Consider the following 57,671-nt stretch of genomic DNA (forward strand, 5'->3'; position numbering starts at 1 on the left):
CGGACGCCGACACGCTTCCCGGCCCATCTCGCCGATACGTCGATCCCCTCTCGGCGAAGCCGAAAATCTATGGTGGCTGTAGTAGACATGCCGGAAGCCGTTGGGTATGTTTTCTTTCGTAGCCAAGCGAATCAGTGAGGCGCGACAGGGACGAACTGGCGCGCGTTGTTGAGGGTTCGACAGCAGAGTCCCGGGGCCGCTGGTTGTTCGGCGAGGGTTCCGGAGGCTGGTTGTCGGGCCGAGGAGAAACTGAGGACGGCCCGCGGGGCCGCCGTGATGGATGGTGTGGATTTCTTTCGGGACCCTGGCGCCGTACGGCGCCAGGGTCCCTCGACGCGTTCCCCGACAGCTTTGACGGATGTGAACTCAAGAGAGGCGCCGATGGCTCCCAAATCCGGCTCGACTCCAGCCAAGGCCGACAGGCTCGACGACGACGACTACCCCGCCTACACGATGGGCCGGGCGGCCGCGCTGATCGGCGCGTCCCAGGGTTTCCTGCGCGCGATCGGCGAGTACGGGCTGATCACCCCGCTGCGCTCCGAGGGCGGCCACCGCCGGTACTCCCGCTATCAGTTGCGGATCGCCCAGCGCGCCCGTGAACTCGTCGATCAGGGCACCGCAGTGGACGCCGCCTGCCGCATCGTGATCCTCGAGGATCAACTCGAAGAGGCGCTGCGCCTGAACGCCGAACTGCGCGACGCGGCCGGGACTCGGCCGGACGAGAACCCCTGACCCGACGAAGGCGCCGAGGCGCGGCGTCCTGATGGGCGCGCGCCACCGCGCGGCTCGACTTCGCCGCTGCCGAGACCGCTGCGGCTACCAGGGCCCCAACGAGACGCGCCCTCCGTGACCTTTCCGACGGACACGTCCGTCGGCGCTTGCCCGTCTCGGTCTGCCGGCACCGCGCCGAGAGCACGCGACCGCGCCCCGGCGTGCGACCTGCGTGGGGCCCGTGACGCACCCGTGCCCCGGCCGAAGGCGGCTTGCCGAGTCGGCCTTCTCGTGCCCGGTATGGGATCGGACAGGCGCTCTTCGGCCCACGCCCTGCCGGCCACCGCTTCGCCGCGGCGAGAACGCCGACGGGGCACGTGGCGGCACCGACATCGACGGACGGCGACACCTACGAAAATCTGTCACGTCGGTGATAGACATTCATGCACGCCATGACTAACGTTCTCAATGTCGGAACCGAAGGAAACGTCAAACGGACGTGGCAGATGACGAACTGCCCGTGAAGTGGAATGTGTCAGGAAATCGTCGGGGCCGGTGTGTGTGAAGGGCTCCGACGGCCGAAGGAGGCAGGGCCGTCGAGCGGGTCGGGACCGGGCAGTCGTAGGGGTTTCGGCCGACGGCGGAAGCAGAGGCAACGTACGCGCAGTACATCGGACAAGCAGTTGCAGGTCGGAGGAAGAAGGGAGGGGTCCAGGCGCCATCGGATCGCCCGCAGTCGGTCATTGGCCAAGCGGGCACCGCGGTCCATCCGAACGGAAGGTGGTCTTCGGTCACGCATAAGCGATCCCCGCACACCCCCCTGCCGCATGCGGCAGCCGTGCGGATACGAGACCGGGCTTCGTAGGCCGGTAGATGGTGAGACAACCCCAGCCCGGACCCCGGTGCCACGGCACCGGGGTCCTCGTCATGAGCGGCAGCCTCTACCCGGAATGCGGCGGCGTCCGGGACGAGGAAACCGCTCGGGCCGTGGGCCCGTGCGACGATCGGAGGCAGGCAATGGAGCGCGACCCGGGGGACATGGCCGCATTGGCGGGGCGGTTGACGGCAGCGGCGGAGCAGTTGCTCTTGGCCGTCAAGGGCATGGACGACCTCGGTTGGTCGACGGACTCGTACAGCAGGTCCCACCTGCGTGACGTCGCGAGCTGCCTCGCGAGCAGCGCCACGCGGATCGCCGCCCTCCATCGTGGGCGCGACCCCTGGAACGACGCGGCCGAGCAAGCGCCCTGACGGAGACGGCGAGACCCGCGCGGTAGGACTTGGCCCCGGGTCGAACCGCCCACGCTCGCCCCGGGACTGTCCCGCTCGTGCCACGGGTCAGGCCGCGGTGAAGGAGCCCACGAGCATCAGGCCCGAACCGCCTCGCCCTATCCGCCGTATCCGTCGTAGGCGCCGCACCAGCCGTCCCAGCCGTACCAACGGTGGTATGTCCTCCCGCGCCGACGACACGATCGCGCCGACCCGCAGCCACACCCACCCCACCGACCGACCCGGTCGGGTCCCTCGACGGCCCGCGGCCAGGCCCGCCCGCCGACCCGAGCCGATGGCCACTTGGGCGGAGGCGGCCCCCGACCGGGCGCGTACGGGCCGCGGGCGGTGTCGCGTGTCGGGGCGTGGGGCGTCGATGTCGGCCCAGACGGTCTTGCCGGCCCGGTGTGTCCGGACGCCCCAGCCGGTGGTGATCGTGTCGAGGATGTGTAGCCCGAAGCCGCCCTCGTGTTCGGGGCCGGTGTCGCGCCGGGTCGGCATCCCGAGGTCGGTGTCGGTGACGGACAACCGCGCCCCGCGTCTGGTCCGACGCAGGGCCAGGGCCACATCCCCGTCGGTGTGCAACTGTGCGTTGGTCAACAGCTCCGACAGGACCAGGACGGCGGGCGCGACGCGATCCTCGTCCCAGCCCCAGCCGGCGAGAGTGGTCCGTACCGCCTTCCGGGCCCGCCCGGAAGCGCCGGTCTGTCGTGGCACGCGCCACCGGACGAGGGAACGACGAAGCCGAGGCATGATCCTCCTCAGGGGCACGGGGCGGACGGCGGACGGTACTTCGGCTCGAAATCGGCGCATGGACCACCAGGACAAGGAATGCCTCGCGTGCGTTCTCGTCCGGACGGTCCCCGAGGCCGACGCCGTCCTGCCCGCACGCCTGCCCCCCAACCCACACCCCAAGCGTCACCCGTTCGAGTCGATCGGCTACATCGACGCGCCACGCACCACGCGCCACCCATCACACCGGCCCCGACGATCCGCCGAAGTTCGTCGGAAGCCCCCGTGAAGCAAGCACGCGATGCTCGGCTGCGTCGTCGACGTGTCCGGGACGGCGAACGGCCCTGAAGTACCGGGCCACGCTCACCCGGCGGGCGGGTGTGTGGCCGGCGCTTCAGGGCCGGATGTCGCGGGGTGCGGGTCAGGCGGTGGTGACCGCGTGGGGTGCGGGGCGGGTGACGGGGCCGGATCGGCGGGCCTGGGCGGAGCCGCTGCGGCGTCCGCGCGAGGAGGAACCGCTGCCGGTGCGGCGGGGGCGGTCCACCACCGGCGCGGTGATGACGACCGGGATTCCGGAGGGCGCCTGGGCGCCGGTGATCCGGGACAGTTCGGCTTCGCCGGAGCGGACCTGGGTGGTCTGCGGCGTGATGCCCGCGTCGGACATCAGGCGGACCATTTGGCGACGCTCGCCGGGCAGGACCAGGGTGACCACGCTGCCGGACTCGCCGGCACGGGCGGTCCGGCCGCCTCGGTGCAGGTAGTCCTTGTGGTCGCTCGGCGGGTCGACGTTGACGACCAGGTCGAGGTTGTCCACGTGGATGCCGCGGGCGGCGACGTTCGTGGCGACCAGGACCGTGACGTGGCCGGACTTGAACTGGGTCAGGGTGCGGGTGCGCTCGGGCTGGGACTTGCCGCCGTGCAGCGCGGCGGCGCGGACTCCGCTGTTGAGCAGGTGCGCGGTGAGGCGGTCGACCGCGTGCTTGGTGTCGAGGAACATGATCACCCGGCCGTCGCGGGCGGCGATGTGCGTGGTGGCGGCGTTCTTGTCCGATCCCTGCACGTGCAGCACGTGGTGTTCCATCGTGGTGACCGCGCCGGCCGAGGGATCGACCGAGTGCACGACCGGGTCGTGCAGGTACTTGCGCACCAGCAGGTCGACGTTGCGGTCCAGGGTGGCCGAGAACAGCATCCGCTGCCCGTCGGGGCGTACCTGGTCCAGGAGTTCGGTGACCTGGGGCATGAAGCCCATGTCGGCCATCTGGTCGGCCTCGTCCAGGACCGTGACATCGACGTCGGCCAGCACGCAGGCGCCGCGATCGAGGAGGTCCTTGAGCCGGCCCGGCGTGGCCACGACCACCTCGGCGCCGGCCCGCAGCGCGCTGATCTGGCGGCCGATCGGCATGCCGCCGGTCACCGTGGCCATCCGCAGCCGCAGCGAACGGGCGTACGGGGTAAGGGCGTCGGTGACCTGCTGGGCCAGCTCACGGGTGGGCACCAGCACCAGCGCGAGCGGGTGCTTGGGCTCGGCGCGCCGGCCGGCGGTACGGGCGAGCAATGCCAGGCCGAAGGCCAACGTCTTGCCCGATCCGGTCCGGCCCCGGCCCAGCACGTTGCGGCCGACCAGCGAGTTCGGCAGCGTCGCCGCCTGGATCGGGAACGGCTCGGTCATGCCCAGACCGGTCAACGTCGCCAGCAGCTCGGACGGCATGTCCAACTCGGCGAAGGAGGCCACCGCGGGCAGCGCCGGGGTGATGGTCACCGGAAGCGCGAACTCCCCCCGGACGCCGGAGGAGCGACGGCCGTAGCCGCCGGAACCGCCCGACCGGCCGTAGCCGCCGGAGCGACCCGAGGCGCCGGAACGGCCGTAGCCGCTGCCGCCGGCGGCCGAGCGGGTGTAGCCGCCGGTGCCGCCGCTACGGCCGCGGGAGGAGGAGCTGTACGAAGAACTGGTGGAGCGGGCGTTCGGGTTCACGGGGAACCTTCCTCGACACGGCACGTACCGCGGAGACCCGGCAGCCGAAAGCCGCGCAAGGCATCACGAGAACGAGCCGAAATGAAAAGTAGAAATGAAGTGGGGCGAAGGAATTCGCGCGAACACACTTCGAAAGGCGCGGCGCCGTCGGAAAAAGCGGCCGGCTCGAACGGACTACAAAGTCCGGGGGCGGTGGGCGGTGCGCGGTCGTAAGCCGTCGGCTGCCGCCTACCGGGCGGGGATACTGCGTCGCCTGCTGTCGCCACGACTTCGAGAAGAGGGACGAGCGGCCTGCGGTGGACATACGAACGCCGTGCGAGGGGCCCGCGACCTTACGGTGGCGGGCCCTTGCACGGAGGCGCCGAAAGGGCGTCAGGCGGGAACGATGTTCTCGGCCTGCGGGCCCTTCTGGCCCTGGGTGACGTCGAAGGAGACCTTCTGGCCTTCCTGGAGCTCACGGAAGCCCTGGGCGGCGATGTTCGAGTAGTGGGCGAAGACGTCGGGGCCGCCGCCGTCCTGCTCGATGAAGCCGAAGCCCTTTTCCGCGTTGAACCACTTCACGGTGCCAGTGGTGGCCATGTCGTTCTCCTTCGTTTGGGAAGCAGTACCGGAATCCACGATGTGCGATTCCGCGTCGCCGCAAGGAGCCCATCCGGAGATGACCGGCCAAACAAAAAATGCACCCACGGATCACGCCCGTCAGGTGCACACAAAGTTCATGGGTACCACAACTGCAACGGGATCAACGTAGCACGGATACCGACGACTTCACGGACTCCGACGCTCAACCGGCCCCGCTGATCGGGGATTCCGGAGGCCGGCGACCCGCCCACCCCCGACTCGTCCCGCCCTCCCACACCACCGACCCCGAGCGCCTCGGGTCCAACCGCCCGCGCCCGGAAACCCCGTGGCCGGGGTCGATTCCAGCACCCACCGGCGACCGCGAATTCACCCGAACGGGTCGGCAGCAGGTATAGGTGACTCCCCGAGGCGCGGACGGCCTCGCTTCTCTCGGGCTCAGCTTGCGGCCGGGCCGGGGAGGGCGAGTGTTCATCGGGAAAAATCCGGAACGCGGTACACGGCGGGTCCCCCGGCCGGAATTCTTCGGCCGAGGAACCTGCTTTGGGCTCGGCGTCGCGACGGGAATTCATGCCGCTTTCATGATGCCGCTTCGGGGGCCGTGGAATTCAGGGCGGCTAGTGGCTCAGCGCGGTGAGTACCGCCTTGGCCATGGCGCTTTCGCCGGCCGCGTTCGGGTGGAAGGGGACTGTGGGTGAACCTGGGATCAGGCCTTCGACCCACGGTTGGTCGGAGCACACGTCGTGGCCCTTGCTCGGGGTGGCCGTGTCGATGTACGTGGTGCCGTTCGCGGCCGCGGTGGTGGCCAGCATGCCGTTCAATTGGGTGAGGATGCCGCGCAGGTACGCGACGTCGCCGATCGCCAGCGGCTGGCGTCCGAAGCACGTCCACTCGTTGTCCGGAACGACCGACGGATAGCCGACGAGGACGATCTTCGCCCCCGGTGCCTTGGTGTGGATCGCCTGGAGGGCCGAGGCGAGTTGCGGTGCGGTCGCCGTGATGGCGGCGGCGAGGGCGTCGTTCTCGTACACCCATGACAAGGTGCCGAAGTCGAAGTGCCGGTCGGCGTATTGGTTGTGGCACGGAGCGCCGAGCGGGTCGGACCCCGACACCAGGATGCACTTGAGAATGACCTCGACGACACCGAGCGGGGAGGCGCTGAGGTCGTTGCCTCCGATGCCGAGCGTCACCAGGTCGGTGTCACTGTCGACGGCATTCAACTGTGGCTCCGCGGAGACCTGAGGCGCCGTCAGGTCGAGGACCTTCGCACCCGAGCAGGTCACGTCGCTGTAGTCGGTCACGCCGAGCGAGGCCGCGACGACACTCCCGAAGTTGTGGTTCGAACGCAGGCACGCACCGGCGGACACATCCGGTATGCCCGCGCCCGCGGCGTACGAGTCGCCGAGCGCCGCGTACTTCGAGTAGGACGGCGCACCCTGCGCGGTGGCCGGCCCGGTCAGGACCGTTGCCGCGAGTAGAGCGGCAGTACCGAGTAGCACGGAGGATTTTTTCAGGATCGTGTCGAGCACAATTCCTCCCGAGAGGGCCGTCATCGGAATTTGTTTGTGGTACCGGCCGGTAAGCTACTGCCGGGTCACTAACATGTCCAGAGGCGCGGAAAGTAAATCCCCGATTAATTCCCGGTGTTACTGCGGACCTTTTCCCGCACGCTGATCCGCGCGGAATGATTGGCGATTTACGGGCATGCCGAAATTGTTATTGCCGGACTCTGTCGTGCATTCGGTCCCCACCGTCGCGGCACGGCCCCCAGGTCCCGTGCCGCGACGGCTGCCCCGACGGCTGCCGCGATGCCTGCCCCGACGGCCGCCCCCGCGGCCGCCCCCACGGCATCTACGCCGGCGTGCGGTCGCCCTGCTCGCGCACGAGCCCCGCGCCCGCGCCGGTGGTGTACCGCCGCCGGAGCATCAGAGGGTGAATGTGGTGGTGATCCGCGGGTCGGCGGCGTGCCTGCCGATGGCCAGTCGGTAGGTGCCGGGCACCGTGGTCCAGGCGTTCGCCACGGTGTCCCAGCGCTTGAGGGTCTGCGGTGTGACGTCGACGCGGACGGTCTCGGTGGCACCGGCGGGGAGGTCGACGGCGGTGAAGCCGATCAGCCGGAGTGGTTCGGGTGCGCCGAACAGCGTGCCGTCCGCGGGTTCCAGGTACACCTGCACCACTTCGCGGCCGTCGCGCGTGCCGGTGTTGGTGAGTGTGACGTCGATGGTCAGGCCCTGGTCGGCGTCGCCCTCGACGTCGGCGTCGTCGTAGCGCCAGTCGGTGTAGCCGAGTCCGTAGCCGAAGGGGTAGGCGGGCTTGGCGCCGCGCTGCGCCCACAGGCGGTAGCCGATGGTGTGGCCTTCGGTGTAGTCGATTCCGCCGTCGACGACCTTCGTCGACAGCAGCGGGACGTGCTCCTCCTCGGCCGGGAACGTCGAGGGCAGCCGGCCGCCGGGTTCGACCCCGCCGGTCAGGACGTCGGCAAGTGATGCGCCGCCTTCCTGGCCGGGTAGCCATGCCCACAGCACCGCGGCCACCTGGTCGCGCCACGGCATGAGAACCGGTGCACCCGCGTTGACGACGACGATGGTGTTCGGGTTCGCCTCGGCGACGCGGGCCACGAGCTCGTCGGTACGGCCGGGCAGCGCCAGGTTCTTGCGATCGAAGGATTCGGATTCGATGTCGTCGGTGGTGCCCACGACGACGATGGCGACATCGGCCGCGGCGGCGTCGGCGATCGCCTCGATGAGCTCCTCGTCGTCGGACAACCGCGGGGTGCCCCAGCCCATGCCGATCTTGCCGAACAGGGTCTCGACCACGCTGTGGAAGACCAGTTCGATGTCGACGGGCACGCCAGCCCGCGCGTCGACTTCCAGGCGCCGCAGCGGCGGGCGCAGCAGCATCGCGCCCATGTCGGTGCTCTCGGCGGCCGAATGGACCTCGTGGGCCACGCCGTCGACCGTGAGCGTGAACGCGCCGGCGCCGACGACATCGATCAGGTGGGTGCCGTCCACGACCGGGGTGAGTCCGGTGCGCATCGCCACAGCGGTGGTGCCCTCGACCATGGTGCCCGGCCAGAAGACCATGCCGGGGTCGAGGCGCACGGCGGTGTCCAGCACGGTGCCGTCGGCGGCCCGGTACTCCAGGCCGACGCCCGGCTCGCCGGTGGCCGGGTCGACGATGGCGTCGCGGGGCAGTGCGGGGAGGTACCGGTGGGTGAACGCGCCGGACCGTACCGTCAGTTCGACGTCCGGACCGAGGGCGGCTCGCAGTCCCTCGGGGATCCCGACGATGTGCTCGGGGTTGACGTGCGCGGAGCCGCCGCCCTGGGCGGACAGGCGTACCGCGTTCGGGCCGATCAGGGCGACCCGGCGCAGCGCCGAGGCGTCCAGGGGGAGCGCCCGGGCACGGTTCTCCAGCAGCACCATGGCGCGGGCCGCAACCGAGCGGAGCTGCGCCGTGGCGTCCGCCGGAGTGCACGTGTGGCTCCGCGCGACTGCCTCGTCGAGCACACCGACACGGGCGGCGAGCCGCAGGACGCGCAGCACCTTGTCGTCCAGGACGGCCTCGTCGACCCGGCCGTCACGCACCGCCTCGACGAGCGGTTCGAGCCACTGCGCGGTGGGGCCCGGCATGGCGACGTCGGTGCCTCCGACGACGGCGGGCTCGGTGGAGCGGACCGCCGTCCAGTCGGAGACCACGACACCGTCGAAGCCCCACTCGTCCTTGAGGACGTCGTTCTGCAACCGGGAGTTCTCGGTCATCGACGCGCCGTTGACCGAGTTGTACGCCGACATCACGAGCCACACCCGGGCCTCGCGTACCGCCGCCTCGAACGGCGCGAGGTAGACCTCGCGCAGCGCGCGCTCGTGCACGCGGCTGTCGTAGGACATGCGTTCGTCCTCGGAGTCGTTCGCGACGAAGTGCTTGATCGTCGCGGCGACTCCGGTCGACTGGACGCCCTCGATGAACGCGACGGCGGTCCGCGCGGTGAGCAGCGGGTCCTCGGAGTAGCACTCGAAGTGCCGGCCGCCGAGCGGGGTGCGGTGCATGTTCACGGTCGGTGCCAGCAGGACGTGGACGTCCTTGTCCAAGGCCTGCGTGCCCATCAGCCGGCCCACCCGGCGTGCCGTCTCCGGATCCCAGGTGGCCGCGGTCGCGGTGGGGGAGGGGAACAGCAGCGAGGTCTCGTGCTCGCCCATGGCGACGCCGCGCACTCCTGCCGGGCCGTCGGACATGCGCAGCGCGCGCAGGCCGATCTGCGGCAGTTCGGCCAGCGACCACATGTCGTGGCCGGCGACCAGGCGCACCTTGTCTTCGAGGGTGAGCCGGCCCAGCAGGGCGGTCAGGTCGTGGGCGTCGGCCGGGTCCGGCGGGATGAGGTGGTTCATGTTCGACTCCATGGCTTGCGTGTCGGTGCTTTGCCCGGCTGGTGCGGACCAATCAGCGGAGCAATCAGCGGAGCAGTCAGCGGGGCAATCAGGACGGCACCGCGATGAAGCGGTTGGTGCCCGGCTCGTACGCTTGGACCCGGAAGGGGAGCGCGCCGTTCGGCGTCTGCTGCGAGTACGTCGCGTCGTCCCGGTAGTTGGGCAGGCGGTACTTCCCGAGGCCGAATCCGGCCTGCTGGAAGGTGTTGTAGTTCAGGTCCTTGCCGGTCTTCCCGGCGATCGCCTTGAACAGGGAGAGGTTGATGCAGGCCGTCTGGACGGATCCACCCAGGGTCGGCAGGCCGGGGGCAACGGTGGTGGGGTCGACGAGCTTGCCGGTGAGCGAGGGGTCGGCCTGTTCGACGGTGTGCACGCAGTCCACGATCTGCGGTTCCGTCCAGTCCAGCACGGGGTTGACCACCACCGAGCCGGTGAGCGTGCCGAAGTCGTGCCGGGCCTTGTCCTGCGTGTAGCCCGAGGGGTTGAGGCTGAACAGCAGGCGCGGGCGCCAGTCCGACTTCTCCAGCATCGCCGGTATCTGCGAGGCCGCGCCGCCGGTCAGCAGGATCGTGTCGGCGCCCGCGGTCCGGGCCTTCTGCAGGAGGACGGTGCCCTGCTGCAGGGTCGCGGCCGGGTCGCCGACGGTCGACCCGAGGTATCCGGTGGCGACGGGCGTGACGCCGTTGCGCTTGAGCGCCGGCAGAAGGATGTTCTCGGCGTCCGTCTGCCCCTGGGTATCGGCGACGACGGCGACCTTCCTGCCTGCCAGGTCACCGTGCGCCGCGAGCGCGTCGACGGCCTTGGCGGAGGCGTCGCCGTCGATGTCGGTGAACCAGGGGGCCCCGGCCTGCGCGTACAGCGCGGCCGGCATGGCCCCGCCGATCAGTGCGGTCTTGTGGGTCCGGACGTAGCACGAGGTCTGGTCGGCGATGGGCAGCATGCCCAGGACCGCGAAGACCTTCTCGTCCTCGGTGAGCTTCACACAGGTCTCCTGCGCGGAGGCCGGAGCCAGCAGGTTGACCTTCGCGAACACGGGGACGATCTTGCGGCCGTTGATCCCGCCCGCGGCGTTGAGCTTGGCGATCAGCGCCTTGTATGCGACCTCGAAGTCACCCGCGTCGAGGTTGACGAACGGCTTGAGTGCGGCGAAGTCGGGGTAGACGACGCCGATCCTGATGCTGTCCGCGGTGACTCCCGGCGCCGCCGCCGGGATGGCCGGAGGGTTCGAACCGGAGGGGGTGGTGGGCGACTTCTTGTCCTCGACGGTGCAGCCCGCTGCGGCTGCCGCCACGCACAGCGCGGCCAGTATCGAGGTGGCACGCCGGGCGGTCGGACGGATACGTCTGGTGGTGGTCATGCCGGTGGAGTCCTTTCGGAGGGCGGGGCGCAGTTGGAGGGCGGTGCGCAGCTGCGAGGGCGGGGCACAACTGGAGGGCGAAGCACAACCGAGTGGGGTGTGACAGGCGACGGAACCGGCTCAGGTGGGCACGCGGTCGCTGCGTTCGATGGCGCGTTCGTCGGTGCCGAGGTAACTCGCCACGACCTTCGGGTCGTTGCGTACGGCGGACGGTGTGCCGGCGGCGATGACGCGGCCGGTCTCCAGGCAGTACACGCGGTCGCTGATGCCCATGATCAGCGGCATGTCGTGCTCGATGATCAGCATGGACGCGCCGAGTTCGCGACGGATCTCCCGAATGAGCGGCCCGAATGCCTCCGTCTCGCGCTGTGCGACACCGGCGGTCGGCTCGTCCAGGCACAGGACGCGGGCGTCGAGCGCGAGCAGGCCGGCGAGCTCGACGATCCGCCGGGTACCCGTGGACAGGTCGCCGATGAACGCGCCGGCGTATCGGCCGAGGCCCAGGAAGTCGATGAGGTCGTGTGCCTCGGCCTTCTTGGCGCGCTCTCCCTTCAGGGATTTGGGCAGCCACAGCGCGGACGACAGCAGTCCGGTACGCCCGCGCGCCTCCAGGGCGATCTGCACGGTCTCGGTGACCGTGAGCTCGGGGAAGAGCGTCGCGGCCTGGAAGGTGCGACCCAGGCCGACGGACGCGCGGCGCGCGGGCGCCAGTGTGGACACGTCCCGGCCGAGGAGTTCGATGGTGCCGGTGGCGGGGACGAACCCGCCGATGGCGTTCATCAGCGTGGACTTGCCGGCGCCGTTGGTGCCGATCAGGCCGACGATCTCGTTCGGCATGACCTCGATCGCCACGCCGTCGACGGCGGTGACGCCGCCGAACCTGACGCGGATGTTCGAGGTCGCCAGCACCGGCTTCCCGTCGGGCAGCGGTGCGCGCTCCGTGGGGGTGAGCGACCTGGGGACGGCACCGACGGTCTTCGCGGGTGCCGGGCCCAGACGTTCTTCCGCCCAGGAGAGCACGGCATCGCGCATCGCGTAGCCGATCTGGACCAGACCGCCGGGGAAGTACAGCAGCAGCATCAGCAGGCCGAGGCTGGAGGCGAGCAGCGGCACGATGGAGTTGCCGGGGAAGACGGCGGGCAGGCCGATCACCCACAACGATCCCAATACCGGCCCCGAGGTGGCGCCGAGTCCACCGATGACGACGACGGATACCAGCATGAGGGAGTCCGCGCTGCGGAAGTACGCGTTGCTGTAGGGCACCGTCTGGAGCGCGCCCGCGAGCAGCGCTCCGCCGAGTCCGGCGACGCCTCCCGCCAGAGCGAACGCCCGCAGTTTCACGCGGGCCGCGGGGACGGTGTACGCGGACGCGGTCGCCGGGTTGTCGCGTACCCCGATCGTGGTCCGGCCCACGCCCGTGCGGCGCAGCCTGCCGGTCACCGTGAGCACCGCCACGAGCACGGCCAACACCACGTAGTAGTAGGAGCGTTGGGCGGTGACGTCGACCCCGAAGACGTCGGTGCGCGGGAAGGACGCGGCGGTCTGCGTCGGACTGTCGTGGAAGATGTCCTGGGTGTAGACCCACTGTTCGCAGCCGACCGCGAACGCGAGGGTGCTGACCGCGAGAAGCAGTCCCCGCACGCGCAGTGCGCCGGCGCCGATCACGGCGGCGAGCGCCGCGGTCAGCAGCGCGGCGACGAACACGGCGGTGGGGAACGTCAGGCGCTGGACCACGAGGACGTCGCCGCCGCCGATGTCCAGCCGCAGTCCGCGCGAGAGCGAGGCCGCGGTGAGCGCGCCGATCCCGGCGAACGCCATCTGCCCGAGGGAGAGTTGCCCGGCCCAGCCGGTGAGCACGGTGACCGAGGCGGCGCAGATCGCGTACGCCAGGATGGTCGTGTAGAGCAGCTGCTTGGACGGCTGGGTGACGAGCAGCGGCATGACGACCGCGATCAGCCCGAGGAACACCAGGCCGAACCGCTCCAGGTTGCGCACCCACCACAGCCCTTGCAGGCGTACCGGGATCGGACGGACCTTGGGTGCGAAGGAGAACGTCGACGCCTCGGTGTCCCGGCCGCGCCCCACGACGAACACCGCGACGAGGACGAGCGCGAAGACGACCATGTCGGTCAGGCCGGGCCGGTCGATCCAGTTGAACTGGACGACGGATTCGAGCAATCCGAGGAGCACCCCGGCGACCAGGGCGACCCGGAAGGAGACCATGCGGGCGATCACCGCGGCCGCCAGCGCCCTCATCAGTGTGGTCATGCCCAGTACCGCGGGGGAACCGACCGATCCGGTGCGGCCGGAGATGAGGATCAGGCAGATCGTCGTGACGAGCCCGGCGATCGCCCACACCGCGGTGGAGACGGCCTTGGGGCTGATGCCGTTGAGCCTGGCCAGGTCCGGGTTGTCCGCCGATGCCTTGACCGTCTTGCCGAGCACGGTACGGGCGAGGAACCAGCCGAGCGCGATGGCGACGAGCGGGACGACGACGAGCACGGCGAGCTGGGTCGCGGTGACCTCTATGCCGGCGGGACTCCACTTCGCCGTGGACCACACGGGATACGTGTTCGCGGCGTCGACCTCCGGATACGCCATGACGATCACCAGCGCCAGTTGGGCGACGCCGATCGTGGCGACCAGCAGGATCACGCGGGGCGCGGCGAACAGGCGTCGGATCACGACGAGGTCGACGACCGCGCCGAACGAGGTGCCGACGACGAGGGAGATGGCCAGCGCGATCCAGAACGGCACGTCGTAGCGGAGGTTCAGCAGGGCGAACAGCGCCGAGCCGACCAGGCCCATGTTGGCGACGGCGAAGTTGACGATGCGGGTGGAGCGGTGGATGAGAACGATGCCCATCGCGAGCAGGCCGATGACCATGCCGTTGACGACGCCGTCGAAGGCGAGCTGCCGGGTGAGTTCGATCATGCTCAGCCACCGTCCTTGCCGAGGAACACCGCGCGGGCGAGGTCGTCGCGTTCGGCGAGTTCGCGGGCGTCACCGGTGAACCGGACCTGCCCCTTCTCCAGGAAGACCGCCCGGTCGGCGATCGCCAGCGCCACGTTCAGGGACTGCTCGACGATGATCATTGTCATGCCGTCCGCCTTGAGGCGCTCGATCACCGCGAGGAGGTCCTGGACCACGACGGGGGCGAGGCCGAGGGAGAGTTCGTCGATGAGCAGCACCTCGGGGTCGTGCATCAGCACCATGGCGAGGGCGAGTTGCTGCTGCTGGCCGCCGGACATGCTGCCCGCCCGCTGGGCGAGGCGGGCGTTCATGTCGGGGAACACGTCCAGCACGTAGGCGAGCCTGGCGTCGCGGTGTGCCCGGTCCCGGTCGCGGAGCTGGAACGCGGCCATCTCCAGGTTTTCCGCCACGGTCATGCCGGGGAAGGTGCCCTTGCCGCCGGGCAGCAGGCGGATGCCGTACCGGCCGCGCTGCTCGGGCGAGACGTACGTGATGGTCTTCCCGTTGAGCCGGACCACGCCGCGCGAGGGGGTTCCGAGGCCGCAGATCGCCTTCAGGATGGTGGACTTGCCGGCGCCGTTCGTCCCCAGGAGCGCGAGGACCTCGCCGCGCCGGACTTCGAACCCGACGCCGAACAGCACCTGCACGTTGCCGTATTCGAAGTCGATGTCGTTGACCTGAAGCACCGGGACCTGCTCGGGGTCCCGGGCCTGGCGGTCCCTCTCCGCGAGCTCTTCCCGCAGCTCACGGACGACCAATGCCAGGTCGTTCTTGATGAACGAGGAGCTGCGGATCAGCATCAGGCTGCCCACCAGCGTCGCCGGGACGCCGATGACCAGTGCCGCCGCGCGCGCGTCGTACGAGTCCAGGATGAGCGCGGACAGCAGCGAGCCGCCGGTCGCGCCGATGAAGAAGATGTAGATCGCCGCGAGCGCCGTGCCCAACCCGCGTAGTTGGTACGGGGATACGGACTGCATGACCGGGCCGATCATCGCGAACGCCGCGGACAGGAGGATGAGCGGCAACATCTGTGCGATGACGAACGCGGGCGCGGTCGGCATGAACCACTGCACCGGCGTCAGCGCCGCCACCGGCAGGATCAGGTAGCCGACCAGCTTCAGGGCGCGCGCCGGGTCGGCGCGGTAGAGCCGGTCATAGCGGGGGCCGACGAACGGCAGGACGGCCAGCACGCCCAGTCCGCCGAGGGTGCCGTACACCCCGCGCTCGAAGGTGCCGAGCCCGAAGTGGTCCTCCATCCACAGGTTCGTCAGCACCGGTCCGGTGAACAGGCCGAAGCCCATCGCGGCGAACGCCACGATGACCGTTTTGGTGGTGCGGATGCGCATCAGCCGGGCGAACGCCGCCTCGATCGAGATCGGCATCGGCTTGTCGTGGGTGATGACCTCGCCGAGCACCGCCTTCATCTCGTGCTGTCCGCGCGGGGGTTCGGGCAGCCGGAAGGCGTACAGCGCCACGAGCGCGGTGGGGACGCCCAGGACGAAGAACGCCCAGCGCCAGCCGTCGTCGCCGCCGGCCACGGCGGCGATCGCGCCGACCACCAGCGGGCTCAGCACCCCCGCGAGGCGGCCCGCCATACCGGTCGCCGCGGCGATGCGGCCCCGTACCCCGATGGGGTAGGTGTCCGCGTTCAGCGAGCCGTGCACCGGCAAGGTACTGGCCTTGGCCACCCCGACGCCCAGCCGGGCGAGGAACATCAGGAATACGTTCGCCGCCATGCCGCACGCGAACACGAAGGCGGCGAAGGCCAGTCCGGCCCACCCCGCGACCCTGCCGCGCCGGTACCGGTCCGCCAGCCAGCCCATCGGCAGCGCACCGAGCACCAGGAACGCGCCCGACGCCGCCGACAGGAACACGATCGCGCCGTTGCTCATCCCGAACGAGTCGCGGATGTCCGGGGCGAGCACCCCCAGCGTCGCGGTCTCCAACTCGTCGAACGCGGACAGCGCCATCAGCGTCAGGAACGTCGCCGACCCGCCCGCGGCAAGACCCTGTCGGAGGGTCAGCTGCTCGCCGCCCACCCCGGGCAGCAGATCGTCGGCGAACAGCACCTCACGTTCGGCCTCGGCCGCCTGGGCACGTTCCGCCTCTGCGTCGACGAGTTCGGCCGCCAGGCCCGCGGCGGAGTGGCGCTGTTCGTCCCGAGGCGCGACCACCTTGGTGGCGTCGTCTCTGGTGGCATCGTCCACCGCGCCGCTCACCGGCAACGTCCGTAACGCGCGGGCCGGTTGCGCCCATGTGCTGCCTGCGGCCGCGCCGGATGGCGCGATCGCCTGCCGTGCCGCCCGTGGGACGGATCAGGCGCAGGGGGAAGGAAGGTCGTACACATCGGGCATCCTTCGCGGCTCGGAACGGTCACCACACAGACGAACCCGCAGGCGTGACACCCCGACCGCGCGCATGCGGCCGTGACGTCTCCCGGTGCGGAGCCCAATTGTTTATTCGAGATTAAATAAATGTCCAGACCCTGGAGGGGAGGACTTCTCGGGGCCGTTCAGGCGCTGCGCCGCTATCGGGGGCGGGCCGAACCCGATGCGCGGCGATGGGGAGGCAGGCCGAACGCGATGCGCGGCGATCGAGGGCATGCCGCACTCGATCGCGGCCGTACCCGAAACGCCCTGCAGACCCTTGGGGTCTGCAGGGCGTGCCGTCGACTGCGACGCGAGGCCACCGGGAGGCCGGGCATCCGGAGGATCGCCGGGCGGCGGGGTTCGGCGGGGGTCCGCCGCCGTGGGTGGCCGGGTGAGCCCTCTCAGTTCTCCACGTCCACCGAAATCCAGAAGTCCGCCAGCGCCTTCGCGGTCTCCTCCGGTCGTTCCTCGTTCGGCGTGTGCCCCGCGTCCGCGATCACCACGTGCCGCGCGTTCAGGTTCCGGGCCATCTTCGCCTGCGTCGCGGGCGTCCACGGCTGGTCGTTCTCGCCGCACATCACCAGGAAGCGCACATCCGTCCGCGCCAACGCCGCCACCCGCGACGGCTCTCCCAGCAGCGTGCGGATGATCCCGATCAGGTTTGCCTTGTGGGTGTGCACGAGCCGGTGCTTCAACCACACCTGCGAGCCGTGCGCGAGTCCGGCCTTCTTCAGCTGGCCGCGCATGAGCATCCACAGCAGCGACGTCCCGCCGATCCGCAGGATCCACACCAGCGGCCCGACCATCTTCGCGCCCGCGAACTCGGTGTTGCCCGGACCTGTGCCGAGCAGCGTCAGGCTCCGCACGCTCGACGGCGCGTCGGCCACGGCGCGCTGCGCCACGATCCCGCCGAAGCTGTGTCCCAGCAGGTGCACCGGCGCGGTGTCGACGGACGCGATGACCTCGGCCAGTTCGGCCGCGAAGGCGGTCACGTCGTACTCCCGCCACCGGGTCGGGCCGGGTGACTGGAACTGGCCGCGCTGGTCGTACGACACGACGCGATACCCCTCGGCGGCCAACGGCTCCAGCATCGGCAGGAAGTCTTCCTTCGAACCGCTGAACCCGGGCACCAGTACCGCGGTGCCCCGCGTCTCGACGCCTTCCGGCGGCGTGATCTCCAGGGCCGCGAGCGGCCCGCCGGTGGTGCGCAGTTCGATCCGCCGGGCGGACTCGGGCAGCGGGGTCGGGTAGAGCGACGGGTCGGCAACGGTGGCCATGACCACTCCTCGATCGGAAAGTGCGGCTCCGGAAACGGCGCTGAAACGAGTCAGCGGCCGGGAGGCGCCGAGTGTAGAACCACCGAAAGGGCAAGGGAAGACTCGGCCCGCACGTCGACGAGACTCGGGTCGCCGGGTGGGATCGCTCGGTGGGGCCGCCGGGTGGGGCCGCTCGGTGGGGCCGTGCGGTGGGGCCGCCGGGTGGGATCGCTCGGTGGCCGTGCAGTGGGGCCGCCCGGTGGGGTCGCTCGGTTCAGCCCTGGCCGGGGTCGGCAGGCGAGGGTGCCAGACCGGCGAGTGCCGCGTCCAGGTCGAAGGCGAACTGCGCGTCCGGGTCGTAGTCGGCGTGGCCCGCGGCGCGCAGGAGCGGCAGCGCGTCCGGCTCATCGCGCAGAATCTCGGCGATCGTCGCGCGATGCGGCTCCTGCCCTTGGGCGCGCAGCATGAAGACCGAGCGAACGTTGATGTGCACCAACTCGCCGATCAGCGTCACGCACCGCCCCGCGACCACCGGGTCGAAGCCCGCGTCCACCAGGACTTCGTGCAGCCGCTCGATCTGGTCCAACTGCCGCCGCCCGGCCGGCCCGCTGAACGCGAAGTACTCCGCATGCCCCGGCAAGGTCAACGACGCATCGCGGGTGGCGTAGGCGAACGCCCGCAGCCAGGTGCGCCAGTCCGCGTCCGGCGGAGGCATCCACGACTCGTCGAGTACGCGCTCGATCCGCGCCGCGGCCACCAGCGCCGCCAGCGAATCGCGGTCGCCCACGTGGTGGTAGAGATTCGGCGAGTGCACCCCCAGACGGGCGGCCACGGCCTTCATGCTCAAGGGCTCGCCGGTCGCGTCCAACTCCAAGGCCGCCTGCACGATGCGGTCGCGGTCGATCCGCGCCGGCCGTCCGCGTCCGCGTCGGCCGCCGCTCATGCTCCGACCTCCCGCAATGTGTTCTCCCGAAAATTTCCGGCGCAGCCGCCATCGGCGCACCGCAAGTGGGATTCGTCAGTGCGATTCTTCCACGGGCGTCTGTTCGGGCGCCGCGCGGCCGGGCGACCGACGCGGACCGACGTGGTTACCGGATCCGCTGGTCGGAGTGCCCCTCGAGGGATTTGTTGCGGCTGTCCGCGAGTTCGGCCCGGCTCCGTATGCCCCGTCGGCGGCGCGCGGACGATGCGGTCGGTTCGCGGGTATCGAAGAGCGGTCGCCGCCGGTGTGCATTGCTCCACCCGATTGGTTTCGCTTGCAGCCTTTGTTACCCGGTGGTAGAAGAAGCAGCGGAAGCTGACTCGATTCAGCCGTGCGGTCGCAGCGCTGCCGATGCGCCGATGACCCCTGTGCAGGGGCCGCTGGATCACCGGTTTCCGGTACACCGGCATGCGCCGGTTCGTTCGGCGCCTTACCGAAAGGCCCCCCATGTCACGAACCCGTACCGCCGCCAGACTCGCCGCCGTGGCAACCGCCGCGGTGATGGCGGCAGGCCCCCTCACCGTCACGTCCGGCACGGCCTCGGCCGCCGCCGGCTCGTGCGCCGACATCGACGTAACCTACGCCATGGGCACGCAGTTCGGCCCGTCCGACTCCGACCCCGTCTACGACGCCCTCGTCGCCGCAATGGACACCCGCCTCGGCGGCGCCAAAACGGTCTCGTACTACCGCGTGAACTACCCCGCCAGCCTTGAGCCCTGGTCCGCGTCCGTCGGCAATTGGGACCTCGTCCGGCACATCAAAGCCCAGGCCGCCGCCTGTCCGAACCAGATCTTCGCGGCGGTCGGCTACTCGCAGGGCGCCAACGTCGTGTCCAACTCCGTCGGCGTCAGCAGCCTCGGGTCCCTCACCGGCGCGCCCATCGTCGCCGTCGTCCCGGCGAACATCGAACCCCGAGTCGCAGCCCTCGTGCTCTACGGCAGCCCGCAGCGCGGAATGCCGCTGTACAAGCCGACCACGATCACCGGCACCTACCAGGCCCGTACCCTCGACGACTGCGCCACAGGCGACCCCGCCTGCGGCGGCGGCGTCGACCCGGCCGCCCACCTGTCCTACTCCCGACCCGAACACAGCGTCCCTGCCGCGGACTTCATCGCGGCACGTATCTGACCGACGCCAACCGCACCATCCGCCGGGCCTCCGCATCGCCGGGAGGCCCGGCCACCAGGCATGCCGCGATGGCCGCCGACCCCGCAGTCGTTCGACGCAGCAGATCCGCCCCTTTCGAGTGGTTGATCGCCGACGAGGCATACGGCCAGGTCAACGCCTCAGGTATCGACTCGAACACCACGGCGCAGGCGTGGAGACGCAGGTCGTGCCGGCCGGGGCGCGCACGGCGAGCGGGTCTACGACTGGGCCGGGGCCTCGATCCGGCCGTGACGCGAGGACGGCGTCGAGCACTGGGTCCTTGCCCGCCGCAGCCTCAAGGACGCGACCGAGATCGGCGATCACCGACGACGGCGCGGTGTTCAAGCCGGTCCGTGACCCGTGGACCGACATCGTCCTCCCGCTCGCTGCCCTCGCGGACGCCATCGCGCCCGGCATGATCCGCGCCCGGCCGAGGATCGCCATGGCGCTGCGGTCTGGGCGCTGACGCGGAGGCCGTCGCATTGGCGGCTTCTGCGGTGCGCGCGAGACTGGAGGTGAGCGGTGGGGCTCGCGTGCGACGGACGGAGTCGCCCGTGAGCGGCGGGGCCCGCACGTGCGACGGAAGGAGTCGCCATGAGCCGGCTGACACGCGACACCGAGCAGACACGGTTCTCGGGTACGTTCAGTGCGACCGTGCCCGCCCCCGCGGACGCCGTCTTCGCCCTGGTCACCGACGTGGCGCGGCTTCCCGAGTGGAACCCCGCAATCATCCGGGTACTGGAGGCCCCGCCGGTGCTGGCGCCGGGGGCCGAGTGGGTCGTGGTCGTCAAGCCCACCGGGTGGCCGTCGTGGCCGAGCCGGTCCCGGGTGCGCGAACTCCATCCGCAGAGCGGGGTCTTCGCGTACCGCTCCCGCACCGACGACGGCAACCCCAGCTACGCCGACTGGCGCTGGCACGTCACCCCCGAAGCCGGCGGGGCGCGGCTGGCCGTGAGCTGGGAGCTGCACCCGCAGACGTTCTGGCGCAAGCACCTGTTCGCGCGCCTGCGGCAGCACCGCCTGTCGAAGACGGAGGCCCCCGGCTCGGTGGCCGCCCTCAGCCGGCTCCTGTCCACCCCATGACGTCGCGGGGGCCACGTTCCCCTGATGCCCACCAGGGCCGTTGACTCGTACGCGCGGTAAGTGAAGGCTTACGGTTCGTGGGGACTTGCGAAGCAGCGTTGGACGCAACTCGGCCCCGGCGGGGCACGCACCGGTCTGGTCATCGAGCCAAAGGCAGGCGGCCGCTGGTACGCGACCACCAACGACGGCCCGGACCGCACCACGGTCACCCTCGTGCGCACCACGTCGCCGTTTCACTCGTCGTGGTGGTGGGGACCCGGTTCGGGTTGCGGTTCCGCGCCGCCCGGATCGAGTCGGAACGGCGGGTACGCGTCGGTCATGAGGGCCTCGTAGGCGACCACGCGAAGCACCCAGCGGTCGAGGCCGATCACCAACGCGTAGATGCCCCTGGGATAGCGCCCGGTGAACAGCAACGCGACGCCCGCGAACAGAACCAGCGCGGGAATGAGCCCGCCCCAACGCCACGCACCGGCGGTGAAGATACCGACCAGGATGAGCTGCGGAAGGACCAGCAGCCACCACTTGACCAACACCAGCCCGCGCGAAAGGCGTTCGGGGTAGACGATGTCGAATCGCGCCGGGTACTCGGGGTGTTCGGAGAGGGCGAAAGGCGGATAGCGATCGGTGCCCAGCCCGCCGTAGCCGTAGTACCAAACGCGCCAGGTCCAACGCAGGACACCGACGTTGAAGTCGAACAGCGGGCGCGGATATCGGGTGGTGAACAGGATCGCGAAGAACGCCACGATACTGACCACGAGAAAGGCGATCCACAGGAAGCACAGCACGATCGCGTGCGGGATCAGCAGGAACCACTTCACCACCCACAGCCAGCGGGACGGTTCCGCTTCGAGTCTGGCTTCCAGTCGGACGGGCTGGGTCGTTGCGGCGTACATGTGACCTCCTCGACGGCGGGACGGCTGACACGCTCCGTGCCCCTTGATCGCCGGCTCTCGCAACCTCCCCGCGCCGCCGCCTCGAACTCACGACGACCGGGAACCCCCGATCGCTTCCTCAGGCAGAAGGCCTCGCCGGCCTCGTAGACCTCGTCATGGTGGGCGAAACGGTAGGTCAGCCTGCCTTTGTGTGCGGTCGGCCTTCGAGACCTTGGGCATGGTCGTCACCTCCTGCGCCCCCGCCCTTCCATGATCCTGCGGGGTGGCACAGAGCGCAGGAGATGACTCTCCGGTCCACGGGCATGCGGACGGCCCCGGCAACCACTTGGCCTTCCAGGGCTCACGGACGGCGGCTCATCGGACCACTTCCGATCCCTGCATCGTCAACAAAGTCGCCACGCACAGTCTCGTGAAGTTCACCCCACTGCTGGTCGCGGAAGGTCTCGAGGGCCTCGAGGACCTCGCAGGGAGGACCTCGAGGGCCGGCGTCCCCGACGGCGTCGAGTGCTTGGAACGCGCGCGTGCCCGTGGTCACCGTCGACGACGCGGGTATTGCGGTCCTGCGCGAGTTCGTGACTTCGCGTGTCCGTGGGATCGCCAAACGGGAGCGGTTGCCGTGAAGGCCCCGTCGCCAAGGGGGAGCCGGCGGGGCGATCCGGCCGGGTCAGATTTGGCTGGTGATCTCGGTGGCGGCGCGTTCGCCGGAGACGACTGCGGAGTTCAGGGTGGCGACGTCGCCCATGGTGTGTTCGCCGGCGAAGTGGATGCGGCCTTCCTGGATCTCTTCGTAGCCGGCGAACGAGGTGTACTGGCCGGGCTTGTAGTAGTGGTACGCGCCGTAGTGCCACGGGTCCAGGGACCAGTGGTCCTCGTACGCGCGGCCGTTGTACGCCGCCCTCGTGCCGGGGAGGATCTGCTCGACCTGGGCCAGGAACCATTGCACGTCGGCCTGGGGGGCGGGGCCGTGGGCGGCTCCGGTAAGCGTGTTGCGGGCCACGTTGCCGCCGGGGAAGTTGACCAGCAGCGCCGGCGAACCGTTCGGGCCCGATTGGACCGAGCCGTCCCATGCGGTCTGGTAACCCGACGGGCCCGTGTTGGTGACGCCGTTCCCGCCGCGCGCGGGCCAGGTCTTCCTGGTGAGCTGCGTGACGAGCTTGGCGTTCTGGCCCATGCCCTGGCGACGGATCGCGGTCAACTTCCGTGCGGACAGCTGCGCGCGGCTCAGGTCGACACGGCGCAGCATGCTGAACGGCAGCGCGAGCACCACGTGGTCGGCGGGGACCGAGACGATGCGGCCCGCGTGGTTGAAGGTACAGGTGTAGCTGCCGTTGGAGTTCCGGCACAGCGCGATGAGTTCGTACCCCTGCTTGACGGATCCTGCGGGTAGTTGTGCGGCCATTCCTGTGACGACCTGGTCGTTTCCGCCGATGATGTGGTATTTCTCGTCGAAGCCGCCTTCCTCGCTCCCCTTTTTCCGTTCTTCCTCGCCGCCGCCCCCGAAGACGGACGACCCGCCGAGGAATCCGATGATGTTCAGTGCCGAGACCTCGGACGGCTCGCCGCCGCCCTGGAGTTGGAGGGTCTGGATCAGCTGGGCGATGCGGGAGTCCGCGGACAGGCCGATCTCGTCGAAGTAGTCCAGGCAGGAGAGTTGGTCGAGGCGGTAGGCCTCGGGGTTGTAGTGGTTGTAGCGCGCGTATCCGGCGGCCGTGTACGACGCGTTGAAGGCGTCGTAGGCCATCGAGACCCAGTCCTCCTGCTGTTCAAGGCCCGTGTACAAGCCGCCGTTGATCCACGCGAGGTAGTCGCCCGTGTCGAGCTGACCACCGTTCGCGAACTCCTTTTTCAGACCCAGACCGCGGGCCAGATTGAGGATGGCGGTGTCTCCGGAGCTGATGAACGATCCACCGTGCTCGTGGACTTGCCCGCCGGCGAAATAGTTGCGCAGTGACCAGCAGCGGCCGCCGATGTGGGTGGTGTCGGCCTCGTACACCGTGGCGGCGATCGGAGTGGGTCGCCTCCAGAGTCGGTGCGCGCAGCGCAGTCCTGCGAGGCCCGCGCCGACAATCACGACCCGAGGTGCGGTCGAAGCCGCGGCCGGCGAGCCGCCCAGGACCGCTGCCGCCCCCAACATGCCTGCGACACTGAAGAGTTGACGGCGGCTCAGACCGCGGTTCTCGGCTTCGCGCTCCTCGGCCTCGTCGTACGCGTTGATCTCGGACCGGGGCAGAGTGTCCCTGACGGCGTTGAGGTTGTCCGCATCGACGTACGTCATGAAGAAGTAGTCGGCTCGCACAGCTCATGGCTCTGATCGACGAAGTCGACCGCCGGCACTGGAACCTTCGTGTGCTCCCGGATCAGCCGCAGCGCCGCCAGTTCGGTTGCCATGGCGCCGCGTTCGTAGGTCATGACCTCGACGTCCGGCGGCGGCGCTATCTTGAGGACGACCTGCGCGCCGGATCGCAGCCGGATCCGATAGGCCACGTTGAAGCAGCCGTCGCTCAGTTCGCTGACCCAGTCCTCGCCCGCGTCGCACACCTGGTCCGGGCCGTAGGCGCGGGCGACCATCGCGCGAAGCGCCTCGACTGGCTGCCGATTCTTGGTGGTGCTCTCCATCAATCCTCCGCCCGAAGCATGATCGGAAAGTAGCACCGGGACCGCACTGTTCACTCGGGTCTCCCGCGATGCCTGGCCCGCCCCGGCCATTCAGCGTCATTGGACGAGTTGACGCCGTGACAGCAGACAGGTGTCGCTGAGCTGCAAGGATGCGAGTGTCGAGTTCGTATCCGGTGCAGAAGTCAGGGGAGCGTACTGAGCGGGATCTGGCACGCCACCGCCTCCCCGATCGTCGGCAAGCTCTCCGCGTCCTCCCGGCAGAACGCCCTCGCGGCCGCGCTTCGGGCAGGGCCGCGAGGGTGGGCCCCAGGACGTGCCGGTTCTCGACCATGCCGAAGCCGGGGTCCGCGAACGAGGACTGGGCGTTGAACGCGCGGGCGGGACCGTCGTCGCCCGCGGGGGGGCGTCCAGGGATGCTGCGGTGTAGCCGGCGGCGGTCAGCCCCTCGGTGACCCGTTCGTCACCGCCGCCCCTCGCCGTGCCCGCACGTCACCGGCGAACGAAGGGGCGGTCGCACAGGGGAGACGCGTGCGGGGATTTCGCCCCGCCCCGCCCCGCCTCGGCGCGGGCACGGGACCGCGCTCCAGGTCACGCCGACGCGGGGTGTCCCGCGGGGCCGGTTGGTGCAGGCGATCGGACGGGGGCAAGCTGGAATGGTGCACAGGTCACAGGGGCCCGGCCGTACGGAGGGAGTCGGGGATGATCGAGGCGGCGGACATCCGCGAGTGGCGCACCCACGACGTCGTCGACCCCGGTGGCCACAGGATTGGCACGCTCGAGGCGGTCTACGTGGACACGAGCACCGACGAACCGGCCATGGCCACTGTCCAGGTCGGGCTGCCGACCCGGCACCGACTGGTCTTCGTCCCCTTGGACGGCGCGGTCGTGGGGCCCGGCTACGTCAAGGTCGCCTATGACAAGGCCCTGGTGAAGAAGAGCCCGGCCATCGGCACCGACGACGTGCTGCCCGCCCAGGACGAGGAGGCCGTCTTCCACCACTACGACATCGCCTACTCCCCCGGGGCCCACGGCGAACGACAGCTCGCCCGCCGCTGAACCCCCGCACCGACCCGGGAGGCGCCCGCCGTGACTGTCTTCCTCGCCTTGGTCGTCGTCGCGATCGTGCTCGGCATCATCGGCGCCGTCGCCGACGGACTCGGCTACCTGCTGATCATCGGCATCGTGGTTTTCGTCGCCGCGCTGGTCCACCTCGTGGTGCGCTTGCGCCGCTCCGGCCGGCGCCCCGTTCGCTGACCGATCCGGACGCACCGGGCGCGGCGACGTGATCGCCGAGATCACCGTCTCCGGTCGCGAAGGCGCGAGGCGCGAGGCGTGTCAGCTTCTTTTGGACACATCCCGTTCCCGTTGATCGGGTCATGTGGCGTGCTGGGCGCGCGTGGAAGTGGCTTCGGCGATGAGGAGGGCGACGTCGTCGTGGTCGTCGGGGTGCCGCAGGGAGTGCAGGAGCCACCGGCAGGTTTCTTCCAGTGGCCGGCGTGGCCCGTCCAGGGTGCGCACCAACGTGTTCAGGCGCTCGTCGATGGAGTGGTGGCGGGTTTCGACGAGGCCGTCGGTGTAGAGGACGAGCCGGTCGCCCGGTTTCAGATCGAAGGCGGTGGTGTGGAAGGGGACGCCGCCGACGCCGAGGGGCGCACCGGTGGGCAAGTCGAGTAGTTCCGGTTTGCGTCCGGTTGCGGCGAGGACGGGCGGGAGGTGCCCGGCGTTGGCTATGCGGCAGTGGTGGTCGTGGGGGTCGTAGACCGCGTAGATGCAGGTGGCGATGTAGTGCTCGAGTCCCTGGGTGATCTTGTCGAGGTGCCGCAGGACCTCGTCGGGGGCCAGGTCGAGGTCGGCGAAGGCGCATGTGGCGGTGCGCAGCCGGCCCATGGTGGCGGCGGCGTCGATGCCGTTGCCCATGACGTCGCCTATCACCAGGGCGGTCTTGTCGCCGGCCAAGGGGATGATGTCGTACCAGTCGCCTCCGACCTCGCTGGTTGCCTGGGCGGGCTGATATCGGGAGGCGACGTCCAGGCCGATGAGCTGAGGCGGGCGGCCCGGCAGGAGGCTGCGTTGGAGAGTCTCGGCGGCGTTGCGCACGCTCTGGTGCCAGCGGGCGTTGTCGATGGCGACGGCGGCGCGGGCCGCCAGTTCCCCGGCCAGGAGCACGTCGTCCTCGTCGAACGGGAGCGGGTTGCGCGCGCGCAGGAGATCGAATGCGCCGATGACCTCGTTGCGGGCGATCAGCGGCACGGCCAGGTAGGAGTGCACGCCTGCGCGGGCGAACGCGGCCGCGCCGGCGGCGTCGCGGGCGATCCGCTGCAGGTCCTCGGCCCCGACGTTCCCGACGACGACAGGTTGCCCGGAGTGGACGCACTGGGTGATCAGACGGTCCGCGCCGTAGGCGGCAAGGTCCCCGGCCTTCAGGGCGGCGGTGGCAGGCGTCGGATACGCGGCGGCCACGGCGAGCGCGCGGAACAGCTCCGGGCCCGGGGCGTGCGAGGGGGCGGTGCGCCGGAACGCCAAGACGGCGTCGAGGACGTCGACCGCGGCCACGTCGGCCAGACCGGGCACGGCGACCTCGGCCAATTCCTGGGCGGTCTGGTCCACCTCCAAGGTGGTTCCGACGCGGGCCGAGGCGTCGGCGATCACCGCCAGGCGGCGCCGGGCCCGGTCCGCCTCGGTCGCTGCCCGGTGGCGTTCGCTGACGTCGACGACCGAGATGGCCACACCGATCACCCGCCCGCTGGGGCCTTCGAGCCGGTAATAGGACATCGACCACGCGTGATCGTGGTCCGCGTCGGCCGGGGTACGGCCGACGATGTACTGGTCGGTCAGAGGTGTGCCCGTGAGCTGTACCTGGAGCAGCGCGGACTCGATGGTGTCGATGTCGAGGGATGGCAGGATGTCGCGGGGGTGGCGGCCGATGTGGTCGGCGGCCGCGATGCCGTTGATGCGTTCGAGAGCCGGGTTGACCAGCAGGTATCGCAGGTCGTTGTCCAGCAAGGCGATGCCGATGGGAGCCTGCGACACCAGTCGGTCCGTCAGGGCCAAGTCCGTCTCCACACGTCGCAGCGTCGTCTGGTCGGCGGCGATGCCCAGGGCGTAGACGTCACCGAGGTCGTCCAGCAGCCGCATGTTGCGGAACTCCACCAGGCGCGTGCTGCCGTCCTTGTGCCGGATCGGGAATGCGCCGGCCCAACTCGCGCCGGTGCTCATCACCTCGGCGAACAGCTTGACCACCAGGTCCGCGTGTTCCTCGTGGACCAGCACGTGAGTCGCGTGCTGCCCCAGAGCTTCCTGGGCCGTGTAGCCGAACACCTCGTCGGCCTGCGGGCTCCAGAACACGATCCTTCCGTGCTGGTCCAGCACGATTGCGGCCACGTTGAGCAGGTCGAGCAGTCCTCCCGGCGGCGACGGCACCGCCCGATGGCCCCGCTCCTCCTCTGGGACCGGCTGGTGTGCATCCATCCTCGAAGGCTCCCTCCTGGTCGGAGCCGCTCGGCCCGCGCTCCGGTTGAGCACCTCCCTTCCATGCTGCACCCCGAACCGGTACCCCACGATCCGGGCCGCGGCCCGGCAACGCTTGAGCCGTGGGGTGGACCGGCATCCACCCATGTAGGGCTCGGCCCGCGCCGCGCCCGTTGGGCCGCCTTCGGCAGGGCCCGGGCGTACGGCGCAGCGCTGCAGACGGCTGGACTCGCGGTGGCGCGTTCCCTGGGCGGCGCGTCACAACAGGGAGGCGTCACAACAGGGAGGTGTAGTGGCCGTGGCGTCATCCGGCTTCGCGACGGGCTTGTGCTTTTCGCGGCGATCGGCGGCGGTTGTCGGTCACCGCCATGAATGGCGGAGCGTGCTGAACACCATCCCGGCGGCGATCCCGGTGAAGAAGACACCGAATACGATCGCCCCGATGGGAGCAGACTCGGTGTTCAGGCCGTAGGCCAAGGCGTCCGTCGCGATCTGTACCGGCACGGCGCTTGTGAACATCCAGCTCACGGTGCGAAAGCAGAGCATGAAGAATCCGTCCCACCAACCGAACAGCATTCCCCACAGCAGAACGCCGAGGCCGAAGTAGGCCAGATAGAGCCAAAAGACGAGCATGGTGGCGGACTTCGGCAGGAACCACTCCGCTGTACCCATCACCTCCACGCCGACGACTTCGTCCCGCCACAGCCGCAGCGTGACCGGTTCTCCCTCCTGCGCCTTCCTGTAGAAGTTCCCCGACACTTCGCGGCCCTGTCGGGAACCGTCGGCCCGTTGCCAGGTGACCTCGTAGTGCGTGGTCGTGGTCGTGTAGCCCTCGGAGTCGGTTGACGTCGTCGTGTACGTGCGTCGGCCGGCAATCGAGCCCGCCTCGCTGCCGAAACAGTCGTCGCCTCGCTCGCACTTGACAGTCGCGCGGAACTCCCGGGTCTGCCGGTACGGATCGGCCGCACCGACGAGCGCGACCACGAGCACGCCCAGCCCGAGGGCGACGGCGACCCACCGCCCGACGGAACGGCCGGGCAGCGACGCACCTGGTGACCATCTCCTGAACCGGCGAAACCGCATGGCCGTCCCCCGTGATGTCAGCCGCTTGCCCTGCATGATGCCCGCCCGCAATCCGCGCAAGCCTCACCCACTCACCCGGGCACCACGACGCGTGTCAACGAACCAGGCGGCGCCTCCGGCCACTTCGCCGGACCGGACGGTCCCCACCGACAATCGCCGCGTCGAGCCGCGGAGACTCCGCGCCGCACTGGCACACGACCTGGTGCGGATGCCGTCCACGGTGGGGGCGGTGCAGACCAGGCGGATCGGGTTCGAGCAGCCGGAGAGCCGCCGGCGCCCCGCTGCCCCCACGGCCGGGCACAGTCATGCACCGCGCGACACAACTCCGACGCCCACGCCCCCGCCCTCGGCCAACCCCTGTGCCCGGGCTGCTACGACTACCGGGCGGCGGCGCTCTTCAACGCCCACGCGTCCAACCTGCGGCACCGCGCCACCGTCGCCACCCGACGCGCCATCGCCAAGCAACTCGCCCTGAAAGAGCAGTAGTTCCGGCGGCACTACCGGTTCTCGTACGCCAAGGCGGCGGAGTACCAGCGACGCGGCCCGGCCCACTTCCACGCGGTCCTACGGCTGGACGCGATCGACGACGCGGGCGACCCGATACCGCCCCCGCCCATGCTGACCGCCGATTTCCTCGCCGACACCTTCCAACGCGCGGCCCACTCGGTCTCCGTCCCCGTCCCCGTCCGCCGCGCGACGTCCGGCCGTTCCTGACCCTGCGCTGGGGCGAGCACCAGCCCGGCGTTTCGACACGCGGGGGGTTACCCGAGGGAGTCGAAGTCGTGCCGGGGAGGGACCCAGCGTTGACCGGCGTATCCGGCGATGGCGTCCGTCAGCGCGACCCACCTCTCGTACGTCGTCGGCCCGATGGCGCAGAACGGGTGCCGCTCGTCGCCACCCACGGCGAAGGTCAGTGTCGGAGGTCGCCGGAAGCCCGCCAGCCGTATCTTCCGGGGGCGCCTGGCAGCGTCCGCGAGCCGGAGGTGGATGGCGTGGAATCTCGTCCGCCCGTACCGGATGGGAACGATCGTGACGCGCCGGATCTCGTGCCAAGGGAACTCCTGGTGGCCATCGGCGTCGGTCGCCGCGATGTGTTCCGGGCCCACGTACAGGTCCCAGCCGAACCGATTCAGGTCCGGTTCTTCCACGAGGCCGAGCAGCACCGCCGCCCTGCGGGGCAAGACCTGGGCGGGGCCGAACATCTCGCGAACCGGCCAGGACATGGCCAACGGATCGTCTTCACGCCCGGAGCGCGTCGCCACCGTCGTCGTACGCGATGGCGGCTTCGTGACCGTGGTGGCGGCGTAGTCGAACACTTCGTCGACCTCGGGGTGATGTGCCCCCAGGCGCCGGAGGCGTTCGCGGACGTGCCGGGCGGACTCGGGCCGCCGTGCGGGGTCGCGATCCAGGAGCGCGGCGACCAGTGCCGTCAGGGTGGGAGGCAGGTCCGGGCGGATCGTGCCGAGTCGAGGCGCGTCCTCGTCCAGCTTGCGCCGCATGATCGCCAGGCCGTTGTGACCGGTGAATGGGGGACGGCCGGTGAGCATGGCGAAGAGCACCGAGCCGAGCGCGTACAGGTCCGAGCGCTCGTCGCCGCGCTCGGTGAGGAATTGTTCCGGCGCGCCGTACTCCGCGGTGCCGGCGGGAGCCAACTGGGACGTTCCCGCGAGGGAGAACGCCGTCTGGACGAACCCGGCGATCCCGAAGTCGACGACCTTGACCCGCCCGTGCGGTGTGAGCATCACGTTGTGCGGCTTGATGTCGTAGTGCACGACACCGGCCTGGTGCGCGGCGACGAGTGCCGCGCAGATCCCGTCGGCGATCGTCAGCGCGCGGCCGGGGTCGATCGGGTCTGCGTCCTGGATGATTCGGGTGAGTGTGGCGCCGTCGACCTTTTCCATGACGAGGAACAGGATGTTCTCGTGCGTGCCGCGGTCGTACAGGGCGACGACGTTCGGGTGGTTGATCCGGGCTGCGGCGACCGCCTCGCGTTCGAAGCGTTTGGGCAGGTCCGGGAACGTCCCGTCGTCGAGGACGAGCAGCTTGACCGCCACGTCGCGGCGCAAGTTGCGGTCGCGTGCCGCCCACACCTCGCCCATCCCGCCGCGGCCGAGCCGCCCGACCAGCTCGTACCGGCCCGCGATCGTCTCGCCTCGTTCCACACGTCACCCCCGTCGACGCCGACACGCCCGTGCCGTGCGGCCAGGCTACGCTTTACCGCTCCGGCAGCGCAGACCGCGAGCGCGGTGATCTCCAGGCCGGCGTGGTGATCGACCAACTGCATTCCCGCGCGTGGCTCACCAGCGAGCAGGTCATGGCGGCACGGCACTCGTGCGACTTTGCCGGGGACGAGTGGATGATGTCGGCGACTATCGTGTCCCGGCGAGCGTCCGGCCGCGGCTGCGCGTCTCCCTTGGGGACGTCGAACTCCTCGCGGGCGTCGAGTATTTCCCCTCCGGCCAAGCGAGACCTGCTGGATTTCCCCGCCGGTGGTGCCTTCGCTCCGCCCCGCGTAGATGTTGCTACCAGGCCTCTTGAAGTCGGCTGTGGTGGCCTGCTCAGATTAGGGCAGCCAACTACCGATGAGCTGTATAGGCCGCTGCGCCTGGCCTGGATACCACGCGAAAGCCGGCCGGCCCTTTCGGCCACTCGCCCACGCGGATCACCGAGCCGAGTCGCGTCGACCCGGCCCCGCGCGCAGCAATCGGACCGCCTCGTCCAAGGCCGGCAGGTCGTCGAACGTGTCCGCGTCCGACCGGACGACCTCACCCAACCAACGTACCGCAGCGCCCGGTTCGCCCAAGGGTGCGTCCAACCATGCCGCGCCGACTCCACCCCGTAAGGCACTCAGTACCACGATCAGGCGATGGGTCGACCCGACGTCGAGGGTGTCGCGCACGGCGTCGGCGGCCCGGATCAACTCGGCCGCCGCCGTGAACGCGCGCCCGATGTCGACGGCGCAGCGTCGGCCATCCATATACACCCCGCCCCAGGGCAGTTGGACGAACAACGCGAGCGGCCCGTACACCAAGTGGTAGTTCAACGCGTACGAGTTGACGCCGTGTCCCGCGTGCGAGACCGCGAAGTAGTCGGGCACCGCCTCGGCGACCGCCTCGATCGGATACCGCTCGAACATGTACATGTCGAACGCCCGCATGCCTCGTGTGGCGAACAACCACCGGTCACGCGGGGCGAGTTGGTTCCGCAGCGCATCGGGAACGGGCGGAATCGCCAAGCCGGCACCGGCAAACGTGGATTCCATGTCATTCATGACCTCATCCTGCCGCCCGGGCCGCCGCGGATTCGTGTGTTCGCCAACGAGCTGCCCGTGCGGTCCCGGGTTCAGCCGACTCGGAGCCCGGCGGTGGTGGTCGGAGCGGCCGAGTCCGCCCAGGCGGTGATCCCTGGGCGGACCACCGGCGCTCCAATCGGTCAGCTTCCGATCCGTGGAACAACGGGGTTGCCGGGGGAAGGATGCCGTCGACCGCAGTGCACTGCTGGATTTGCTGATCTTGCGGCCGTCGACGGTGAGGTACTCGTGGACCAGGATGTCGGTGGGCACCCGGAGTCCCGCCGACAGCAGCATCGCCGGCCAGTAGACGGCGTGGAATCGGAGCACGCCCTTGCCCGTCAGGTGAATCCGTTTGCCGCTGTGTGTCCACCACTGGTCGAAGGCCGATCGGAAGTGCCGTAGCCCAGGCTGGTCACGTAGTTGCCGAGTGCGTCCCACCACACGTAGACGACCTGGTCGGGGTCCCCGGGAACGGGGATGCCTCAGCCGCAGGTCCGGCTTTGGGAGCGGGAGATGGATAAGTCGTGCAGGCCACCGGCGATTAGGCCGAGGACCTCGTTGCGGCGGGAGACAGGTTCGATCCGCAGCTGATTGCTGGAGATCACTCCCAGCAGGACATCGGCATAGCGGGAGAGCCTGGGACCTGCTCATTGCCTCCGCTTCGCCCGCTTGGCGTCGCGGAGCAGCACCACGGGCGCAGGTACGCATGCGCGCCGAGCCCGGAACGTGCTGCTCGGCCGGATTCACATCCCGATGATCACGGGGTGTGTCCAACACGTCGGCTAGGGTCGTCGGATCTGTGTTCGAGGCGACTCGGGGGGCGGCTTTCATGGTCGAGGCGGTACCGGACGGTGGCGGCGGGTTCGAGGTCACCGTGGAGCACTTGCGCAAGACGGTGGACCCATTGATCGCGACGCTTCAGGTGGCGGATCGCATCTGGAAGGACGACGGCCAGATCGCGGCGGGCGTCGAGCGGTGCGGGTCCGACCCGGTGACGAACGGGGTACGGCGCTTCGTCCACGACTGGGGCCACGCCATGGGTGTGGTGGTGAAACAAGGCTCGGCCATTGCCGCGGCGCTCCAACAGGTCGTGGCCAACTACGAGTTGGCGGAGTTGCAGGCGCAGCAAGGTCTGGTGCCCGTGCCGGTCGGGGCGGTCGAGCGGATTTCCCGGGACGCCGGCCCCACCGGTCCACAGAACCCGCTCGCGCCGAACCCGCCGGCGACACCACCCGCCGCAACCGAGCCGCCGGCGCCGAAATAGGAACAGGGACGGTCTCCCATGGGCAAGAACCACATTCCCGAATGCCCGGTCGCCACGGAACTGATACCGGGTGACGTGAGCGTCCTGGAGACGCTGGCCGACGCGCTGGCTTCCTACTCCGCCTCGTCCGCGGACGCGTCCGGCCGGATGGGACCGCTGGCCAGGATTGAGGAGTGGGGCGGTCCCGCGGCCGAGGGTTTCGTCGAGCAGATGGTCGATCTGCCCAAGACCCTGGACAAGGCGGTTCGCCACTTCACCGATGCCGCCGACGCGTTACGCGGGTACGCGGGGGCGTTACGGCAGGCCCAGGCGGATGTCGCGCAGCGGGTGATTCCCGAGGCGAACGCGGCGCGGGCCTGGTCGGCGCAGTGGCAGCTCGAACGGGATGCGGTCCGCGACGGTGCCGTGGGCCTCTCACCCCCGGACAAGGACCTGGGCAAGGAGCGGCTGCGAGACGCCGAGGACGAACTCGGACGGATCCGTGGCCGGCTCAAGGACGCGCAGCACGATTTCACGGAGCGCATCGACAGGGGCATCCAGGCCGCGCCCTCCGGCGGCGACCCGATCACCACCGCGCTCACCAGCTTCGGCGGCGGCGTCAAGGACGGCGTGACGGGCCTGATGGACACCGCGCAAATGCTCAATCCGGGCCGCGCGTACGCGGATCCGGTCGGCTACTTCACCGATCTCCAGCGGATAGCCGGCGGCTTCCAACGGGTGGTCACCGATCCGGCGGGCTTCGCGAAGGACTTCGTCGACTGGGACGAGTGGCGCAAGAATCCCGCCAGGGCGCTCGGCTTGGCCGTGCCCGACCTCACGCTGTCGTTGTTGACGGGGGGAGCAGGCAAGGGCGCCAAGCTCCTGGAACCGGACCTGCCCAAAACCCCCGACCCGGTGGACATCACCAAGAAGGGGCGTCCCTGCGACACCCGCGAATCGTGCAGCGATCCGGTCGACCCCGTCACCGGCGAGGTGTCCCTGAGCGCGACCGACGTGCACCTGCCTGGAGTGCTGCCCCTCCTGCTCACGCGAAGGCACGGATCGACGTATCGCGCAGGCCGCCTCTTCGGCAGGTCCTGGGCGTCCACGCTGGACCAGCACGTCGAACTCGAAGCGTCCGAAGCGGTGTTCCACGCTGCTGACGGCGTGATCCTGCGGTACCCGTTATCCGAGCCGGGACGGCCGATTCTCCCCTACACCGGCTCCCGGTGGCCGATGGCCCGAGATGCCGAACCCGACGGCGTGATCGTCATCGCGCAACCCCGACTCGGCTCCGCCCTCACCTTCCGGGCCATCCATCCGGACTCGACGCGCTTCGTCCTGGAATCCGTGGTCGATCGCAACGGCAACGCAATCGCGGTCGACTACGACGATTACGGCACCCTGATCGGTGTCCGCCACAGCGGTGGTTATCACATCGCGGTCGACACGGAGGCCGACCGCATCGTCGGACTGCGCCTGCTCGACGCCCATCCCAAGACGCACGCGGTTTCCCCGGGCGACGAGTTGGTCCTTGCCCGCTTCACCTACAACGGCACGGGTGACCTGTCAGGGGTGATCGATTCGTCGGGCGACCCTCACTGTTTCACCTACGACGACGAACACCGGATGACGTCGTGGAGCGACCGCAACGGCACGGCCTACCACTACCTGTACGACGACGCCGGACGCTGCGTCAGGACCCGGGGTCCCCAAGGCATCCTGGATGCCTCGTTCCACTACGACGACGCACGTCGCACGACCCGGTACACCAACTCCCTCGGCCATACGACGGAGTTCGAGTACAACGAGGCGTTCCAGGTCGTACGCATCACCGACCCGCTCGACCACACGGTCCGCAGGACGTGGGACCGGCGACACCAACTCCGTTCCTTCACCGACCAACTGGGGCGACGGACGTGTTACGCGTACGACCACATGGGCAACGTCGTGGAGCGAGTGCTTCCGGACGGGAAGAGGACCACCGCCGAGTACGACGCACTGTGTCTGCCGATCCGGTTCTTGGGCTCCGACGACACCACGTGGTCCTACACGTATTCGCCCGAGGGACGGCCGCTGACGGCAGCTGATCCGGCGGGCGGTGTCACGAGCTATACCGTCGACGAGCGCGGGAACGTGAACACCGTCGTGGACGCGCTGGGCGGGACGACCGAGGTGGTCCGGGACGCCGCAGGTCTGCCGGTGGAAACCGTCGATCCGTCGGGGGCGGTCACCAGATACGAACGCGATGCGCTGGGCCGCATCGTCAGGACCATCACACCCGACGGTGCGGTGACCGTCAGGCGTTGGAGCGTCGAGGGCAGGCCGATCCAACAGCTGCTTCCGGATGGCAGCAGCCGAGCCTGGACGTGGGACGGCGAGGGCAATCCGGTCGAGTACCGCGACCCGATGGCCGGACTCACGAGGTACACCGTGACCCACTTCGATCTTCCGGCCTCGCGGACCGAACCCGACGGCGCCCGTTACGAGTTCGCCTACGACAGCGAATTGCACCTGGTCGAGGTCGTGAACCCGCAAGGACGCACCTGGTCGTACGAGTACGACCCTCTGGGGCGCCTCATTGCCGAGACGGACTTCAACGGACGCGAGCTCACCTACCGCTACGATCCCGCCGGACAACTGGCGCTGCGCAGCAACGGCGCGGCCGAGCCGGTTTCCTACGTCCGCGACCTCCAGGGTCGCGTCCTCGCGCAACGCCACGAGGAGACCGGCAGGGAAACGACGTTCGCCTACGACGACGCCGGCCGCCTGGTGCGTGCGACGAACCCCGACGTCGATCTGGTGCTGACCCGCGATCCGGTCGGTCGGATAACGGCGGAGTCGACCAATGGGCGCACCTTGACGACCGAATTCGACGCGGTGGGACGGCGGGTGTGGCGTGGGTTCCCCTCGGGGCGAGTGAGCGAGTGGACCTATGATCTCGCGGGGAGACCCACCTCGTTGCGAAGTGCCGGACTCGATCTCGACTTTACGCACGACGGCATGGGTCGCGAGGTCGACCGACGCTTCGGCGAGGACGTGCGATTTACGCGGGAATGGAACCTTCGGAGCCAACTCGCCGCTCAGGTCACGACGGTCGGTGCGACTCAGTCGACCCTTCAGGCGGCGCTCGAGCCGAACCTCGCTCCCCGTACGGCGCACCGCCGTTCATACGAATACCGTGCCGACGGCCACATCGCCGCGATCCACGACAGCCACACGGGGAGCACGGCCTTCGACATGGACCCGGTCGGGCGGATCACTGCCGTCCGAGGCGGGGACTGGAACGAGCGTTACGCCTACGACATCGCGGGCAATCAGACATTCGGTCGATGGCCGACGGATGAGCCGGACTCGCAAGGAAGCCGCGAGGTCTGCGGTTCTTTGATCCGCCGAAGCGGTCGCATGCGATACGTCCACGACGATCAGGGCCGCCTGGTCGGTCGATCGCGTAAAACCCTCTCGGGCAAGGGGTATTCCTGGGTCTACCGATGGGACGCCGACGACCGACTGACGGACGTCACGGCCCCCGACGGCACGCAATGGCGGTACATCTACGACCCCTTGGGCCGTCGTGTCGCCAAGCACCGGCTGACGCACGACACGGACGTGTGCTCGACGACAGTGTTCGTGTGGGACCGGACACGGATCGTGGAGCAGCGTGTCGACGCCGTGGACACCTCGTGGGACTACCACCCGGTCACGGGGTTTCCCACCGCGCAATCCATATCCGGCGAAGCAGCAGGCGGCATCGCGGAGCGCTCCTTCGTGATCGTCACGGACCCCGTGGGCACGCCCACCGAACTCGTCGACGAGACCGGCAGTGCGGTCTGGCGGGCACAGGAATCGATCTGGGGCTCACCCGGCGCCGCTCCCTCCGAGGAGGGCCGGGAGTACTGCCCGATCGGATTCGCCGGACAGTATCGCGACACAGAATCGGGCCTGCGTTACAACTACTTTCGCTACTACTCTCCCGAAGATTCGACCTACATCAGCCCCGACCCACTCGGGCTGACCCCCGCGCCGCATGAACGCAGATATGTCGCGAACCCGCTGACCTGGAGTGACCCGCTCGGCCTGGCGGCGTGTGAAGTGGGAGGTCCGGAAAACCACATCGAAGTGAAACCGGGCCGCGGCGACGCCTTGTTCCCGTCGGAAAGCGATGCCTTCGACGAAGTACTGCGCAGATTCGGAGTGTCCGACGTGTCCACCGTCGAACGCATTCCGACCTGGGGAAACAATCCGAACCTGCCGGGGCCCCGAGGAGAGCCGTGGGAAGTGATCCGAGCCCTGGATGATTCAGGGAACCTGGTGGAGTTCCACCACCACGCCAACGGACATCTTTTCGACGAGGACGGGCAATGGTCACTCCCGCATTACCACGGCCCCAACGGGGAGCATATATTCTATGGAGACATGAATTCCACCTATGGAAACCAGGGGAGGCCGTAACGTGGTCGACGGGACGCTGTGGGAGAGCTGTGCCTGGGGTGCCTTCCAGCGAAACCCGGGCAGCGCGGGCAGCGCGGCGGCTACGGCGGCCGAGTGGGGGATCGCGGGAGTCCGTGCGGATGTCGGAGCACTGTGGCTCGCGTGCGACAGGAACCGGGACGGCGAATTCTGGGAGAGGTTCTCGGTCGGCGCCGAAAGTGCGGGTTTCGGACTTTGCATCTGGAAGGGCCGACTGGTCGCCGACCTCGACGGTGCAGAGGAAACCACATCCGCAGGGCTGCGGCGGTCGTCCCGCGTCGCGCTCCACTCGATTCCCGCGCGCCGCGCCATGGAGTTCTCGACAAGCTGTACCGGGTCTCCCGCTGCGCAATTCCCCACGCTTCGTCCGATGGACTTCGGGCGATCATCCGGGATCGCTGCCGCGCTGGCCGTGCCCGAATACTCGAAGCCCGATCTGTGGCCCCTCGCGGCCGGGCTCATGGAATCCCACTATCGGCTCAGCTTCGACGTCGAGAACACGCGCACGCTGGAGCAGGCGCGCGCCGAGATCGTGGGCGCATACGTGAATCTGGTGGTCGAGTTCGGCATGGCGCCGATTGTCTCTTTGAATGGTCATCCGTATTCCGGGTTCGCAGTCTTCGGCGAAGCACGGGTCCTCGACGCCGTCGCCGAGGGACTGACCGCCGGAGCGGCGACGGAATTCGACGGGAATGCGAACATTCGTCGCGCCTTCGCGCTGGGCGGGGCGTTCGCGTATGTGTAGACGGCCCGAGGAGTCGCCGCCGGGCGAACTTCGGGGCGGCAGCCCTCTCGGTACGGGTCGCCGGGAAACGTGCCGGCGCCGGGTGTCGCCGTGGACGCCATCGAGGAACCTCTCGCCGGTGCGGATGGAGACGGCGCAACGAGCCGCCCGGCGAATCGGTTGCGACCGCATCATCGCGACCACCCGGCCCGGCTTCGCGACCTGTTCAAACCGCTCTACACCGCTGCGGTCGCGGGCGGTTCGATGATGGGGTTCGGGGCGGAGCGGCGGTCGTGTGACCACACTGCGACCACGACGCCCGAAACGCGGAAAAGGCCGCCATCTCGTTTCTGAGAAGACGGCTTCCGGCCTGCGTAAACAATGGTAAGGACGACAGGATTTGAACCTGCGGCCCCTTGGCTCCCAATGCTTGGGTGTGCATTTCGATCGGATTCGTGTGTTTCTGTGCATGGCGTGTGGTCCCCACGGTCCCCAAGCCAGACAGGTGCGGCAGTCATGCGATCTGTCAGCGTGTAGCCGACGCCGGCATCGTGGCCGTTCGGAGGCTCGACGGTTCTGATTCGGTGTCGCCGTTCGTTGCCGGAGTCGCCAATCCGGCAGACCGGGCCAGGAAATGCCCGTGATCTTGGCCAACGGACCTGGTCACCGACCACCCACCTGCGGGCGATCCTGTGGCTGCCTCGGCTGCTCGGGCCGATAGCCGCTTTTTCGGTTCTTCCTGGGTCAGCCGTGGACCGGGACGAGGAGGATTGGGGACTGCGCGTGGTGGAGCACCGTATGGGTGACGCGGCCGAGGTTGGGGCCGAAGCGACCGGTGTTGCGGTGGGCGGCGAGCACGACCAGGTCGGCCTCGGCGCTCGCGGTGATCAGGGCGTGTGCGGGAGTGTCGAGGACGACGTCCTCGGTGACGGTGACGTACGGGTACCTCTCGCGGAGCGGCTTGAGCGCGGTGGTCAAGGTGGTCTGTGCCGCGGTCCGCCAGTCGTCCATGACCCACGCGGCCGGGGCATAGCCGATGCCGCCGGCCATCATCGCGGGGTAGCGCCACGCGTGGATGGCGCGCAGGGGCAGGTGTCGGGCCTGGGCCTGGGCGAACGCGGCCTCCACGGCGGGGGCGCAGTCGTCTTCGGAGACGCCGATCACGACCGACTTCGGGGTGCGGTCGGCGGCGGTGTCGTGGTCGGGGTGGACGACCAGGAGAGGGCACCGGGCAGTCGCCGAGACGGGGAGGCTGACCGACCCCATCAGGAGGCCGGCGAAGCCGCCCATCCCTCGACTGCCGACGACCAGGAGCGCGGCGCGATCGCTCGCGGCCTCCAGCGCGTCGATGGCGTTGGCGAGTTCGACCGTGGCGAGCACCTGCAGGTCGCCGTGGCGGGCGCGGGCGCGGGCGACGCCCCGGTCGACGATGGCGCGGGCGTTCTCGCGCAGTTGTTGACCGAAGCGGTCGTTGGCGCCGCTGACTTCGACCCATTCCAGCGCGTGCAGTACTTCGAGGGTGGTGTGTCGGCGCACGGCTTCGTCCGCGGCCAGGTCCACGGCGCGTTCGGCGCCGGGCGAGCCGTCGCATCCGACGACGACGTGCCCGCGAACCGGAGACGGATGGGAGGGCGATCCGGTGGAGGTCGATGCCTGGTTCATGGCGAATCCCTTTCGGACGGTGATCGACGGCCGGACGCCGGCCCGTGCTTCGGGTGCCCGGGCAGGCGTGCGCTCAGTCGTGGTCGGCAGATCCCTCGTCGTGCGGGGTCGGGACGATCACGAGCGGGCAGTGGGCGTGATGGATCAGCCCTTGGCTGACCGAGCCCAGCAGCAGGCCCGTGAAGCCGCCTCGACCGCGGGTGCCGACGACCAGGCACAGGGCGTGCTCGGCGGCCTCGCGCAGGACCTCGACCGGGTGTCCGGCAGCGACCTCGCGGCGCACCGGCACGGTCGGGTACTTCTCGGTCCAACCGGCGAGGGTCTCGGCGAGCCGGAGTCTGCCCTCCTGCATCTCCTCGCGCATCCGCAGCCCGGCGAGCAGTCCGCCGGAGAGTTGGCGGACGTTGACGGCCACGATCGTGGCGCCGCGGCGGGCGGCCTCGTCGAAGGCGTACTCCACGGCCGGCTCGGAGCGCCGTGCTCCGTCCACCGCGACCACGATGGTCGGAGGCTCGCTGCTCGTGTGCTCGGGTTCACGGACGATGACGACCGGGCACGTCGCGTGCGCGGTGATCGGTACCGCGATGCCGCCGGTGGTCAGCAACTCGGTCGCCGCGGACAGTCGGCGCGAGCCGAGTACGACCATCGCCGCGTCCCGCGAGTGCTCGCGCAGGGCCGCCACGGGCGTTCCGTCGGCCAGGACCGTGTCCGTGGTCAGCCGGGGGTGGCGGGCCGCGACGAGGTCACGGGCATCGTCGAGCGCGCGGACGCCGGCGTCGCGGAACCGTCCGCTCCAGGTCTGCCGGTGCGGGTTCACCTCGGGGTCGCGGTCGGCGCCGACCGGCCAGTCGAGCGCGTGCACCAGGCGCAGCGGCAGGCCCCGGCGGGCCGCCTCGTCGGCCGCCCAGACCACGGCCAGTCGACCCGCGTCGGTGTGTTCGACTCCCACGACGATCGGCGTTGTTTCCTCGTGCGCGGTCACGGTCGACTCCTTCTTTCGAGGCCGATCGCCTGTCGGCCTGTGCTACGAACACTGCTCGTTGCCGGTGTGGCTCGGACAGGGCCGTTCGACCCGGGCGGGGGACCGGTCGGCCCTGTCTCGCTCCGGTGATCGGCGGGAGGCCGGCGGCGGGTGGCGCGGACGCGCCTTGGCGACCCGGCGAGCGCGAACGGGGCGCCGTGCCCGGGACCCGTGATGTGCAGGGCGTGTGTGCCGCGTTCGCGGATCACCCGGTTCAGGTGCGCGTGGATCAGGTTCAGCCCCGGCGAGGGATACGAATTGCCCTCGTGCCTCGGGAGCCAGGACGGAGGCGAACGGCCCTGGGCGACGAGCGGGGCAGCTCTGCCGGCGGAGCTCTACCCGAGCCCGTACGGCGCCACGCGCCCCTGCCCCGTCGCCGTCGTCCCCCGCGCGCATGGGAGCCGAGGCTGAAACGAACGACCGGCCGTCAGTCCGGCGTGGACTAATCCGTTTCCGGGGCGGTGGGTACGACGACCGGACACAGCGCGTGCTCCGCGGCCTTGACCAACGTCCGCACGGGATGTCCGACGCCGACCTCTCGGTGGACGGGCACGTTGGGGGTACTTCTCGGTCCAGCCAGCCAGCCAGCGAGCGTCTCGGCCGGCCGGATTCCGGTCGAATCCTCACCGCCGAGTCGTCGCGACGGGCGGTCCGGTCCCCGCGCCTGCTCCGTCGGTGGTCGTCGTGTCGGCCCCGGGGGCGGCCGGCTGGAGTGTCTCCGTCACAGGGCGGCGAGGGGTGGGGGCTCCCGGAGGCCCGTATCCCATCCGCAGCACCATCTGGACGTGGCCGGGACCGGTCTGCGGATCACGCAGGTTCGCGCGGGTGTCGGGCCATTCCACGGCCTGGTGCAGGACCGACACGCGCAGGCCGTGGACGGTCGCCAACAACCATGCCCGCTCCATGGCCTGGCCTGCGCGCAGCCAGTCCTCCGGGCGATCGAAGTGGGTGGTGAGGGTTGCCACCTGGGGTAGCGCCTCGAAGCGCTGTGTCGAGGCGGGAGGCGTGGGCGGGTGTCCGGTGAAGGCGCGGACCGGTACCCGGGCGTCGTGGTCCTGGGGGCCCAGGGCCTCGCGGGGGATGCCGTCGGCCGCGGGTTCCTCCAGGCGCAGCCACTCGCGTGTCTCCGCCTGCCGCGCGAGGTCCGCGGCTGTTCGTCGTTCGGCCTCGGCCGTCAGGTTCAGGACACGGCGCGCGTCGGCCTCCTCCAGCACGGCCAGCACCACGCCCTCCGCGTCGGCGGCGGCGATGAGTTCACCGACGATGCGCTCCGGGACGTCGCGGTTGGCGAACGGCAGGCGACTGGAGTGCCGTCCGGCGATCGCCGGGTACAGGTCCGGGCCGTACGGATGTGAGGTCTGGGCGAATCGACTCAGGTCGAGCACGGCAGCCGGCAGCGGATCGGCGTCGTGCGGCAGCAGTGTCAGCAAGGGGTCCCGGCCCAGCCGTACGGCGGCGACGCGCAGGTTGAACACGACCGCGCCCACGGAGATGTACATGGCCCTGCCGTCGGGGTCGGTGAGCGGGACCGCACGTGTCCTGTCGGTGTACACCGCGATTCCCCGGCCGTCGATCGTGGGTCGGAAGAACCACGGCTGGCTGTTGTGGAGCGAGGGTGCCGCACCACCTGCGGCGGCCAGATACCGCAGGTCGGCGGGATTCAGCGATGCGTTGGTCATGTCGATCTCTCCCTACGGCCCATCGATGCGGCCGAATACGGAGGACGGGTGGGTCGGGGGGAGGAGGGGACGCTGTCGCGGTGGTAGCCGTCGGGCCGCGCCTTCGGGGCGGAAACGGCGGCCGTCGCATGCACGGATGTACGATCGCTCATCTCGGCTCCTGCCGATGGCTCGCGCGGCCCGATCGGGGCCGACGCCGGATGTGATCAGTCTCGGGTCTCCGACTTCGAAACCACAGGGCCGGATGCCCCGGGAGGACCAGGGCCGTGAGTCCCACGTCCGGCTTCGCCGGGCGCCAACCGGTCGTCCGCGCGCCGCGCGCCGCGCGCAGCGTGGCCTCGCTTCGGTCCTCGCCCCCCCGCGCGATGGATCCGCGGACTCGATGTGAGGCACGGTGTTCGGCCCGGCGCGCTCCATCCGAGGTAATGAAGAGGCCGACTGGGCTAGCAGTTGGACCTGTCAGTATTTATCCGGCCTAGAGTCCATATGCACAGTGGACGTGATTACCACATCGGCGTAGGGAGTTCGACGGATGACGGATGGCGGTGGTGCCGCGGCGGTCATCGACGAGGACGGCTTGGACGCGCTGATCGTGAATCTCGCCGCGCGGGGTCGCACGGTCGTCGGGCCCACCGTGCGGGACGGGGCGATCGTGCTCGCCGAGATCTCCTCCGGCTCGGAGCTCCCTGCGGGCTGGGGTGTCGATCTGGAGGCCGGCCGCTATCGGCTGTCCGCCCGCGAGGATCGCGCCGTTTTCGCGCACAGTGCGGGCCCGCAGTCCTGGAAGACGTTCCTGCACCCACCTCGGGTACGGGAATGGGCCGCCGATCGTGGCGCCGACGGTGTGATGGTGGTGACGGCGGAAGCAGCCCCTCCACCGTCGTACGCGTTCCTGGGGGTACGTCCCTGCGATCTGCGGGCCATCGCGATCCAGGACCGCGTACTGTCCGGGGGACGGCACGCGGATTCGACCTACCGTGGGCGCCGGGAACGGGCGTTCCTGGTGGCGGTGGAGTGCACCGACCCGGGAGCCACGTGTTTCTGCGTGTCCATGGGGACCGGGCCCGCGGTGGGGCCCGGCTACGATCTGGCGCTGACCGAGGTGCTCGACGACGAAGGCCATCGTTTCCTCGTGCGTGCCGGCAGCGAGGAAGGAAGCGCGGTGCTGGCCGAATTGCCGCGCCGTCCGGCCGATGTCGCCACCCGAACCGCCGCCCGCGAGCGCGTCGCCGACGCGGCGGATCGGATGGGGCGTTCCATGCCGTTGGTGGACCTCCAGACGTTGATGCGGGACACACTGGACGCCAAGCGCTGGGACGACGTCGCGTCGCGCTGCCTGACCTGCGGCAACTGCACCATGGTCTGCCCGACTTGTTTCTGCACCACCACCGAGGACGTCACCGACCTCACCGGCGACCACGCCGAGCGGTGGCATCGCTGGGAATCCTGCTTCGACCGGGACTTCACCCACCTGGCAGGGGCAGGCCCGGTCCGCGACTCGCCGCACAGCCGATATCGACAGTGGGCCACCCACAAACTCGGCACCTGGTTCGACCAGTTCGGCAGTTCCGGCTGCGTCGGCTGCGGACGTTGCATCGTCTGGTGCCCGGTCGGCATCGACATCACCGAGGAGGCTCACGCGCTGAACCGCGAACGGGAGTCCACCCGCCGGGAAACGCCGCGCGGAGAGTCGCCGTGACCGTCCTTCGCCACGGCTTTCTCGGGGCCCTGGGGGCAGGTCCGCGCGACCGGCTGATCGCGCTCGCCCGTGACGTCTCCTTCCCCGGTGCCACCCGTGTCTTCGAAGAGCACGGCCCGGCGGATCGATTCTGGGTCGTCCGCTCCGGACTGGTCGCGCTCGACATCCACGTCCCGGGTCGACGCGATGCCGTCGTGGAGACCCTCGGCGAAGGCGAACTACTGGGATGGTCCTGGCTGTTCGAGCCGTACCGCTGGCACCTGGGCGCACGTACCCGCGGCGCCGTCGTCGCGTACGAGTTCGACGCGCGCGAGGTTCGTGCCATGTGCGACGACGATCCCACGTTCGGACTCGCGGTCAACCACTGCGTCGCCCAGGTGATCGCCCGGCGACTCAAGGCGACTCGTCTTCGTCTGCTCGACCTCTACGGGCGCCCCGACGCCGAGAACATCCAGGGAACGGCATGACGACCCCGGAGGTGGGGGCGGCGACAGCGACCGTGCCACTCCCGTATCGGGTGGTGGAACGCCGGGTCGAAACGCCCGAAACGGCAACGATCACATTGGCACCCGCTCGGTCGCCCCTGGCGCCCTTCGTACCGGGGCAGTTCGCGATGGTCTACGCCTTCGGCGTCGGCGACATCCCCCTGTCGGTCTGTGGAATGGACGGACAACTTCTCCAGCACACCGTGCGCACCGTCGGGGCCGTCTCCGGCGCGCTCCACGGAGTACGCGTCGGCGACACCCTTGGGATACGCGGCCCCTTCGGCACCGGGTGGGAGTTGCCCGCCCCGACCGGCGGCGATCTGCTGGTCGTGGCCGGGGGGATCGGCATGGCCCCCCTGCGGCCGCTCGTGGTCGACGCAATCGCCGCACCCGACCGGTACGGACGCTTGAATCTCCTGATCGGGGCACGTACACCCGGCGACGTGCTGTACGTCGACCAGGCACGTACGTGGCAGGACACCGCTTGCGTCCTGACCACCGTGGACTTCCCCGACCCACGTTGGCAGGGCGACGTGGGACTGGTCACCACCCTGGTCGACCGGGCCGCATTCGATCCGCGCACCGTGGCGGCGTTCATCTGCGGCCCCGAGCCGATGATCCGCGCAACCGCACACGACCTCGTGCACCGCGGCGTCGACCCGGACCGGATCCAAGTCTCCCTCGAACGCACCATGCACTGCGGGAGCGGACTCTGCGGGCACTGCCAACTCGGCCCGCTCCTGCTGTGCCGCGACGGTCCCGTCATCACCTGGACCCGTGCGCAGCCCCTCCTCATGATCCGAGAGTTGTGACATGCCCGCCGATGCCCACCGGCGCCCGAGGCTGGCGGTGTGGAAGTTCGCCTCCTGCGACGGCTGCCAGCTCACCCTGCTCGACTGCGAGGACGAACTCCTCGGCATCGCCGAGGAGTGGGAGATCTCGCACTTCCTGGAGGCATCCAGCGCGCCCGCGCCCGGCCCCTACGACCTGTCCCTGGTCGAGGGCTCGGTGACCACCCCGGAGGACGTCGACCGAATCCACCGGATCCGCGCCGATTCCCGGCGCCTGGTGACCATCGGCGCCTGCGCGACGGCCGGCGGCGTCCAGGCCCTGCGCAACTACGCGGACGTCGCCGAGTTCACCTCGGTGGTCTACGCCCGACCGGACTACATCGCGACACTCGCCACCTCGACCCCCATCAGCGCCCATGTTCCAGTCGACTTCGAACTGCGCGGCTGCCCCATCGACCGGGGCCAACTCATCGAGGTCATCACCGCCTTCCTCGCCGGACGCAAACCCGACGTACCCGCGCACAGCGTGTGCTTCGAGTGCAAACGGCGCGGCACCGTCTGTGTGACCGTGGCTCGTGGCACTCCTTGCCTCGGCCCGGTCACCCACGCCGGTTGCGGGGCCCTCTGCCCCACCTTCGGCCGTGGCTGCTACGGCTGCTTCGGTCCATCCGACTCGACCAACTTCACCGCCTTCGTCCCTCTCCTGCGGCGCGACGGAATGGACACTCTCGATATCGTGCGGGTTCTGCGCACCTTCAACACGGCCGCCGAGGAGTTCGACACGGCCTCACGGAAGGAGGTGGACGAGTGACCGGGCCCGCATCACGGACGCTGAAAGTCGAGGCGCTCGGCCGCGTCGAAGGAGAGACCGCGCTGCACCTGCGCATCGACGGCGACAAGGTCGTCCAGGCCCGATTGGCGATCTACGAACCCCCGCGCTTCTTCGAGGCGTTCCTACGGGGACGCGCCCACACGGAACCGCCCGACCTCACGTCCCGAGTGTGCGGGATCTGCCCGGTCGCCTATCAGCTGAGTGCCTGCCGCGCGATCGAGGACGCCTGTGGGGTGGTCGTGGGTGGACAGGTGGCCAGGCTGCGCCGCCTGCTCTATTGCGGTGAGTGGATCGAGAGCCAGACCTTGCACGTCCACCTTCTCCACGCGCCCGATTTCTTCGGCTGCGGCAGCGTCGTCGAACTCGCCCGCTTTCGACCCGCCGACGTCGAGCGCGGCCTTCGACTCAAGCAGGCCGGCAACGCGATCCTCGAACTGCTCGGCGGTCGAGCGATCCATCCGGTCAATGTCCGCCTCGGCGGCTTCCATCGTGTCCCGACCGCCGCCGAACTGCGCCCGCTGACGGAACAGCTGCTGCGCGCCCGCGACGATGCGGCGCACACGGTGCGCTGGGTGGCGGGCTTCGACTTCCCCGACGCCGTGTGCGACCACGACCTGCTCGCCCTGGCCGAAACGGACACCTACGCCATCGAGTCCGGCACGCCAACCGTCATGACGGTAGGCGGTCCCCACCATTCAGCCCCGGGAATCGACCGCGCCTTCTCCACCCGAAGCTTCGCGGTCAGTGAATTCGGCAGCCACGTCGTCGAACACCAAGTGCCTTACTCCACCGGCCTCCACTCCCGGCTGGACGGACGCCGCCACCTGACCGGTTCGCTGGCGCGCTTTGCCATCAGCGGGAGACACCTCTCCCCGATCGCCCGTCAAGCCGCCCAGGAGGCCGGACTCGGCGACCCCCTACAGGGCGCGGTCTGCCTCAACCCTTTCCGAAGCATCATCGTTCGCGCCGTCGAAGTGCTCTACGCGGTCGACGAGGCGTTGCGCATCATCGACGCGTACGAACCTGCGGCGAACCCGTACGTCGACGTGCCGCCGCGGCACGGCGTCGGCCACGGAGCCACCGAGGCGCCGCGCGGCCTGCTCTATCATCGCTACTCCCTGGATACGCGGGGAACCGTCACCGACGCGACCCTGGTGCCGCCCACGGCACAGAATCAGGGTGCGATCGAAGAGGACCTGCGCCGCATCGTGCAGGAGCGATTGCGAGACGGTGACGCCACGGACGCCGAGTTGACAGGACTGTGCGAACGGGCGATCCGCAATCACGATCCCTGTATTTCTTGCTCGACACACTTCCTCGACCTCACCGTCGAGCGAACCGGCGACGCCCCTCGACACCCTGCGGGCCGGCCTCGGCCCCGGCCCCGGCCCCGGGGAGGCGACCCGTCGAGCGGTGAGGCCGCGCGCACATCGACATAGGCGTGGAGGACAAGACGTGCTCGGGCAGGCCGATCGCCCCTGCGGACCGAGGCGAACGGCCCTTCGGCTCGTCGCTTGCCGGGTGTGATGATGAAGGGGGACGGGTCTTTGCCTTCGGGGCCGTCCTTGTCTCGGGATCGCATCGGTGCCGCATGGGCGCCGACGCTAGGTCGAGGGTTTCCAAGGAGGTCGTCTGATGTATGACGAGACGGCAGGGACCGTACGACCCGACGCGAACCGGGTGTCCGCGAACGCGCGGGCCAGACGCCGCGAGCTCGGCTTGTCCGTCGCTGATGTCGCCGAAAAATCCGGGCTTCCACTCGCGTGGGTCGAGAGCCTGGAGGAGGGAACCGCTCCCCTGTCGAGGAGTGCCTTGGCGCATCTCGCGGCGACACTCGACACGACCATCGAGCACCTGATGTCCCCCGGTGACGCGGTGGGGCGGCCGGGGCTCGCAGGCGCTACCGTGCCGGGAAGCGAACCGGGTCCGGCCCTTCGTGAACTCGTGGAGATGGGCGAGGAGGAATGCCGCGCGAGGTTGGTCCTGCACGAGGTCGGCCGGTTGTCGCCGGGAGCCGCTGCGGAGCCGTTCGTGCTTCCTGTCAACTATCTCCTGGATGGGCAGGACATCGTGTTCAGGACTGCCGAGGGCTCGACCTTGTCCTACGTCGAGGGGCAGGTGGCCTTCGAGGTGGACGACATGGTGCGTGAGGCCCGCTTCGCCTGGAGTGTGCTGGTGATCGGAGATGTGGAGCGCGTCATCGACCGCAGGGACGTCGCCCGGCTGTCGGAGGCCGATCTCCAGCCTTGGCCCGACGGGACTCGGGACGTGTGGCTCCGCATTCGGCCGCAACGGATCACCGGACGCCGGGTCCGCCCCCGGCCGGGTCTACCTGGGTAGCTGCCACCAGAGCCGAACCTTGACGGGCTCACCCCGTGAGCTTGCTCGATACGCCATGGCACTTTCCATCCGGGTCGCGCTGCCCAGGGAGGAGGGCTGTGCGGCCCCGGGGGTGCCAGGCACGTGCCGTTCGGCCTTGGGACTGCGTCGCCGATCACGCGGCACCGTCGAGAGGTGACCGCGCGTTCGTCCCGAATGTCAGAGCGTGAACGTGTGGCGATCGCCCGGCCGCACGGTCGTCAGGGAGCCGCGGAAACCGACGCGGATCGGGAATTGGGCGCCGCCCGATCGTAGGGCCACGGTCATCTCCTTCCGGGTCACGGTGACGACCACACCCCAGTGGCCGCGATAGCGCAGTTCGAGGTCCAGGTGGTCGAGAGGTTCGGGTAGGTGCGGGTCGAGCCAGAGCGCGTCCTCACGGGTCTCCAGTCCCGTGTAGCAGCGCTGGAGCAAATCCACGGTGCCGGCCATGGCTCCCAGGTGGATGCCTTCCGCGGTGGTTCCGCCCTGAACGTCGTGGAGGTCGCCTACGAGCGCGTCGCGGAAGAACCGCCAGGAGGTCCGACGGTTGGAACGGGCCAGAACCCAGGCGTGCACGACCGAGCTGAGTGTCGAGCCGTGGACGGTCCGCGGCAGGTAGTAGGCGATCGTCCGATGCAACAGCTCGTGTCCGGTGCGGTACCCGAGTCGGCGCAGGAGGTCGCGCACCTCGCGCGCGGAGAACAGGTAGTAGAGCATCAGGACGTCGGCCTGCTTGGATGCCTTGTAGCGGTTGACGGTGTCGCCCTCGGCCTCCAGGATCCGGTCGAGTCGGCGGATGCTCGGGTAGCGCCGGCGATAGGCATTCCAGTCGAGTTCCTCCAGCCGCTCGTAGCCCGCGAACTGGCTCGGCACTCCGTCGTGGAAGGGCACGAACAGCTTGCGATGGACCTCCTGCCAACGGTCGAGTTCGCCGCCGTCGAGGTCGAGGCGTTCCACGAGTTCGTCCCGCCTGTATCCGGGGAGGACGTCGAGCGAGTCGAGAGCGCGGGCGATCGTCCAGGAGGCGAGCACATTGGTGTACGTGTTGTCGTCGATGCCGGGCCGTTCGCACCACGGATAGGCATCGTGGTACTCGTCCGGTCCCATGATCCCCCGAATACCGAATCGGCCGGATGTCTGGTCCCAGGTGGCGGTATCGGACCAAAATCGTGCGATCTCCAGCAGCATCTCCGCACCCGCCGAGGCCAGGAAGTCGAGATCCCCGGTCGCCTGGTAGTACTGCCAGACGTTGTACGCGACGGCGAGGCCGACGTGGCGTTGCAGGTGGGTGCGATCCGGCAGCCAGCGGCCGGACAACGGGTTGAGGTGGGTACGCGGGGCCTGTTCGGTACCGTCGCTCGCGCTCTGCCACGGATACATCGCGCCGCGACGGCCCGCGTCGCGCGCGGCCTCTCGTGCCGCGTTCAGGCGTCGGTAGCGGTAACGAAGCACGCCGCGGCTCAGCTCCGGCAGGCGGAGGTTCAGGCTTTGCAGGATGAACAGTTCGTCCCAGAAGATGTGGCCGCGGTACGCCTCCCCGTGCCAGCCGCGGGCGGGCATGCCGACGTCCAGGTCGACGGTGTGCTCGGAGTATGTCTGGAGCAGGTGAAAAAGGTGGAGGTGCACGGTGCCGGCCACGTCGGCGAAACCCACTTCCGCATGGGAACGGCGCCACAATTCGTCCCAGCGTGTGGCGTGCGCGCGGAGTAGGCTCTCGAAGCCGTCCGCCCGAGCGGCCAGCCGCCTGACGGCGCGCAACGGGTCGTCTACCGCGGGAAGGCGCGATGTGCTGATGGCCACGATCTTCTCGACGGTGATCGGCCGACCGGCCGTGGCCTCCACGGCGATGCTTTGGGCGACTCGGCCGTCCCGCGTTTCGTGAGCCCAAGGCGTCGAGACGCGGGTGCGGTCCCGAAGGCGTGTCCTGGCCGCCACGGCCACGTGCAGGGGCGAACCGGTGGCACGGACTTGCAGCCACAGCAGCTCGTCACCGTCACCGCCTTGGCCTGCGGGGACCAGATGGCGATCGGTCAGACCGTGATAGCGCGCCACCCCCGAGTTGGTCACGGTGCCGTCCAAGGCGGAACGGATCTCGATGCGACCCGTCCAGTTCTGTGGTGTCAGGACCGTTTCGAGGGCCGCCAGTTGCGGTTGGGCGAGGCTGGCGAAGCGCCGTTGAAGAACTTGGGTGCGTCGGCCCCGGCCGTCGACGATCAGCGTTTGCCGGGACAGGACGCCGTGTCGGAGGTCCAGGTCGAGCCGATGCGATGCGATCGAGTTCGTCGGGTCCGCACCGAACCACGCCTCGCTGTCCGAGATGCGGAACGTCAACGGCAACCAGTTGGGGCAGTTGATCAGGTCCTCGTTCTCCACATCGTGCCCGTCGAGGACGGATGTGGCCCGGTTGTAGCAGCCGGCCAGATAGGTGCCCGGGTAGTGCACCCCGTCGGCACGGGATTCCGGGGAGGCACCCCTCGTCACGAGATATCCGTTACCGACCGCGCACAAGGCCTCGCGCCGACCCTCGTCGACGGGATCGAAGCCCTCGAAAGTCAACACCCACGGGTCGGCCCGAGCGGACCGGCGCGGTTGTCGTCCGCCGGCCCGCGCCCGGGCGCGGGATTCGCCGTCCATGAGACCTCCCTCGCCGATCGGTGCGGCTGTTCGGGCTATCCGACCTTCGCCGGGACAGGGGACGACCGCCGTCCGTCCCGGCTCGGGGCCGAAGCGGTCACGTAGCGCCGACGAACCGTCCAGGGGAGGGGACGCCGGTTTCGCTGCCGAAGCTCGGCCACGCCCTGAAGCAGGCCGCAGCCGAGGAGGACGCGCGCATGGTCGGCCTCGACCAGGCGCCGCGGGCGGACTCAATCGGGAAGCATCCCCGGGTGTCTGCGGCTCGGCGCGGCATCGGGGACGCGATGCAGGTTCACGAAAACTCCGAGCAGGTCGTGGTCGGTGAGCACGCCAACCGGACGCTGCTCGGCGTCGACGACGAGGACCGCGTCCATTGCGTGCCGCAGCATGTGTTCGCCGGCGTCCAGCGCATCGGCGTCGGATGCCACGAAGGGCCGCTCGGGCCCCGCGATCCGGCCCGCGGTGCGGCGTTTGAGCCCCAACGGATCGAGCGCCCACAGGGCGGCGAGGTCACGGTCACTGATCAGGCCGACGGCGCGGCCTCCGTCCACGACGGCGAGATGGTGCAGGTTGGCCGCGAACATGGCGTCCATCGCGGTCCACAGGGTGTCGTCGACGGTCACCGCCACGATCGGCGCGTGCATCACCTCGCGAACAAGGGGGATACGGGTGTGCTGCCGCTGTGCCTGCCTGGATTCGTCCACGGTGACCGGCTCCTGTGCATCGATGTCGCGGGAGAGGACTCGACTCGATCGTGGCGCGGAGGACGTGTCCTTCGACGGCGATCGGGTCTTCGGAGAGCCCCGGTCGTTCGCGACCCCGCCGAGCCCCCGACTCGTCGCCCCTGCGCCACCTCCGGGCTTCATCGATCACATCTGGTCCGGCGTCGACCAGCCGGTGTTCGGGCGGGCACTTCGCCGCGTCGTGGATGTGCCCATGCCCCCGATGTCGCGCTCGGCGACGTCCACCAACTGCCGACCGAGGTCACACATGGCCCTGCCCGCCGCCAACTCGTCACCGATCTCCGGAACATCCGCGTCCTCAGGGCTCCGGTGCGCGGCCCCGTGCCCGATGAGTTCGGTGGTGCCGGTGTTCAGTACCACGCGGGCCTTGGTCGTTCCCTCCTCCTCGAAGAGATAGAGGCGAACCTTCCATTCCACGGTATGGGACATCGCTTTCCTCCTCATCTCGGTACGGACCGTTGTGGTCCGGATGCGCTCTGCGAATGAATGACAGATTTGCGGCCGCGGCCAAGACCTCGTCTTCCATCCTGGGCCGGATCTCGCCGGTCAGCGCGGTCAGTCGGCGAGAGAGAACGGGATGACGGCGATGTCGGGGCGGGTGTAGAAGCGGGTGACCCTGGACCTCCGCCCCGCCGATCAGGCGTAGGCGAGCAGACCCCGCCGGGATGGAACGGGGGAACCCGACCCATCCCGGCGCGCGTATGTGTCGATCGGGCTCCAATACGGACCAGTTCGTCCACGGCGTACTCGTCGAGGCCACCGCCGGCAACGATCCGTACGTCCGGCAACCGGGCGGCGTCGAGGATGGAGCGCGCCCGTACTGCCAGGGCGCCGAGGTCACCGCTGTCCAGCCGGATCGCCGAGCCGGGCCCGCGGTCCAGGTCCCGCAGCACGCGCGCCGCGATGCGGACACCTGCCTCCGTGCAGCGGCCGTGCCTCGTGCCGGTTTCCGCGCCTACCCCAGCGTCCGCGTGCGCCGCAGGAAGATCTGGGGTACTCCTCGAATGAGAATCGGCCGCGCTCGGCGCTCGGCGCGGATGCTCACACAGCAAGTACCTCTCACGGTCGCCTGCACGGCCAACGGCCACGGCCACGGCCACGGCCACGGCCACTGCCAACGACACAGGAACGCCGGCAGTCCGGACAGGCGGACCCGCTCACCGTCATTCACGCTTCTACGAGACGGAGGCAGTCACCATGGAGTCAGCCATCACCGTGGGCCCCGACGGCTCACCCGAAAGCCGTGCCGCTGTCCGTTGGGCCGCCGACGAAGCCGAGCGACGCAAGCACCGTCCCGCCCTGGCGCCACATCCGGGTCCCGTGGCCACCGCCGCCATCCCGCACTCGCGCCGCCCCGTCGTCGGCGTCCCCCATGACTGAGCCGAGCCACCGCGGCGAGCCGGTGGTGTCAGGACATCAGGCCGACGCGTCCGTGCTCCGGACCGGCACCGGTTTCGATGTCCCGCCGCTACCGCGCGCAGAGGTGCAGGAGACCCATACCGCGGTCCTGTTCTTCGTCGGCGACCGCGCCTACAAGCTCAAGAAGCGGGTCGACCTGGGGTTTCTGGACTACACCACCGAGCCGGCACGGCGGGACGCGTGTGAGCGGGAAGTCGCCCTCAACCGTCGCTTCGCCCCGGACGTCTACCTGGGCCTGGGAGAATTTCGCAGCCCGGACGCGGACATGCCCGAACCCCTCGTGGTGATGCGGCGTATGCCGGCGGAGCGCCGCCTCTCCCGGCTTGTGAGTGAAGGCGTCGACGTCGACGGCGTCCTGCGGGCCGTCGCCCGGCTGCTCGCCGCTCGTCACGCGGACGCGGCCCGCAGCCCGAAGATCGACGAACAGGGCACGCGGGACGCCCTGTTGTCGCGCTGGGCAGCGAGCTTCGCGCAGGTCCGCGCGCTGGCCGACGACGGCCCCGTCCCCGACGGCGTGGAGGAGGTCGAGCGGCTGGTGCGCCGCTATCTCGCCGGCCGCAAGCAGTTGTTCGACTCACGCATCGAGCAGGGACGGGTGGTCGACGGCCACGGCGACCTGCTCGCCGAGGACATCTTCTGCCTCGACGACGGCCCCCGCGTCCTGGACTGTCTCGAATTCGACGACCGCCTCCGTTACGTCGACGGTCTCGACGACGCCGCCTTCCTCGCCATGGACCTGGAACAGCTGGGTGCTCCAGAGGACGCCGCGTTCTTCCTCGCCCGGTACAGCGAGTACTCCGGCGACCCCGCACCGCCGTCCCTGTGGCACCACTATGTCGCCTACCGCGCGTTCGTCCGTGCCAAGGTCTCCCTGATCCAGGCACGCCAGGGCGCGTCCGGCGCCGCCACGGCGTCACGGCGACTGGTCTCGACGACGTTGCGCCACCTGCGCGCCTCCACTGTCGGCCTGACTCTCGTCGGTGGGCTTCCGGGCAGCGGGAAGTCCACACTCTCCGGCGCACTGGCCGATCGCCTGGGCGTCACGCTGCTCAGCAGCGACCGCCTCCGCAAGGAGCTGGCAGGCATCCCCGCAGAGGAGTCCGCAGCCGCAGGCTACGGCGAAGGCCTGTACACGCCCGAGTGGACCGCCACGACCTACGCAGCCCTGCTCGACCGCGCATCCGCCCTACTGTCCCTTGGCGAGTCCGTCGTCCTGGATGCCACCTGGTCCGATGCGGGACAGCGCGAAGCCGCCGTGCGCATGGCCGAACGCACCCACGCCGACCTGGTGGCCCTGCACTGCCAGGCTCCGGGCGATGTGTCGGCGGCCCGCCTGAGCAACCGCGCACCCGGGGCATCCGACGCCGACCGTGGCGTGGCCGCTGCCATGGCAGCCGCGGAGCCGCCGTGGACAGAGGCCGTCACGGTCGACACCGGCGGCGCCCTGGAGGCCGCGGTCGTCCAGGCGATGGCGGTCGTACGCCCGTACGGCACCGGCCAAGCCCCGGTCTTCCGCCGCTCCCACATGGAGCCGGACTAGCGAGAGTTGCGACGATGCGGACACCGGCCTGCGCGCCGGAACGGACGGTCGCGCAGGAGGGCCGGTGGCTTCCGGGCTGCGACAACGCGGGAGGCCCTCCCGCGGTCGCCGCCGGCCCTGCGGGTGAAGCCTTCGTCGTTCGTCCGTTCGCGGATGACCCACACGAGGGACCTCCAAGATCGGGACCGGGAAGGGTACTCTCCCGGGCCGGCAAAGGAGCGGATCCGCCGTCGCCCGTCGCCCGTCGCCCGTCGCCCATCGCCCGGCGCCCGACCGGTCACGGTGGGGCCCGGGCCGGAACGCCGTCGGCTCGTGGGTGGCCCGCGGCGGGCCACGTCGAGACGTGCGAGCGGAATACGTGATGGGCGGTGTCCCCGGGCGGCCACAGTGGCCCGGCCGGGAAAAATTGTCGGCTTGCCGGATGCCCGTGGTGATCGACACGGCGGTGTGGGCGCGCCCCAGGGCGGCGCCGCGAGGACGCCGCCGTCCGGGTGAACCTTGGCGACAGAACGCCCTGCTGTACGCCGATCACGCCAGAGCCCAGCGACGATGGCTGGCACCACCTGCTTCGTCACCGAGAGGAACGGCCGTGTTGGAGCGCACCCGTCGCAAGAAGACCACCGAGGTCACCTTCGTCCTGCCGCCCGGCCATTCGGCAGGTGAGGCCAGCGTGGTCGGCGACTTCAACGACTGGCAGCCCGGCGCGCACCCGCTCGCGCCGCGCAAGGACGGCAGCCGCGCCGTCACCGTGGCGCTCCCGACCGCACAGCGTTTCTCCTTCCGCTATCTGGCCGACGGCGATCACTGGTTCGACGAAATCGACGCCGACGGCCACGACGGCCGCAACAGCTACCTCGACAGCTGAAGCGCCCTGAAGTCACCTGCCCGCACGGATCGCCTGCCGACGTACCACGCACTCAGGCGCACACCGTCGCGGTAGGGGAGCCGGTGGTGCGGTGTTTGGCCGGAAGGCGAGCCGAGGCCACCGCACGGCGGCACGCTACGCGGTTCATCAGGGCACTGCTGGTGGGTGTCCGCCCGGTCGGGTCGCGAACGGACGGCCATCCTTTTTCCGAGGTGGTGTCCCCTGGAGTGGTGTAGCAGCGATCACTTCTCGCGACTTGCTGCTACCACATCGCGCTACTACACCGCTCTGCGGGATAGATCCGCGCACCGGACCGGCGGTCGACGGTACTTACCCCCAGCCCTGGCAGCCGGCCGACCCTGTTTATGCTCACGCTCATGGCACTCGAATGGGAACAGATCATCGTCGACTCCTCCGACCCCATCGCCCTCGGGCGCTGGTGGGCCGAGGCTCTCGGCTGGGTAGTGGTCGACGAATCCGAGGAGATCATCGAGATCCGGCCTGAGCCGGACCGGATGCCGGGGCTGCTCTTCGTGCCTGTCCCCGAGGGCAAGACGTCGAAGAACCGGCTCCACCCCGACTTCCGCCCCGACGACCAGGAGGCCGAGGTCGCCCGGCTGCTCTCCCTCGGTGCCCGGCATGCCGACACCGTGCAGGACGAGCAGCACTGGGTGACCCTCCTCGACCCGGAGGGCAACGAATTCTGTGTCCTGGGTGAACGGAAGAGCTGAGCCGGGCCGGGCAGCCGTTCGGGCGGAAGTGCCGGACGGTTTCGCCCACCCGCAGCTGCCCCAGCCGCTGCTCGCCGACCCGGCTGCGCCGGGTGCTCCGACCGTGCTCTCCGTGCATGGCTCCGGCTGGTGCGTTGATGACGCGCGGCTCGGCCCGGACGACCTACGAACTACCATCCGAACCCTGAGCTGCCCCACGGACGTTCTACGATGTCCTCCAGACCTCCGGCACGCGACGCCGGAACCGGCGGACAGAGCGCAGTTCGCTGAGCGAGGAACGCGAACGACAGCTCGCCGAGTCGGGGAGTCCTCGCGGGCCGGAGCGAGAGGTATCCGAATGTGCCCGTGAAGCGCGAGGTCGCCATCCGACACCCGTGAAGCTCTTGGTCCAAGCCGCCGAGCACGCCCCGTACCTGGTCGTCGCCCTCCGCGGCGCCGGGGCGGTTTCAAGGACATGCTCGTGGATTGGGTGGGTCAGGACCTGATCCACCATGCCCATTGCCCGCTCGTGATCGTCCCGGCCCCGCACGACGAGGAGCCATCGGCCGAGGGCTGAGCGCGCGGTCG

Annotated in this window: 44 protein-coding genes and 3 pseudogenes (1 of these 47 only partly in view); 19 read left to right on the top strand and 28 right to left on the bottom strand. The window is 69.7% G+C overall.

Annotated features, from left to right (window positions below; translation table 11 throughout):
* Positions 1-381 precede the first annotated feature (381 nt).
* Together OG928_RS29640 and OG928_RS29645 are read left to right on the top strand one after the other, a co-directional pair.
* Entirely contained in the window at positions 382-732 is a 351-nt protein-coding gene (locus OG928_RS29640; protein WP_406289377.1) for a MerR family transcriptional regulator, read from the top strand.
* 906 nt (positions 733-1,638) lie between these two features.
* Positions 1,639-1,959, top strand: a complete 321-nt coding sequence (locus tag OG928_RS29645) for a hypothetical protein (protein WP_406289379.1) — start codon at positions 1,639-1,641, stop codon at positions 1,957-1,959.
* A gap of 87 nt (positions 1,960-2,046) precedes the next feature.
* Here the strand turns inward: OG928_RS29645 and OG928_RS29650 are convergent, their stop codons facing one another.
* The 10 genes from OG928_RS29650 to OG928_RS29695 form a co-directional block, all read right to left on the bottom strand.
* A complete protein-coding gene (locus OG928_RS29650; RefSeq protein WP_406289382.1) occupies positions 2,047-2,694 on the bottom strand; it encodes an ATP-binding protein in 648 nt (215 codons plus the stop codon).
* 436 nt (positions 2,695-3,130) lie between these two features.
* A complete protein-coding gene (locus OG928_RS29655) occupies positions 3,131-4,681 on the bottom strand; it encodes a DEAD/DEAH box helicase (protein ID WP_406289383.1) in 1,551 nt (516 codons plus the stop codon).
* A gap of 372 nt (positions 4,682-5,053) precedes the next feature.
* Complete coding sequence (locus tag OG928_RS29660) at positions 5,054-5,260, bottom strand: cold-shock protein (RefSeq protein ID WP_020554951.1); 207 nt, start codon at positions 5,258-5,260, stop codon at positions 5,054-5,056.
* A 617-nt stretch (positions 5,261-5,877) separates the two neighbouring features.
* Positions 5,878-6,813, bottom strand: a complete 936-nt coding sequence (locus OG928_RS29665) for an SGNH/GDSL hydrolase family protein (protein ID WP_406289386.1) — start codon at positions 6,811-6,813, stop codon at positions 5,878-5,880.
* Between the two features lie 372 nt (positions 6,814-7,185).
* Positions 7,186-9,648: a beta-glucosidase gene (locus OG928_RS29670; RefSeq protein ID WP_406289387.1), complete on the bottom strand. Its 2,463-nt coding sequence runs from the start codon at positions 9,646-9,648 to the stop codon at positions 7,186-7,188.
* Positions 9,649-9,736: 88 nt separating this feature from the next.
* The gene (locus tag OG928_RS29675; RefSeq protein WP_406289390.1) at positions 9,737-11,044 is read right to left on the bottom strand and encodes an ABC transporter substrate-binding protein; all 1,308 of its coding nucleotides are present in this window, start codon (positions 11,042-11,044) and stop codon (positions 9,737-9,739) included.
* Positions 11,045-11,164: 120 nt separating this feature from the next.
* Positions 11,165-13,978, bottom strand: coding sequence for an ABC transporter permease subunit (locus tag OG928_RS29680; RefSeq protein WP_406289393.1), 2,814 nt, complete (start codon positions 13,976-13,978; stop codon positions 11,165-11,167).
* Positions 13,979-13,980: 2 nt separating this feature from the next.
* Complete coding sequence (locus OG928_RS29685) at positions 13,981-16,236, bottom strand: ATP-binding protein (protein WP_406289394.1); 2,256 nt, start codon at positions 16,234-16,236, stop codon at positions 13,981-13,983.
* Positions 16,237-16,787: 551 nt separating this feature from the next.
* Positions 16,788-17,663, bottom strand: coding sequence for an alpha/beta fold hydrolase (locus OG928_RS29690; protein ID WP_406289397.1), 876 nt, complete (start codon positions 17,661-17,663; stop codon positions 16,788-16,790).
* Between the two features lie 253 nt (positions 17,664-17,916).
* Entirely contained in the window at positions 17,917-18,585 is a 669-nt protein-coding gene (locus OG928_RS29695) for a TetR/AcrR family transcriptional regulator C-terminal domain-containing protein (protein ID WP_406289399.1), read from the bottom strand.
* A 522-nt stretch (positions 18,586-19,107) separates the two neighbouring features.
* Here OG928_RS29695 and OG928_RS29700 point away from each other — a divergent pair.
* Entirely contained in the window at positions 19,108-19,752 is a 645-nt protein-coding gene (locus OG928_RS29700) for a cutinase family protein (RefSeq protein WP_406289402.1), read from the top strand.
* A 612-nt stretch (positions 19,753-20,364) separates the two neighbouring features.
* On the top strand, positions 20,365-20,853 hold the full coding sequence (locus tag OG928_RS29705) for an SRPBCC family protein (RefSeq protein ID WP_406289403.1): 489 nt from the start codon (positions 20,365-20,367) through the stop codon (positions 20,851-20,853).
* Positions 20,854-21,086: 233 nt separating this feature from the next.
* Here the strand turns inward: OG928_RS29705 and OG928_RS29710 are convergent, their stop codons facing one another.
* The 3 genes from OG928_RS29710 to OG928_RS29720 all read right to left on the bottom strand — a co-directional run bounded on the left by OG928_RS29710 (position 21,087) and on the right by OG928_RS29720 (position 24,362).
* Entirely contained in the window at positions 21,087-21,746 is a 660-nt protein-coding gene (locus OG928_RS29710) for a DUF4389 domain-containing protein (protein ID WP_406289406.1), read from the bottom strand.
* A gap of 664 nt (positions 21,747-22,410) precedes the next feature.
* Positions 22,411-24,021 (bottom strand): flavin monoamine oxidase family protein, encoded by a 1,611-nt coding sequence (locus OG928_RS29715; protein ID WP_406289407.1) that lies wholly within the window; start codon positions 24,019-24,021, stop codon positions 22,411-22,413.
* Positions 24,018-24,362 carry a hypothetical protein gene (locus OG928_RS29720; RefSeq protein WP_406289409.1) on the bottom strand — a complete coding sequence of 115 codons (345 nt, stop codon included), beginning with the start codon at positions 24,360-24,362 and terminating at the stop codon, positions 24,018-24,020. The genes OG928_RS29715 and OG928_RS29720 overlap by 4 nt, the downstream gene beginning before the upstream one ends.
* Positions 24,363-25,061: 699 nt before the next feature.
* Between OG928_RS29720 and OG928_RS29725 the strand changes: the two genes are divergently transcribed.
* Both OG928_RS29725 and OG928_RS29730 read left to right on the top strand, forming a co-directional pair.
* Positions 25,062-25,418: a PRC-barrel domain-containing protein gene (locus tag OG928_RS29725; RefSeq protein WP_406289411.1), complete on the top strand. Its 357-nt coding sequence runs from the start codon at positions 25,062-25,064 to the stop codon at positions 25,416-25,418.
* Between the two features lie 30 nt (positions 25,419-25,448).
* On the top strand, positions 25,449-25,616 hold the full coding sequence (locus tag OG928_RS29730) for a hypothetical protein (RefSeq protein ID WP_406289413.1): 168 nt from the start codon (positions 25,449-25,451) through the stop codon (positions 25,614-25,616).
* Between the two features lie 120 nt (positions 25,617-25,736).
* On the opposite strand, the gene OG928_RS29735 is transcribed toward OG928_RS29730, so the two are convergent.
* Both OG928_RS29735 and OG928_RS29740 read right to left on the bottom strand, forming a co-directional pair.
* Positions 25,737-27,830, bottom strand: coding sequence for a SpoIIE family protein phosphatase (locus OG928_RS29735; protein WP_406289416.1), 2,094 nt, complete (start codon positions 27,828-27,830; stop codon positions 25,737-25,739).
* A gap of 360 nt (positions 27,831-28,190) precedes the next feature.
* Positions 28,191-28,814: a hypothetical protein gene (locus OG928_RS29740; RefSeq protein ID WP_406289418.1), complete on the bottom strand. Its 624-nt coding sequence runs from the start codon at positions 28,812-28,814 to the stop codon at positions 28,191-28,193.
* Between the two features lie 129 nt (positions 28,815-28,943).
* Between OG928_RS29740 and OG928_RS29745 the strand changes: the two are divergent.
* A pseudogene (locus OG928_RS29745) lies at positions 28,944-29,627 on the top strand (replication initiator).
* A gap of 47 nt (positions 29,628-29,674) precedes the next feature.
* Here the strand turns inward: OG928_RS29745 and OG928_RS29750 are convergent.
* The 4 genes and pseudogenes from OG928_RS29750 to OG928_RS29765 all read right to left on the bottom strand — a co-directional run bounded on the left by OG928_RS29750 (position 29,675) and on the right by OG928_RS29765 (position 32,648).
* Positions 29,675-31,075, bottom strand: a complete 1,401-nt coding sequence (locus tag OG928_RS29750) for a serine/threonine-protein kinase (RefSeq protein WP_406289420.1) — start codon at positions 31,073-31,075, stop codon at positions 29,675-29,677.
* A 500-nt stretch (positions 31,076-31,575) separates the two neighbouring features.
* Complete coding sequence (locus tag OG928_RS29755) at positions 31,576-32,184, bottom strand: hypothetical protein (RefSeq protein ID WP_406291340.1); 609 nt, start codon at positions 32,182-32,184, stop codon at positions 31,576-31,578.
* A 282-nt stretch (positions 32,185-32,466) separates the two neighbouring features.
* Positions 32,467-32,532, bottom strand: a pseudogene (locus OG928_RS29760) (hypothetical protein); the annotation flags it as partial.
* Positions 32,533-32,543: 11 nt separating this feature from the next.
* Positions 32,544-32,648 carry a hypothetical protein gene (locus tag OG928_RS29765; protein WP_406289422.1) on the bottom strand — a complete coding sequence of 35 codons (105 nt, stop codon included), beginning with the start codon at positions 32,646-32,648 and terminating at the stop codon, positions 32,544-32,546.
* Between the two features lie 386 nt (positions 32,649-33,034).
* Between OG928_RS29765 and OG928_RS29770 the strand changes: the two genes are divergently transcribed.
* From OG928_RS29770 to OG928_RS29780, 3 genes are read left to right on the top strand one after another with little or no spacing between them, the layout of a single operon-like run.
* Positions 33,035-33,469 (top strand): hypothetical protein, encoded by a 435-nt coding sequence (locus OG928_RS29770; RefSeq protein ID WP_406289424.1) that lies wholly within the window; start codon positions 33,035-33,037, stop codon positions 33,467-33,469.
* 18 nt (positions 33,470-33,487) lie between these two features.
* A complete protein-coding gene (locus OG928_RS29775; RefSeq protein ID WP_406289425.1) occupies positions 33,488-37,900 on the top strand; it encodes a DUF6531 domain-containing protein in 4,413 nt (1,470 codons plus the stop codon).
* Position 37,901: 1 nt separating this feature from the next.
* Positions 37,902-38,663 carry a hypothetical protein gene (locus OG928_RS29780; RefSeq protein ID WP_406289427.1) on the top strand — a complete coding sequence of 254 codons (762 nt, stop codon included), beginning with the start codon at positions 37,902-37,904 and terminating at the stop codon, positions 38,661-38,663.
* Between the two features lie 723 nt (positions 38,664-39,386).
* Here the strand turns inward: OG928_RS29780 and OG928_RS29785 are convergent.
* The 4 genes from OG928_RS29785 to OG928_RS29800 form a co-directional block, all read right to left on the bottom strand.
* Positions 39,387-40,304 (bottom strand): universal stress protein, encoded by a 918-nt coding sequence (locus tag OG928_RS29785; protein WP_406289429.1) that lies wholly within the window; start codon positions 40,302-40,304, stop codon positions 39,387-39,389.
* Positions 40,305-40,377: 73 nt separating this feature from the next.
* Positions 40,378-41,286, bottom strand: coding sequence for a universal stress protein (locus tag OG928_RS29790; RefSeq protein ID WP_406289431.1), 909 nt, complete (start codon positions 41,284-41,286; stop codon positions 40,378-40,380).
* Positions 41,283-41,564 (bottom strand): hypothetical protein, encoded by a 282-nt coding sequence (locus OG928_RS29795; protein ID WP_406291288.1) that lies wholly within the window; start codon positions 41,562-41,564, stop codon positions 41,283-41,285. Before OG928_RS29795 ends, OG928_RS29790 begins: the two co-directional genes overlap by 4 nt.
* A gap of 384 nt (positions 41,565-41,948) precedes the next feature.
* Positions 41,949-43,004, bottom strand: a complete 1,056-nt coding sequence (locus OG928_RS29800) for an Acg family FMN-binding oxidoreductase (protein ID WP_406289434.1) — start codon at positions 43,002-43,004, stop codon at positions 41,949-41,951.
* 532 nt (positions 43,005-43,536) lie between these two features.
* Between OG928_RS29800 and OG928_RS29805 the strand changes: the two genes are divergently transcribed.
* From OG928_RS29805 to OG928_RS29830, 6 genes are all read left to right on the top strand, one after another.
* Complete coding sequence (locus tag OG928_RS29805; RefSeq protein ID WP_406289436.1) at positions 43,537-44,703, top strand: 4Fe-4S dicluster domain-containing protein; 1,167 nt, start codon at positions 43,537-43,539, stop codon at positions 44,701-44,703.
* Positions 44,700-45,170, top strand: coding sequence for a cyclic nucleotide-binding domain-containing protein (locus OG928_RS29810; RefSeq protein WP_406289439.1), 471 nt, complete (start codon positions 44,700-44,702; stop codon positions 45,168-45,170). Before OG928_RS29805 ends, OG928_RS29810 begins: the two co-directional genes overlap by 4 nt.
* Positions 45,167-46,000, top strand: a complete 834-nt coding sequence (locus tag OG928_RS29815) for an FAD/NAD(P)-binding protein (RefSeq protein WP_406289442.1) — start codon at positions 45,167-45,169, stop codon at positions 45,998-46,000. The genes OG928_RS29810 and OG928_RS29815 overlap by 4 nt, the downstream gene beginning before the upstream one ends.
* Position 46,001: 1 nt before the next feature.
* On the top strand, positions 46,002-46,790 hold the full coding sequence (locus OG928_RS29820; protein WP_406289444.1) for an oxidoreductase: 789 nt from the start codon (positions 46,002-46,004) through the stop codon (positions 46,788-46,790).
* Positions 46,787-48,250 carry a Ni/Fe hydrogenase subunit alpha gene (locus OG928_RS29825; RefSeq protein ID WP_406289447.1) on the top strand — a complete coding sequence of 488 codons (1,464 nt, stop codon included), beginning with the start codon at positions 46,787-46,789 and terminating at the stop codon, positions 48,248-48,250. The genes OG928_RS29820 and OG928_RS29825 overlap by 4 nt, the downstream gene beginning before the upstream one ends.
* A gap of 196 nt (positions 48,251-48,446) precedes the next feature.
* Positions 48,447-49,151, top strand: a complete 705-nt coding sequence (locus OG928_RS29830) for a helix-turn-helix domain-containing protein (protein ID WP_406289449.1) — start codon at positions 48,447-48,449, stop codon at positions 49,149-49,151.
* Positions 49,152-49,349: 198 nt separating this feature from the next.
* Here the strand turns inward: OG928_RS29830 and OG928_RS29835 are convergent, their stop codons facing one another.
* The 4 genes and pseudogenes from OG928_RS29835 to OG928_RS29850 form a co-directional block, all read right to left on the bottom strand.
* The gene (locus tag OG928_RS29835) at positions 49,350-51,806 is read right to left on the bottom strand and encodes a glycoside hydrolase family 65 protein (RefSeq protein ID WP_406289451.1); all 2,457 of its coding nucleotides are present in this window, start codon (positions 51,804-51,806) and stop codon (positions 49,350-49,352) included.
* A gap of 230 nt (positions 51,807-52,036) precedes the next feature.
* Positions 52,037-52,510, bottom strand: coding sequence for a CBS domain-containing protein (locus OG928_RS29840; RefSeq protein ID WP_406289453.1), 474 nt, complete (start codon positions 52,508-52,510; stop codon positions 52,037-52,039).
* A 165-nt stretch (positions 52,511-52,675) separates the two neighbouring features.
* On the bottom strand, positions 52,676-52,978 hold the full coding sequence (locus OG928_RS29845; RefSeq protein ID WP_406289455.1) for a DUF1876 domain-containing protein: 303 nt from the start codon (positions 52,976-52,978) through the stop codon (positions 52,676-52,678).
* 267 nt (positions 52,979-53,245) lie between these two features.
* Positions 53,246-53,472, bottom strand: a pseudogene (locus OG928_RS29850) (nicotinate phosphoribosyltransferase); the annotation flags it as partial.
* A gap of 560 nt (positions 53,473-54,032) precedes the next feature.
* Between OG928_RS29850 and OG928_RS29855 the strand changes: the two are divergent.
* The 3 genes from OG928_RS29855 (at position 54,033) to OG928_RS29865 (ending at position 57,104) form a co-directional block, all read left to right on the top strand.
* A complete protein-coding gene (locus OG928_RS29855; RefSeq protein WP_406291289.1) occupies positions 54,033-55,508 on the top strand; it encodes an AAA family ATPase in 1,476 nt (491 codons plus the stop codon).
* A gap of 589 nt (positions 55,509-56,097) precedes the next feature.
* Entirely contained in the window at positions 56,098-56,373 is a 276-nt protein-coding gene (locus OG928_RS29860) for an isoamylase early set domain-containing protein (protein ID WP_406289458.1), read from the top strand.
* 377 nt (positions 56,374-56,750) lie between these two features.
* Positions 56,751-57,104, top strand: a complete 354-nt coding sequence (locus OG928_RS29865; protein WP_406289459.1) for a VOC family protein — start codon at positions 56,751-56,753, stop codon at positions 57,102-57,104.
* Between the two features lie 446 nt (positions 57,105-57,550).
* Here OG928_RS29865 and OG928_RS29870 read toward each other — a convergent pair whose 3' ends face one another.
* On the bottom strand, positions 57,551-57,671 hold the final stretch of the coding sequence (locus OG928_RS29870) for a hydrogenase maturation protease (RefSeq protein ID WP_406289462.1). It continues 521 nt past the right edge of the window; the window shows 121 of its 642 coding nt (coding positions 522-642); its start codon lies beyond the right edge, outside the window — the gene reads right to left on this strand; its stop codon occupies positions 57,551-57,553.

The sequence above is a fragment of the Embleya sp. NBC_00896 genome, from assembly GCF_045207785.1.
Classification (GTDB): domain Bacteria; phylum Actinomycetota; class Actinomycetes; order Streptomycetales; family Streptomycetaceae; genus Embleya.

Coding starts and splice junctions, on each gene's coding strand:
- OG928_RS29640 (WP_406289377.1), top strand. CDS start 382: ATGGCTCCCAAATCCGGCTCGACTCCAGCCAAGGCCGACAGGCTCGAC.
- OG928_RS29645 (WP_406289379.1), top strand. CDS start 1,639: ATGAGCGGCAGCCTCTACCCGGAATGCGGCGGCGTCCGGGACGAGGAA.
- OG928_RS29660 (WP_020554951.1), bottom strand. CDS start 5,260: ATGGCCACCACTGGCACCGTGAAGTGGTTCAACGCGGAAAAGGGCTTC.
- OG928_RS29665 (WP_406289386.1), bottom strand. CDS start 6,813: ATGACGGCCCTCTCGGGAGGAATTGTGCTCGACACGATCCTGAAAAAA.
- OG928_RS29670 (WP_406289387.1), bottom strand. CDS start 9,648: ATGAACCACCTCATCCCGCCGGACCCGGCCGACGCCCACGACCTGACC.
- OG928_RS29675 (WP_406289390.1), bottom strand. CDS start 11,044: ATGACCACCACCAGACGTATCCGTCCGACCGCCCGGCGTGCCACCTCG.
- OG928_RS29680 (WP_406289393.1), bottom strand. CDS start 13,978: ATGATCGAACTCACCCGGCAGCTCGCCTTCGACGGCGTCGTCAACGGC.
- OG928_RS29690 (WP_406289397.1), bottom strand. CDS start 17,663: ATGGCCACCGTTGCCGACCCGTCGCTCTACCCGACCCCGCTGCCCGAG.
- OG928_RS29695 (WP_406289399.1), bottom strand. CDS start 18,585: ATGAGCGGCGGCCGACGCGGACGCGGACGGCCGGCGCGGATCGACCGC.
- OG928_RS29705 (WP_406289403.1), top strand. CDS start 20,365: ATGAGCCGGCTGACACGCGACACCGAGCAGACACGGTTCTCGGGTACG.
- OG928_RS29710 (WP_406289406.1), bottom strand. CDS start 21,746: ATGTACGCCGCAACGACCCAGCCCGTCCGACTGGAAGCCAGACTCGAA.
- OG928_RS29715 (WP_406289407.1), bottom strand. CDS start 24,021: ATGACGTACGTCGATGCGGACAACCTCAACGCCGTCAGGGACACTCTG.
- OG928_RS29720 (WP_406289409.1), bottom strand. CDS start 24,362: ATGGAGAGCACCACCAAGAATCGGCAGCCAGTCGAGGCGCTTCGCGCG.
- OG928_RS29725 (WP_406289411.1), top strand. CDS start 25,062: ATGATCGAGGCGGCGGACATCCGCGAGTGGCGCACCCACGACGTCGTC.
- OG928_RS29735 (WP_406289416.1), bottom strand. CDS start 27,830: ATGGATGCACACCAGCCGGTCCCAGAGGAGGAGCGGGGCCATCGGGCG.
- OG928_RS29755 (WP_406291340.1), bottom strand. CDS start 32,184: ATGAATGACATGGAATCCACGTTTGCCGGTGCCGGCTTGGCGATTCCG.
- OG928_RS29770 (WP_406289424.1), top strand. CDS start 33,035: ATGGTCGAGGCGGTACCGGACGGTGGCGGCGGGTTCGAGGTCACCGTG.
- OG928_RS29775 (WP_406289425.1), top strand. CDS start 33,488: ATGGGCAAGAACCACATTCCCGAATGCCCGGTCGCCACGGAACTGATA.
- OG928_RS29785 (WP_406289429.1), bottom strand. CDS start 40,304: ATGAACCAGGCATCGACCTCCACCGGATCGCCCTCCCATCCGTCTCCG.
- OG928_RS29800 (WP_406289434.1), bottom strand. CDS start 43,004: ATGACCAACGCATCGCTGAATCCCGCCGACCTGCGGTATCTGGCCGCC.
- OG928_RS29805 (WP_406289436.1), top strand. CDS start 43,537: ATGACGGATGGCGGTGGTGCCGCGGCGGTCATCGACGAGGACGGCTTG.
- OG928_RS29815 (WP_406289442.1), top strand. CDS start 45,167: ATGACGACCCCGGAGGTGGGGGCGGCGACAGCGACCGTGCCACTCCCG.
- OG928_RS29820 (WP_406289444.1), top strand. CDS start 46,002: ATGCCCGCCGATGCCCACCGGCGCCCGAGGCTGGCGGTGTGGAAGTTC.
- OG928_RS29830 (WP_406289449.1), top strand. CDS start 48,447: ATGTATGACGAGACGGCAGGGACCGTACGACCCGACGCGAACCGGGTG.
- OG928_RS29835 (WP_406289451.1), bottom strand. CDS start 51,806: ATGGACGGCGAATCCCGCGCCCGGGCGCGGGCCGGCGGACGACAACCG.
- OG928_RS29845 (WP_406289455.1), bottom strand. CDS start 52,978: ATGTCCCATACCGTGGAATGGAAGGTTCGCCTCTATCTCTTCGAGGAG.
- OG928_RS29865 (WP_406289459.1), top strand. CDS start 56,751: ATGGCACTCGAATGGGAACAGATCATCGTCGACTCCTCCGACCCCATC.